Consider the following 55,705-nt stretch of genomic DNA (forward strand, 5'->3'; position numbering starts at 1 on the left):
CGTGCAGGGCGCGACGCCGCCTGGCGTGCGCTGGAAACCGCACTGCCTTATATGACCGACGGGCGTCAGTTACGCTTTATGTTCCTGCCCGACGGTGAAGACCCGGATACGCTGGTGCGTAAAGAGGGCAAAGCGGCGTTTGAAGCGCGGATGGAGCAGGCTCAGCCGCTCTCCACGTTTTTGTTTAACAGCCTGATGCCGCAGGTCGATTTGAGTACCCCTGACGGGCGCGCGCAGCTCAGCACGCTGGCGCTGCCGTTAATCAGTCAGGTGCCCGGCGAAACGCTGCGCATCTATCTGCGTCAGGAGCTAGGCAACAAGCTCGGCATTCTGGATGACAGCCAGCTTGAACGTTTAATGCCTAAACAGTCTGAAAACGGTGCGGTTCGTCCCGCGCCTCAGCTAAAACGCACAACCATGCGTATACTGATAGGGTTACTGGTTCAAAACCCCGAACTTGCTCCGCAAGTGCCATCGCTGGCGGGTTTGAACCACGAAAAATTGCCCGGGCTTGGCTTATTTTCAGAATTGGTCAACACTTGTCTGTCTCAGCCAGGTCTGACCACCGGACAACTTTTAGAACATTATCGCGGCACAAAAGAGGCTGCTACCCTTGAAAAACTGTCGATGTGGGACGATATAGCAGATAAGGACATTGCAGAAAAAACGTTCACCGACTCACTCAACCATATGTTTGATTCGATGCTTGAGCTGCGCCAGGAAGAGTTGATAGCTCGCGAGCGCACACACGGCTTAAGCAGCGAAGAACGCCGGGAACTCTGGATGCTGAACCAGGAGCTGGCAAAAAAATGAATTCAACGGCTTAAGTGCCGAATATCGATCGGGAAGCCCCCGGCAGCCGCACTGAGAGGCAGCGGCACAAATATAAGTACGCCCTCGCTTTAAAGGTTGGCAGCCCCATCGCCGACACCAATCAAACGAATTAAGTGTGGATACCGTCTTATGGAGCAAAACCCGCAGTCACAGCTGAAACTTCTTGTCCAACGCGGTAAGGAGCAAGGCTATCTGACCTATGCCGAGGTCAATGACCATCTGCCGGAAGATATCGTCGATTCAGATCAAATCGAAGACATCATCCAAATGATCAATGACATGGGTATTCAGGTGATGGAAGAAGCACCTGATGCCGATGATCTGTTGCTGGCTGAAACCTCCAACAACACTGACGAAGATGCGGAAGAAGCTGCTGCACAGGTCCTGTCCAGCGTGGAATCTGAAATCGGGCGTACCACTGACCCGGTCCGCATGTACATGCGCGAAATGGGTACCGTTGAACTGTTGACCCGCGAAGGCGAAATTGACATCGCGAAACGCATCGAAGACGGGATCAACCAGGTTCAGTGCTCTGTTGCCGAATACCCTGAAGCGATCACCTATCTGCTGGAGCAGTACGATCGTGTTGAAGCGGAAGAAGCGCGCCTGTCTGACCTGATCACCGGTTTTGTCGACCCGAACGCTGAAGAAGATATGGCACCGACCGCCACTCACGTGGGTTCTGAACTGTCTCAGGAAGAGATGGATGATGACGAAGACGAAGATGAGGAAGATGCCGACGACGACACCGCCGATGATGACAACAGCATCGACCCGGAACTGGCGCGCGAGAAGTTTGCCGAGCTGCGTACCCAGTACGAAGTCACGCGTGACACCATCAAAGCAAAAGGTCGCAGCCACGCAGCCGCACAGGAAGAGATCCTGAAACTGTCTGAAGTCTTCAAACAGTTCCGTCTGGTGCCTAAACAGTTCGACTACCTGGTTAACAGCATGCGCGTGATGATGGATCGCGTACGTACCCAGGAACGCATCATCATGAAACTGTGCGTTGAGCAGTGCAAAATGCCGAAGAAGAACTTCATCACCCTCTTCACCGGCAACGAAACCAGCGAAACCTGGTTCAACGCGGCTATCGCGATGAACAAGCCGTGGTCTGAAAAACTGCATGACGTGAAAGAAGACGTGTTCCGCGGCCTGCAGAAACTGCATCAGATTGAAGAAGAGACCGGCCTGACCATTGAGCAGGTTAAAGACATCAACCGTCGTATGTCCATCGGTGAAGCGAAAGCCCGCCGTGCGAAGAAAGAGATGGTTGAAGCGAACCTGCGTCTGGTTATCTCTATCGCCAAGAAGTACACCAACCGTGGCCTGCAGTTCCTGGATCTGATTCAGGAAGGCAACATCGGTCTGATGAAAGCGGTTGATAAGTTTGAATACCGTCGTGGTTATAAGTTCTCCACCTATGCTACCTGGTGGATCCGTCAGGCTATCACCCGCTCTATCGCGGATCAGGCGCGCACCATCCGTATTCCGGTGCATATGATTGAGACCATCAACAAGCTCAACCGTATCTCCCGCCAGATGCTGCAGGAGATGGGCCGCGAGCCAACGCCGGAAGAGCTGGCTGAGCGCATGCTGATGCCGGAAGACAAGATCCGTAAAGTGCTGAAGATCGCCAAAGAGCCAATCTCCATGGAAACACCAATCGGTGATGATGAAGATTCGCATCTGGGTGATTTCATCGAGGATACCACCCTCGAGCTGCCGCTGGACTCTGCGACGACCGAGAGCCTGCGTGCTGCAACGCACGACGTTCTGGCTGGCCTGACCGCCCGTGAAGCAAAAGTGCTGCGTATGCGTTTCGGTATCGATATGAACACCGACCATACGCTGGAAGAAGTGGGTAAACAGTTCGACGTTACCCGCGAACGTATCCGTCAGATCGAAGCGAAGGCGCTGCGTAAACTGCGCCATCCAAGCCGCTCTGAAGTACTGCGTAGCTTCCTGGACGATTAATCGATCCTGTCAGTGAAAAAGCTCCCTTTGGGGAGCTTTTTTTTGCATTTTCTCCGCCCCTCAGGGACAAGGAAACACCGCCCTACAGCCCACGCACAACCAGGGCCTCATCCAGTTCCCGATACGCCTCCACCAGCTTATCCAGCGTTGCCCTGTTAAGCCCGCTCGGGTTCGGCAGCACCCACACCTGCGTGACGCCAATGGTGATGGCCTGTTTGCCCCACTGCGCACCGCGCTGACTGAACGCCTGTTCGTAAGCCTGCTTGCCCAGGATGGCCAGCGCTGCCGGCTGATAATCTTCAATCTTCTTAATCAGCTCCCGCCCACCGCTGCGCAGTTCATGCAGGTTCACCTCACTCGCCTGAACCGTGGGCCGCTCAACCAGCATGGTAATCCCGCAGCGCGTATCCAGCAGGTGCTGCTCCTCTTAAGGCTTCAGTAGCCTGTCGGTAAACCCGGCCTGATAGATAACCTTCCAGAAGCGATTCCCCGGATGGGCAAAGTGAAAACCGGTGTGCGCCGAGGACTTCCCCGGGTTAATCCCGCAAAACACCACCCGCAAGCCCGGGGCCAGAATATCGTTGATCATCTCTACTCCCATTGATACATCCTTATGGAAGTATAAAGGATTGATTATGCATTGTTTATAAAAACAGCAGGCAGGTGTGAATGGCTGGATTGCTGAAGGGAGTTCCTCTATAATTCACCGCCACGGCCCCTTAGCTCAGTGGTTAGAGCAGGCGACTCATAATCGCTTGGTCGCTGGTTCAAGTCCAGCAGGGGCCACCAAATTTAGCTGTAGAATCAAATGATTAAGCCACTCGATTGAGTGGCTTTTTTATTGGTTTTTTTGAGCCGGTGGCGCAGTCGCTAACCGTGGGTCTGCGAAGCCGTTCGGACACGCTCAGCGGCGCCAGGTGTCGCAATCAGACGCTCCACGGACTCCATCGTCACGAACGTACAGCTGCAGTCCACATTGGTGCACTGGTGATAGCGCTCTTTGGTATTTTCACTTAAATAGCGACTGGTACGCGCATGCGCGGAATGCTTGCACTTAGGACAATGAAACATGTACCCCTCCACGTAATTCACAATTTGTGAATTTATAATACCCAAAAAGAACTCAATAGCAAATATATCACTCACTTTTGATAGAAAATTTTTCATCGGCGACGTTCAGCTCAAGCTTAAGTTGCGTGGTAAATCCACTCTCGCTGAGAGTATGAACCACCTCGTTGATAATCCACGCCTGCTCGTCAATGACCCGTTTAAAGCCGTTGACCAGCACCGGCGTTTCGGGATACAGATCGGCGCGTCCCAGCGCCAGCTGGATAGAAAAATTCACGGTACCCCGCTGAAGCGCGCGCCACTTCGCCTCTGCAGCCCTGAGCGCCTGCTCTTGAGAGGCATAAACCGTGGTGAGCTCAAAAACGTTTTCCGCCGATCCCACCAGCCTCTCTTGCGGCTTCTCTGCCTTGCCTCCTGCTCCCGCTACCGGTGTAGCGGCATCCGGGTGCTGTAGTCCTTCTGTCGGCTGCCCCCCGGGCTGACGAGCAATACTCAATTGAGTATTTTGTTGTTTTGGGTCACGCGTTTGCAGCCATTTGGCCGTCACGCCGGAATAATTTTCACGGTCAGCGACGGAAAAAAGGTGCCGATCGCCATCTCCACGCTCAATCATCATTAAGGGAAGCGGTGTGCCACTGGCCGTCACGGCATGGCCCGCTTTCATAAAAATAACCTTCCCGGCTTTGATTGAAACAAATGCACCATTACGTTCGGCCAGGCGGGAGAGAAACGCCGCGTCAGTCTCCTGAGACTGATCGATATGAGAAATGGCGATGGATGCAAGTCCCGCCCCGACGCTGGCGGTAAACCGGTTACGCTGAGCAATGGTGTTGACTATCGCGCCGATCGTCGTGTCATGCCACGACTGTTCGCGCCGCACGTTGAGCTTCCCACGAAAATCGGCGCTGCATCCTCGGATGGTCAGCGTGTCCGGCGTGCCCCGGAATTCAATCGCATCTATCGTAAAGTCCCCTTTCGGCTGGAGCGGTGTTCCTTCCCATCCCAGCCATAAGGACAGTCTTGCCCCCCGGGCAGGCAGGTCTAACAACCCGTCGGAATCATCCAGTAGAATATCCAGCTGATCGGCTTCCAGCCCACGTTTGTCGGTCATGGTCAAACTGATAAGACGATGGCTGAAATTTTGCGTGATATCGCGCTCGTCAAGCTTAAGCATAAAATCAGGGGCGATTTTCCCACCCGCCCGGATATTCATTTCGGTGATCATCCCACCAGCCCTCCAATGCTATTACGTGCGCTTTCCACCAGCTCTGAGGCTTGCGTTCTCAGGTCGCCAAACGTCGTCATCAGCGATTCGTCCACGCGTTTCAGTACCAGGGTAAAATCAATTTTCCGGGCAGTGCCATCGCTGTAAAAATCCGAATGCGTATGCGTGACTTTCTCAATGATAAACATGCCGTGAATGATGCCGGTACCGTCTATCAACGGCCATGCCCGCCCTTCATTCGCCATCAGCTCAACCGCCTTGAGAGAAAGTCGCCCTCCCGTGAGCTCCGGGTAAAGTAATCCGGAAAGGTTAAAGGATGTCTCACCTTCGCCAAGGTACTGCCAGGCTTTGGGTTTCCCGATGCGTTCGTTGGATGCCCAGCGGTAGTCTTTTGTAAATACCATTGACTGATACGGTAAGGTTCGTCGTTCAAAGACAAACAGACCCAGCACCATTAACATTTTCTCTCTCCTTAACCATACATAAAGCTGGATTGCTGCCGTCTCGCTTTTTCCTGTTCACTGCTCTCTATAGCCTCCCGGATTTGACGAGTCAGATCCGTTCCGGAGGCTGCGCTTCCCTGCAGCGTGAAGTTGTATTCACTTTTACTCTGATCGATGTAAGAACGCCCTCCCGCTGCTGCCATCGGCTGGTATCCCATGAAGCCGCTGTAAACAGGTGACGCCGGGTCCCAGGCACTGCCGGCGTCAGCAGAGGAGGTGCCTTCTTTCGGTACAGCCGAGTCGATATTGCCCGACTCTTTTTTTATGACGCCGAGTTTCTCCAGCAGCCAGCTGGCCTTGCCGCGCAGGCTGTTAAAGAGATTTAGCGGCGCCATTAGCGCATCTCCCAGCGCCTGACCGAACGCCACGCCGACATTTTTGCAGCTGTCGAGCGTTTCCTGCGTCGCCTTAATCGGCGCAATCAGATCGATGAACCACTGCCAGATCCCGCCCAGTTTTTCTGAAATGAAACCAAAGGCCTGTAACAGCGGAGAGAACAGCTCGCCCAGCGGCGCGAAGGCCGCAGAAAGCCCCTCAATCACCCCGCCAAAGAAGGCGCTAATGGGCTCCCAGTATTTAAGAATCAGTAAAGCGCCGGCGGCAATTGCCGCTCCGAGAGCAATAACGGGCCAGCTCAGGGCGCCCAGCACCGTCATGATGCTCCCCCCCACTACGCTGAATACCGTGCCCAGCATCCCGGCAGCGGTTATCACCAGATTCAGGCCTGACACAATGGGGGCGACCACCATACCTAGCGTGCCCAGGACACCGGCAAAGGCTTGTGCGCCCATAACCACGCTGACCAGGGCTTGCGTCAGTGCAGGGTTAGCGTTGACCCAGAGAGAGAGCGTACTAAGCCATCCGGTCGCGGTTGAGATCAGCGTGCGTAGGGCACCATCGGCCTTATCAAAGACATCAATCTTCAGGCCGTTTAATGCAGCCTGGAACTTGCTGATATCACCCTCGAGGTTATCGCCCTGAACCGAGGCTGTCAGCGCGGTGCTCCCCCTCGCGCCCTGGAGTGTTTGGCGCTTGTTATCCAGCGTTCCATTCCCAGCCGCTGAAACCAGTACGCCTGCGCCTTGCATCGCATCCGCACCGAAAATGGCCTTCAGGTATTCAGTTTGTTGAGCCGCACCGATTTTGCTGTTTTCGAATGAGGCAGAGATCGCCTTGAGGATATTCTCTGTCGGCAGTGGATTACCCTCGCCATCCCGGGTTTGCACCTTCAGTTCATTCAGCGCTGCAGAACGCTGCCCATCCGGCGTCTGCAGGCGGCTCAACATGGCGCTAACCTCTGCGCCGGCATCGGCACCTTTCATCCCCTTTTCCATCAGAATACCAAGCAGCGCGGTGGTCTCCTCAAGGCTGGCGCCGGCTTCTCCGGCGGCAGGTGCGGCGGATGCAACGGCGGTACTCAGTTCGGTGAGACTGGTATTGGACGCAGTGAAACCGCGGGTAAGGACATCTGCAACGCGTTCAACATCCGTATTCGCCAGGTTAAACGAGGCCTGCGTGCTGCGGATGATGTCGACCGCTTTTGCGGCATCAATATTCCCTGCGAGGCTGAGGTTAACCGTCGGCACAGTGGCGGCCACCACCCCGTCGGCGTCATAGCCTGATCGGGCCAGCTCGCCCTGCGCCCGGGTGACCACATCTGTAGAGGTTCCTGTACTGACGCTGACATCCCGTGCCTGCTGGCGAATGGCCTCCAGCCTGGTATCCCCCTTCTGCAGACCCAGGCTTGCCTGTATGGCAGACATCTGCTTTTCAAAACGGATGCCTGGGGCAATAAAGCGGGACGTCTGATTAAAGCCCGCCTTTGCCATTCCTGCGCTCGCATTAGCAAACTGCTGCACACCCGCGGCAACACGTTTGCCAGACTCGTAGCGGTTCTGAACGGTATTAAGCCGCTCCTGTTGCTGATTGACCCTGGCAAGCGCCTCTTTATGTCGATTTAGTTGTAGCGTTTTTTCGCTGATACCCTGTCTTAAACGACGCTCATCTGACGACAGCGTGCGCGTATTAATCCCTGCCTGCGCCAGCTCACCGCGCTGGCGCTGCACCGACTGGCGTAAACTGTTGTACTCAAGCTTAAGCGCGGCGGCAGATTGGCGGGCTGCCGCCAGCGCATCCGCCTGGTCACGGGTGGGGTTCTGGGTGTTTTTGAGCTGGAGCGCCAGCTCCGCGGTCTGCTGTTTCGCCCGGGCAAGAGACTGCCCCGTCACGGCGAGCTGTTCGTTGGCTTTTCTGAAGCCGTTAATGCGGCCCGCCTGTTCATCAAGCGCGCGCAACGCCGCCTCTGAATCGCGGATACTGGCCGCGAGAGAGAGACTGGCGTTCTGGATAGCGTTAAGCGGTCGGCTTGCCCGGTCGACTGCCTTAAGCAACTCCTGAAGTCTGACATTATTACTCATGGTAGTTTCCGCTTCGCTGCAGCGCCTTTTCGCGCCATATAAGGAGTTCGGTCATGCTCAGCGAGTACAGCTCTGACGGCGGCCAGTGAAAGATCACCGCGATATCCGCCATCAGATCATCGACCGACAGGTTTTCGGGAAATGTTAGCGAGCCGAAGCCGGTGACAAAAAACCGATCACCTTGCCCGCAAAAGAGAGCAGATCGGAAGCATCCAGACGCGCAATCTCATGCTCGGTCAGGGCCGGAGAGGTCATTCGCGGCAGCACTTTAATCAGCGCATCGACGTCAGATTGTGCCAGCGACGCCAGCGATACCCCACGCAGGGTCCCCGCGTTAGGTTTTGCGACGGTCACCTTTTCGATTTTTTGCTCGCCGCGCAGAACGGGGGTGTCGAGCGTAATGGTGTTCGGGTTTTCGCTTTCGTTAATGACGGTCTCGTTGATATTTTCCATTTCGTTACTCTTCAGAAAGTTAACTTACCGGCCGGCAGTCCCGGCCGGTTAAAGGTTTACAGGCCAATCGCCTTACGGTGTTCCGCCAGACGATCGACGCCGTCGACTTTCAGCACCATGTTGATGATGTCAATTTCGATGATCTCTTTGCCATCGATGGTCAGCTGGTAGTAAGCGCACTCGGTGGACATCTTGGTGGTGCCGCTCTCGCCCTGCTTGTTTTCACCACCATCAAACTCTTTATGACGGCCTCGCATGACGATTTCGACGGGGGAGATTTCGCCCGTGTCGTCACGCTGGAAGGAGCCGGTAAAACGCAGGGGCACGCTGTCCGCGCCCGGAGAGGCATACTGTGCCCACAGCGCGACGTCCGGCAGACCGCCAATGGTCCACTCAAGCGCCAGGGCATCATCGTCCAGGCCGAGGTCGACAGAGACCGAGCCCGGCATACCGCCGCCGCGATACTTCTCCAGTTTGCGGGTGAGCTTCGGTAAGGTGACAGACTCAACAACGCCCATATAGCTCAGGCCATCGTTGAACATGTTCAGATATTTAAGTTTGCGTGGTAACGCCATGCTTCAGCTCCTTAGCTGTTAACCGAATCGGACAGGTCTGCCAGATAGGTATCGGTGATGCGCTGGCGCAGGGTCAGGTTCTCCAGCGGCGGGACAGGGGTGTAGTCGTAATCGATGTACAATTTCCCTGCTTTCAGGGTCGATGCATCATTTGATTCCGGGTCATACCAGCAAGTGCCATCAACGATATAGCCGTTGGTTTTCAGCTCACGGAATTTGGCATTGATACCGGAAACGATGTCGCGGATGAGCGTTGGCGTAATGGGTTTATCCATTGCCCATGCGTGTGCTTCGGCCATGGTATCGGCCAACACCTGCGCGGTACGGGTGTAGTTTTCAAAGACGAAGAGCGGATCGTCTGAACAGGTACGGTTGCCCCAGAATTTGAAGCCGTCGTTACGAATAAGCGTGGTGACGCCGGCCTGGTTAAGCAGGTTCGCATCGGTCGCTTGTTCCTGCAGATCCCAGGACACGGAGGCGCTTACACCTGTGACACCGTTAACGCCGATGTTGGACAGGGTTTTGTGCCAGCCAATCGTCTGGTCGATTTTGGCGCGCAGGCCGAGAGCACGTGCAGTGGCCCAGGCGTGGGTCGTCGTGTTGGTGGTGGTATCCCACGCCAGAAAATCAGGGTGAATCACCATCAGCTCGCGCTGACTGAAGTTTTTGCGGTAATCGATAGCGGCTGAAATGGTTTTACAACCCCATGCGCTGACATAGCCAAACGCGCGCAGGCTCTGGCACATGGCGGCCAGCGCGGTCGCCACTTCCTGCGAATCCAGCCCCGGAACACCGAGAATACGTGGCTTAACGCCAGTGACCGTTTTCGCGGTAAGGAGCGCTTTCAGACCGGTGTACTTACCGTTTTCATCGGTTGTACCGATGATATTAGAGATAGTCTCTTTCTGTGCTTCCTCAGCGGTATCAGCGGTGCCTTCAGCGACACGTACGACAACAACAACCGGTTTACACTGATCGGCAATCGCCTGCAGGGAAGCGGACAACGTCCCCATTTTCCCGGCTTTCGCAATCGCGGTTTGCACGTTCGTAATGAGCACAGGCTCGTTTAAAGGAAATGTCTTGTCGTCCGCATCGCTGGCCGTACAGACCATGCCGATGATTGCCGTCGAGACGGTGGAAATGGTGCGGGTGCCATCGTTGATTTCGATGACTTCCACGCCGTGATGATAGTCGCCCATCCGTTTAACTCCTTCGTTTAGTGGTGAGGCTATTGTCTGTGGAGCGCACGATTGATGCGACGTATTGGGGTTGGAGAAAGGATTACACAACAAACGAAAAACCCTCCGGATGGAGGGTTTGGGGTCAGGCAGGGCGTTCTGGCCATTCAATTTCTGGTGAAGTGCTGAGATCCAGCCGGTTTAGCATCACCCGATAGTGCTTCCAGAGCAACAGCGTGGCAGCTTCCTCGTCTGTTGCAATGCCGAGTTCTGAAGCGTCCTGAAGGGGGGCGATAGTATCCGAAGCTTCGGCAAGCAATTCACTTCTTCTGGTTTCCGCCTGTTGAATTAATTCCTCCCTTGTCAACTGACGTGGAATAATTTTAGTGCCACTCCACACCCAGTCACCGTGTATATTCAGCCCTTCTGGCACTTCTGTTGGATCGACTTCCGAAACAGACATCCCCAGAGGAAAGAGGCGATCAACCTGATGACTGAAAGAGCGAATAATATTATTTTTGTCAAAGCAAATCTTCAGTGTATCAGGCTGAAAACGTGACATATGGTAATACCAGTCCAGCCCCTCCTCTGATTGAATAAATATAGCATTAAACAAAAATTCTTTATATTCTGGTTCATATTGAACGAAATTTTTAAGTGTAATCATGCTGTATGACCTACCGTAATCCATCCAATATTAGACATGTATTTTTGAATCGGACGATAAAAAATAGTATCCCCGCCGGGGTTTTGACCTTCTGCATTCCATCCAGTCATTGCGCATCCAGCCGGAACCCGTTGCCAACCGTTTTGCATAATTATGAATGACCCTTCTGCCCCCATTGCTACATCTCGAACAAAGTATTGCAACGTCCAGTCTTGCCTTGCATAAGGACTTAAATCCTGTTGTGGAGGTGGGTTATTTGACGAGTAAACTCGTACCGCTCCGCCTGATTCAAATAAACCCTGCCCGGCAACAATATTACCACCGCTAGTAACTTGCCCAGGGGCATCAAAATTACCGTTAATATCAAACAGAAAATTAACACTATTCCTGGCATCGCCAGTTAAATTGATAATCGCCGCTCCAAAAGCGTTGGTGCCAGTGCGATAAACGCCAAAACTTATCGCTGTTCCATAACCATGACCGACAGTTTCCGAAAAGCCCTTAATTATCGGTAGATAAATAGAAGTACCGTTAGGAGATTGATATCCTTTTGGCATCAAAAATGGTGCAGCATTGTTTTGATACTGATCAGCAAAAGCGCCAGAGCCGTACCAACCTGTGGGATTCGTCTGGTAATAAGTTGCATCTGACAAGTACGAAACACTTCCGCCATGATTAGTGATGACCTTTGTCCAGCCTCCCCAGACATTGTTGTCGCCATTAAGGGAGCGGAATTTAAGCTGTTTACCACCATCACCATAAGATGCAGCATACTGCACCCGATAACCGCCAAGCCCGCCAATATCGAGGATAGTTGCCTCATAACCTGGTGAATTTGTTGCATTCGAATAACAAAAGCTAACTGAATTGGATGGCAGAGCATCGGCATTTGAAAGTCCCGTGCTGGCTCTCGCAGACACTCCTCTGATAGCAACTGCACCACCATTTACCAGCACCCGACCTGGAGTAATATCGTCTGGAGCTTCCTGTATGTTTTTGGTCGCTGCCGTACCCAGGCTGCTTTTTAGTTTTGAGAGGTCATCGCCAACTATTTTCACAGCCTTAGGTGTTGCTGCAAGAGACTCGGATACACTATCAATTGTGCTACTGAGCTGAACAATACCCTTTTGTCCTGTAGTGGCGTCCTGAGCCGTGTATTTCCCGGCTGCAAGATCATAGGCGGCCTTAACCGCTTTCGGTGTTGCGGCGAGTGTCTCAGACGCACTGTCGGTCGAACTGCTGAGTTGTGTAAAGCCTTTATCCTTGGTCGTGGCATCCGGATGACGGCGGGATTGTTCATGCTCTTCAAGCTTCTCGTCTACATACTCCTGCGTCGCCATGACCATAGAAGTATCTATTGAGAGCTCGACCGAGGCGATATCGCTGACCATGATCACCATCCTCACAGTCTGCGCGCGACCTGAGCCTTCATCCAACAATGGCTTGTAACTTTCAGCCATGTTCCCGACGGCAATTAGCGTCCCGGTGTCATCATAAAGCCCCATTTCTCGCATCCAGAAACCGCCTGTTTCGGGAGGAATGAGAAGTTCTGCGATCACATAGTTCCGCTTTTTGTTGTCCTGACTGATTTTATTCAAGGCATGACGCCAGACTTCATTCACAAGCCTGGTCTGACTGGCATCCGGCATCGGCAACGTGCCGCCGCCATCACCCAGCGCCATCGCCGTAAAATTCACTTTCTTCCCGTTCGGGACGGTTGCGGCAGCCAGTTTTTCGGCGCCGACTTTGGTGATAACCGTTTTATACTTCACTGTCATTGTGCTCTCACTTATCCGGGGTAAACCGTGATGATGTCGCCGTCATAGCTCAGGGCACCGGTATAGAGATAGCCCGGAACGTCCTGAATGATATTGAGGCCGATAAGATGTCGGCTGGCAGGCTTTGCATCAGCAATAAGCCGCTCCATTTCGTAATACATTTCTTCGGTGATGCCGGTTTCCAGCACGCCAATGTCCAGGCGAAACGTGCCTGCCGGGTCGTTGGTTTGCCACCATTCCGTCACGTTGATCAGATAGCCAAGTGGCTCCACCACGCGGCGTACTGCGCCGATCGTTCCTTTGTGTGCATGGATAAACCATGCATTGCGGATAACATCGCGCTTGGTGGCCTCCGGCCAGTTTTCATCCCAGCGATCAACCGAAAACGCCCAAGCCAGCCAGGGCAACAGATTTGCCGGGCAGGTGTCGGCATTCCAGAGGTGACGAAGCGGGACGGGGGTATTCTCAATGTCGGCACAGGCGCGCGCCGCCGCGACCTCAAGCGGCGACGACCCCACCGGTAACAATCGGGTATTACTCATCGTTTCCCCCAACGGTTACGCTGTACTGGCTGCACCATGAGGCCTGGGTTTCATCAAGCACAATATCGGCCGCAGGCGCGGTCAGTTCGACGCGTTGTACACCCTCAACATGCAGTGCAGCGTAAATGGCGGACTTACGAATATCCCGCCCGAGCCGGTGCTGTGCCGTTATATAGGCCTGCAGCCGGGCCCTTGCCGCGTTGAGCACTGGCTCGCTTTCGGGACCTGGGAAGAGAAAAAGAGAAGCCGCAATGCGGTAGTCGACAATGCTGGCGGACTGAACGGTCACACGATCGGCAACGGGCCTGACGTCCTCATCGTTCAGCGCGTTGCGCACAATGGCCAGCAGCTCTTCAGACGCCACGCCGTTATTCTCCCGGGACAGCACGGAGACGGTAACGTTCGCAGGCTGAGGACTGATGACAGAGATATCCGCCACCCGGCCATCCGCGCTGCGGCCATGGAACTGATAAGCCCCCGTCGATCCCGCCACGCTCAGCCCTTCCGGGGCTTGCTGGATGCGCAAACGAAAGTCGGTGTCAGACTCCATCACTGCCGGTGTGGGCGGAAACGTCGTGTCGTCGGCAGGCGTTATCACCAGACGCGCAAGGTTAGCGTTAGCACCAAGCTGGTCGAGATCGCTACCGGTGGCGTAGGCCAGCATGACCGCACGCGCGGCCTCGTTAACGCGCTGGCGCCAGATAACTTCCCGATACGCATTCTCCTGCAGCAGTTTCACAATCGGTTCCGACTCAAGCGTCAGCGTTCGTGCAATTGCCTCCTGCTCTTCTTCGGGATAGAGCGAGACAAAAGTGGCCTTTCGTTCTGCCAGCAGCGTTTCGTAATCCACCTCCTCCACGACATCCGGCGCGGCGAGCTGGCTCAGATCAACAATAGCCATAGCGTTTAACTCAATGAAATAGTGATAGAAAAGGAATGCCCGGAGGTCTGGCGGGTGCCGGTGAGATCGACATACAGCGTCCCGTCATTCTCCGAACGTTCGAAAGTGATGGCCGTCAGGCTGATCCGCGGCTCCCATTTCTGGATAGCGGAGTAACATGCGGCCATGATTTGCAGGCGCAGCGCCGGACTCTGCGGCCTGTCGATCATTGCCGCCAGCAGTGAACCGTACTCGCGGCGCATCACCCGCGAGCCAATCGGCGTAACCAGAATGTCCCGCACGCTTTGTCTGATATGTTCAGCCTCTGAAATGCTGAGCCCGGTCTGACTGTTCATTCCCCTGTAGCGCACCGTCATTGCGTCCCCTTAGTCCAGCTTCCGCCGCTTTGCACACTGCCGTGAGCATGGTTGTCCACCTGCACCCCATTGGAGGTGAATTTACCGCCGGAATGCTCAATATTGCCGGCCATTACCCCGCCCTTCTGCACTTCAAGAGAGGCGGTAATTAGCTTGTTGGTACACACCACCTCAGGTGTATCCAGGGTGATGCGCGTCTCAGACTTCACCAGGACCACCGGTACGGTGGCGGTGAGTGATTCAGAGGCTGTGATGTCAGCCGTTTTAATGCCTGTGGCCGTGAGTGCTCCGCTCCCGGGCTCGTACTCGATAACCGCCCCATCAGGGAACGAGACGTGGAGTGCGTCAGGGGAACCTGACGGCGCCGGGTGGTCATCGGAAAAGATACCTGGCAGCACGAAGGCGGTATCAAGCTCACCGCCGATGGCCAGCAGCAGCACTTGTTCTCCCTCGGACGGCGCCCACCACACGCGCGAACGGCCGGCGCGACAGGTCAGCCAGTTCAGCCAGGTGGTTTTCATCCCTCCGGACTGGACGCGGCAGAGCCCTCTGTTGAGGTCAACATCGGTGACAACACCGATACGAATCAGGTTACGGATCGCGCGAGCGATACCGTGCATGGAAGTGAGTGTATTCATGAGAAGAGAATGCCCTTCAGGGGGATCGGCAGCAACGAGACGGAGTTTTATGCGGGATGAAACAACAATCGTTCACGCTGATGGCTGGACAGCCATCAGCGTGGTGAACTTACGCTTTCCACTGGCTGACCAGTTCACCGTTGATATACAGCTCCAGCGGACGTGTGACGGGCTCTGGCAACGGCGGCTCCGGGGAATAGGTGGCATGCAACGTTCCCTGCTCCTGCGAAACAAGAATGCGCTCGGTGAGCTGCAGGCTAAAGCTGATATTCACCGTACCATCGTCGTTGAAGGTGACGCCAAAGAGAAACCCGTTTTTTCGCCCGTCATCGAGGGTAAAAATATCTGGCTGGTTTTCACGCAGCCAGGCCAGTACCGGGACGAAGACCCCCTCGCTGTCGCCGGCGAAGCTACTGATATTCGCTTTCAGTTCATACTTTTTTTCAAAGGAGAGCGAGGACGCGAGGCGGGCGTCAATATTTCCGCTCCCCACCGACATCTGCAGATGATCAGGGTGATCGTTCAGTTGGGGAACGGCGTCAATTAATGCCTGACGCAGGCTGTTGAGTTTGTGCATCGAGTTTATCCTGACAGTCTTTTATGGTTTCGACCTGCAGCGCGCAGGCGATAAGGGCATGCTCAAGCCGACGAATATCAGCACTGAGATCGCCGTTGGTGATGGGCTCACTTCCCGGCATCGGACAGGCGCTCACCTTCGGGCAGGCGTTGTAAACAATGTGCTGCGGAGGCGCAGGCGGCGCGGGTGTGCAACCTGCGCACAGCATCAGGCAGCTGAGCGTTATACCAGCGGCGTAACTCTTCATTTTCATTTACCCATTTCCCGATAGCCGCTTCGCGTCGTGCCATCTCCTCGCCGACGGCAACAAGATCCTCGCGGAGCCTGACCTGCGCATCTTCGTTCGACCTGGCAATCCGCTGTGCTTCGGATAACTGCTGAAGCAGCGTGTTGATTGTGTTTTTTTGATCGCGGGCGATCTGGTTGGCTTTAGCAAGAGAGCGGGACAGGTTCACGTTGTCATGACGAAACCACAGCGTGATGGCCAGCAGAACGGCCAGTACCAGCAGAAGAGGTTTCATGGCTTCCCCTTCAGGCACCAGGCCTTCTCACGAGCTCGACGGTTTTCCAGTCCAGCATTTTTGACCCCATTGACGTACACCCAGCGGGTAAGCTGATTGCACGCCTGCGGCCACTGTTTACGCTTAATGAATGACACCAGCGTGGAACGGCAGGCAGCCCCTGTTCCAACGTTAAAGGCAAAACTCACCAGCGCATCATAGACACGGGGCGGCATCTCCACCGGTGCGCATACCGCCAGCCGTCTTTCAACGTTCATCACGTCGGCAACAAGGTTCGCTGCCGCCTCACGCTCTGTAATTTCCCGTCCCGGCACGACGCCTGACGTATGGCCAATGCCTGATGTCCATACGCCCGCACTGCAACGATAAGGCGACAGGCGACACCCTTCGAGATCAGCAATGAGCGCCAACCCCTCCGGTGAGGTGTTCAGTAACCGGAAGTCAGGCATCAGCACCGCCAGGGCCAGTACGCCCGCGGCGCTGCAACGCTTAATGATTGAGTTCACGAATACTCTTCTTATCGAGTCCAAGAGAGGTCAGATAGCGATAGGTTTTCCGCTTAAACCAGTAATTCGTCAGCGCGGTAAAAATGGCGCAGAGGCTTCCCACGTATAGCGCGACTTTTTCAGGAGACATCGCCCCGAACCAGGCCAGCGCTACGGCCAGCCAGTAGGCGATAAACGTGGTGATTTTCTCAAGACTCAGTCCCATAGGTTCACTGATTCTTTAGTCGGTGCGCTATCAACCTCTGGCATGTCTATCGGCGTGCCATGAGGTAAGATGACCCCCAACTCCGCGAGGCCAGAATTGGCGTTCAGAACGGTTTCAACCACCCCTGCCGTGCGCCCATAATAACGGGCACAGATGGCATCAAGCGTGTCCCCCTGCATTGCATAGATTTTCATCAGACGCTCCCAACATCCGGATTTCCAGGTACCGTTGAGTTTCCAGCGCTGGCGCCCTTTTTGCTATCGCTGCAGGATGGACAATCGCGGACACAACAGACTGCCCGCGAGATGGCAGAAGGCCTAGCGCCAGCTCTCGTCTTCCCAGACTTCGCGGAGGATGTTGTCCAGCGCTTCGCGATCGGCCTCTCTTTCAATCCCCTGCAACTCCACGCCGGTCATGGATCCTTTTTTAACGGTAACCAGCGTTGACGGAAACACGGATCTTATCCTGCGGGTTAATTCGTCCTGAAACGCCTCCACGACGGACGGACCAATAAGCTGATCCTTATCCAGGGTAATGTTCACCCGCACGCTGGCCTCTTTTTTGATTCTGTCCGGAACGGGTGATGCAGAGAAAACCACGGTAAACGCGTTGTTCCTGATTAAATTTCCTCTCGCAATCTCAGCGATCAAATTCAGGGCAATTTCACGATCTCTTTCCTGACACGTTCCTTCTGTCGTCAGCCGCGCAATCATCTCGACGCGTTCAATCATGACTTGCTCGTTCAACTCTCTGTCCACACAACCTCCACCACGAGATACTGTATAAACATACAGTAGCATGTATTCATAAAAAGAGTGAAGCAAAAAATCAGAACCATGCGAGGTATGTACATGATATCGATGAAGATTAGCGAATCCCTTTGCTTATCAGATGCGTTAAATACCTTATACGTTCAAGGATTTTCCGGGCCTTTTGCTGATAAGACGGTGCCGCAGGAAATAGCGATCCGTCTGCAGATCCCCGGCACCATTTGTCGTTAAAACGGCTAATGCCCCCCGCCATAAGATGCAGGGCTTCCCCCCGGCTGATCGTTATTCCGGTGGCGAGCCGTATCTCATCAATCACTCTCTCTGCCACTCCGTTCTGCGGATCCTTTTCATAGACAAAGGGAGTCTTTGCAACCGGTCTGGGGAGGGTTATGCGTGCGGCTAACGCGCGTCTCGCACGCCGGCTGAGGGGTTGAGAGACGTCGCTCACCGTACAGTTATTGACAGAACTCCAAGAACGCGCAGCGGTGCCGTTAAGGTCAACGGCCAAATCAACGGCACGCTTCGGCACAATTTTCCACTGCGTGAGCCGGGTCAAAATCGGCGAGCCCGGGCCGAGTGCGGTGTCGTAAACGCCGCGAATACAGACTCGTTCTTCGCCGTACTGATTGTATTCGGCACGGGGCTCATACAGCGTGCGCACCTGCAACGCATCCCGACGAACAAACGGTCCTCCCTGTGCATTGACGTATCCTGCCCAGTCTCCGGCATCCGCGGCGTCATGCGCTGCCGCAAATTCTACGCTCAGACCGTGTGCGGCCTGCGTATCAGTCAAACGGCGCAGCTCACGGTAGACGGTCACCGGTGCACCGCCGATAAACTGAAACTGACGGATATGCCAGCGCGCCGCCCAGGCCGAAACAGCAGATGCAGTCACTTTAAGCAACTCGCCGCTTTCGTGATCTGTCTCGCCATCAAGGGCATAGCCGTCGATATTCTTGGAGATGTATTTAGCGATATAACCGGTGGCGCTGCCCTTCTGCGGGTCTATAGCTTCAGCGTGAAAACGAGCTTTTCTGGCGTTATCGCTTTGCAGTTCAAAAGCGTCTTCCTCCTGTGTGTATTCCTCCATAATGCGGCGAACGCGCTCAACGTTTTCGGGCAGCATGAACATCAGCATGTGCCAGTGAGGCGTACCGTCATGGTGGGGTTCAGCAACGCGGATGCCAAACAGACGAATCGCCTGCCGGTGGAGTTTTGCCCGGATCCGCGCCCACAGTTTTGTCAGGTAGCTTTGTGTATCCGCAGGGCTCGCCCCGTTCCATTTGCCATTACGATAGCCGGTGTTCAGGGTGGCGTGATATTTCGACGGCGCGGTTAAGGTATAGAACTCGCCCACGTAGCCAAGCTCATGGCAGATATTTTCAAACCCGCGGATGCGGGTCATCAGTTCGCAGCGACGTATCGCGGGATTGGCCACCGAGCCATCGTGCCTGGCAATCAGGCTTATACGGTTGCCCTCTTCATCCTCCAGTTCCAGACCTTTAAGAAATTCACGCGTGCGCCGCTTCTGTTCACGCCAGTCAGTGATGCAGCGTTTACTCGCATAGGCAGACTTCTTTTTGCTGACGTTTCCAAGTGCAATCTGCACATGCTCACGCCAGGCGGCCGCCATGCGACGCAGTCGTCCACGCCACCAGTCTTCGGAAAACATGCGGATCACCGCTGGCGCAATGTCCTCTTTGTTAAAGAGTATCTTCGACACGCGCTCCCAGTGAGGAGGCAGTACATTGAACTGGCGGGTGATTAATCCAGCTCGCTGATACCAGACATGAAGGGTTTGAAATTCGCCGAGGCCAGCGTCATTGATATTCGCCAGCTCGGAACGAATAAAGCCAGCGATGTCAGCGGCCAGCAAATCAATATCGGCGCGGGACATATCCGGGAGACGGTTGAAGCGGGCAATCAGCGTAACCATCCGCGATGCAAGATATTGCAAAAGCGGCGTGTCGAAGTGTCCACCAAAAACGGCGGTGGAGACGTTACGGTCAACACCTGAACAGGCATACCGTGCAGAGACCTGCTGCAGACGTGGTAATACCCTGTTGCAGAACCGAATCAAAAAGGCATTGGCTCGCAGGCTGCCCTGATGGAGTTCAAGAGCATCAACCGTGCGCCAGACGTCAAAACGCACGCAGTCAGGCTGCAGAGCGAGCGCTTTTCTGGCTTGCAGCAGCGCCGCGAACAGACGGTCGCGACGCTGTAATTGGGGGTGAGTCAGGTAGGGGCTGGCAATAGCCGATCGGGGTTCATTCCACGGATAAGCAAATGACATCACCAATTTATCCTCCCCGGAAATGTTTGTTTTTCAGCTCCGTTATCTCCTGGCAGGTGACGCATAAGGCCACTCCAGGTAACGCCTTTCGCCGCGCCTCGGGGATGGGGATGTCGCACTCCTCGCAGGTAAAACGCGAGGGCGATGCGCATCGCTGGCGGGCGCTATTAATATGACGTTCGCGATCTTCAAGCTCACGCTCCTGCGCCTGATCGATAAAATCGGCCATCAGTGCAGCTCCTGGGATTCGCGTTCGTAACGGGCAGCCTCGTGACACAGCAGTTCCGCTGCGTCTTCGCCACACATTCCGGTTTTATAGATGTGACTGGCTAATGCCTCCAGACGCAGGGAGACGGCGAGAGCGCGCGCCCTGCGCTCCTCCATCTTCGCCTGCACCAGCAGGCGCTGGAGTTCCTCGCGCCCGTTCAGAAAAGTGCGGTTTTCGCTATTTCGCATCACTCATTCTCCTTAATTCAGGCAATAAAATGCCCGGCGGGTTTACGCCATTACGTTTTGGGGTGGATTAAAGCGGCATGGTCAGCCGTTCAGGAAATAAACTCACGACTGCACGGAAATGATTCATGGCTCCGATAAGTGCTCTTTTCTCCTCAGTCGTCAGCTCATTGATACCGCATTCGTGACGGGCGGCGGGTAATTTAGCCAGGAAAAAGATGGCGGCCAGCGCCCTGTTATTCTCTTCAAAACAGGGATCGCGCTTATCACGCATCTCGGCCAAAAACCGCGCCAGCGCTTTCTCGTTATCGCCCCAGTGCCTGGCACGCAGTTCGGCCACGTGATTAAGCCCGGAAAGACGTGCCCCCACCTTGAGTGGGACCGTTGCACGTGTCGCTTCTATTGCCATAACGTCCCTCGCGTTGATTCACACTGTGTGAATTACTCACCCGTAACGGGCTGAAAACGGGATTGGCCTACGCGTTACGCCGCTTTCCAGCGCAGCGAACTGCGCCAGCCTAACGACAGGGCTGGCACTTTGATGATTGCGATTTCAGAAGCCATGTTGCATGATTCCCATTTTGATAATGTCTGCAATCATTAGCCTCTGTTTGCCAACGTCTGCCGCTGATTGCCCGAATTCGCATTGATACTAATACCCAATTGAGCATTAGTAAATACCCAAAGGAATATATTTTGATTTTAGATTCTCAAGTGAATAATGAAGAGTTACTCGATAGAATCTGTCAGGTATATGGTTTTACCCAAAAAATCCAGCTGGCCCGGCACTTCAATATTGCCGCCAGTTCCCTTCAAAACCGCTACGCGCGCGGCACCATCTCCTACGACTTCGCGGTACAATGTGCACTGGACACAGGGGCCAGCCTGCGCTGGTTGATGACCGGACAGGGTGCCCAGTTTGAAGGTAACCCTGCGCCTGGCGATCCCGTTGCTGTTGTCACATTCACTCTGAGTGATGGTCAGCTGGAAGAAAATTCCACTTTGAGTATCGATTCACATCTCTTTAGCAAACCGCTCACTCGCGGTATCGCAGTCCGGTCTGAGGCAAAGCTCCACTTTGTTGAAAAAGGGGCGTCATTAACCGACGGGCTATGGCTGGTTGAGATTGAAGGCACTGTCAGTCTTCGTGATTTAACCCTGCTGCCGGGGAAAAAACTCCACGTCGCGGGCGGCAAAGTCCCCTTTGAATGCGGTATCGATGAGATAAAAACACTGGGCCGTGTGGTGGGCATCTACAGCGAGGTGAACTGATGGCGGGTCGTATGGTACGTATGGCATCATTCGATTTCGCTATGCAGGGCATTCAGCCTTAGGTATTCCTTCAGGACTGGCAGAACAAGAACCGGGGCCAACGCTCCCCCGCCAGCCTTTCGGCTTCCTGTTCGTGCCACTCTTCTTCACAAACCCTAAAAACTAAAGAAATCCCTCATCGCGCCGATCATCATCCGTGTGTATTATTTCCTGTAGCGTTTACAACAATTAACCTTAACTCAAATACTTAAGCGCCAAAGCGAAAGGCATCATGAGCACACCGATCAAACGGCTAGAAATCATAAAAAATGCGATTGAACTGGAAGACGACGACATCATCCAGAGCCAGCTGACACGGCTGAAAAATGAAGCGTTTGACGATGAGCTACAGGCAATCGTCGCGGCGCTTGAGCAGAAAAACTATACCGTTGCCATGGCGGCGATCGCTGCCTGGCTACAGGGCCAGCGCGCCATGACGCAATGGCGTGACCCGCAGGTGGCGGCCAGCAAGATGGAGCTGAAAGCGCTGGAAGAGCGCCTCAGGGATTTGATTGACCGTCGCAATGCCCGCGTGCAACAGCTCGATGAATTCAACGATCTCTATTTCTCACGCCTCGGACCGCTGATGCAGCAGATCCTCGCCCTGCGTAAAACGCTGGCGGAGCTGAACCTGCGACGTCAGCAGGCGGAGGCGCGTCGACGTGAGGAAGATTACCGTCGCTGCCAGCGCTATATGGCGCAGGCGGTGGAGGTGCTGGCGATGCTGACCCAGCGCTGGCGCGATCTGCCTGCGGATTCCGTACAGGCCGCCGAGGCGCGTAAGCAACTGCAGCAGCAAAGCAATCTGATTGCTAACCTGCTGGCCGAAGCGCTGGAGCTGGAGAGTGGCTTAACGCGCGAAGAAGAGCCTGCACGTCAGGCGCGCGACGAGGCCAATGAAGAGTACGAGAAATACCGCGAGCAGCATCACGATGCCGAAATGCGTCTGCGTAAAGGCAAGAACCTCTCCGAGGAAGATCAGAACGAACTGAAGCGTCTCTGGCGTCAGGCGAGCAAGCTCTGCCATCCGGACCTGGTCGCTGACGATCTGAAAGAAGAAGCCAACGCGATGATGGTGCAACTCAACCAGGCCAAACAGCGTGGTGACGTTAAAGCCATTCGTTCGCTGGTGGCACGTCTGCAGCAGGGCTTTGAGCCGCTGATGGCCAGCGACAGGCTGAACGATCTGGAACGTATCCGCAAAAAAATGGCGCAGGTTCGCGAGCAGATTGACACGTTAGTGAACGAGCTGGCGGAGCTGGAGAAAGAGGAGTCCTGGCTGCTGGTCTCGTCGCTGAGCAATATGGAAGCCTACTTTGCCCAGCAGGAGAAGGCGCTGCACGACGTTCGCGCCTCGCTCGAACATCAGGTGAGCGAAGCGCAGCTGGAGTCCGCAGCCTGATTATTTAGCGTGCCAGTATGCACTGGCACGCACCAGCTGCTGGTCGATTGCGTCGGTTTCAAACTGACGGCTCAGGTTTTTCACCACCTTCCCTTCCCCGGTCAGCCAGATAAAATAATCTTCCGCAGGCACCGTCAACGCTGCCAGACGCTCGGCCACCGCCTGTTCGCTGTGGCCGACAACCCAGGTGATGTTGAACGCGCTCAGATGGGCCAGATAGTCCTGATACGACGCATCACCGACCGTCACCACCGCATGAATGTCCGGGCGAACCGGCAGTGTTGCGATGCTTTCCAGGCGATGGCGCAGCGCGGGCATGCCGGATTCATCGCACACGTACAGTTGCCAGGCATAATCTTCCGGCACAACCAGCGAACCGCGCGGGCCGCCAATCGTGAGCGTGTCACCCACTTTTGCCTCTGTCGCCCAGTGGCTGGCAACGCCGCTATCGTGTATGAAGAAATCGAGCACCAGCTCATGCCGTTCGGCATCGTACAGGGGCGTATAGTCTCGCGCCTGCGGACGCACACCGTCGCCCCAGTCGATACCTTCATCGGTAACAACCGGTGGTACAAAGGTCGCCCCCGGAGCCGGGAAAAACACTTTTGTGTGGTCGTCGAAACCGCGAGAGCTAAAGCCCTCCAGCGCCTCGCCGCCTAAAACAATGCGCTGGAAACCTGCGCTGACACGCTCAACGCGAAGCACGTCCAGCTTGCGAAAACGGAGATCATTACGAACACGTTGTGGGTAACGGGTGGATGTCATGGTGAGACCCTTCTCAGGTGAATACGATATATCTAAATCAATTTTAAATGATAATGATTGCTAATCAGCAAGAATGCAAGATCTTTTAGATTGCATCTGAATATATCTAAGATATAGTTTAGATATATCAACTTGAAGGGGTGAGTATGCGAAACGAACACGACGGCGGCGGACGCCGACCACGCTTTTTTGGTCACGGCGATCTGCGTCTGGTGATACTGGATATCCTGACCCACAACGCGAGCCATGGCTACGAGTTGATCAAGGAGATCGAGAACATGACGCAGGGGAATTACACCCCAAGCCCTGGCGTTATCTACCCGACCCTCGATTACCTTCAGGATCAGACCTATATCACCATCACCGAAGAAGAGAATGGCCGCAAGAGAATTGCGATTACCGTGGCCGGTCAGCAGTGGCTGGATGAAAATCAGGAGCAGCTGGCGCAAATTCAGGCGCGTATTAAAGCGCGCTCCGTCGGCTTCCAGCTGAGAAAAAACCCGCAAATGAAGCGGGCTCTGGATAACTTCAAAGCGGTGTTAGACCTGAAGGTGAACCAGGGCGAACTCAGCGATGCGCAGCTTAAGCAGATCATCGGCGTGATCGACCGCGCAGCGCTGGAGATCTCCCAGCTGGATTAAGCCAGTACGCGATCGCTCACGCGGAAGACGCGGACAAGGTCTTTCAGGTGCATCGCCTGTTCGTTCAGGGACGCTGCTGCCGCGACAGACTCCTCCACCAGGGCGGAGTTCTGCTGCGTGGTGGCATCAATCAGACCAATCGCGCTGTTAATTTGCGAGATCCCTTCCGTCTGCTCATGGCTGGCCTGGCGGATCTCACGCAGAATGACGTCCATCTCTTCCACGTTGCCGACCATACCGTTAATCAACTCGCTCGCTTTCTCGACCAGGTTCATCCCGTCCTGCGTCTGGCTGGTAGAACTTTCGATCAGCTGACGAATTTCACTGGCGGATGACGCACTCTTCTGCGCAAGCTGACGCACTTCGCCTGCCACCACCGCAAAACCACGACCGTGCTCGCCCGCACGTGCTGCTTCCACCGCCGCGTTCAGCGCCAGAATGTTGGTCTGGAAAGCGATGGCGTCGATCAGGTCGATGATGTCGGACATCCGGTTAGAAGTCTCGTTAATCAGGCGCATTTTGCTGGTGACCTGCTTCATCATCTCGCCGTTGTTTTTGACCACCATGGCAGCGTCCGCCGAGAGGTGAGTTGCTTCTCCGGTGTGTGAGGCGGTGTTTTTTACCGTCGCCGTGATCTGCTCCATCGAGGCAGCGGTCTGTTCAACAGAGCTGGCCTGCTCTTCGGTGCGCGCGGCAAGATCCTGGTTCCCCGCGACAATCTGCGCGGCGGCACTCGAGATATTCTCCGAACCGGTCTGGACCTGCTGCACAATGTCCAGCAGACGCGTTTTCATCTCCATCAGCGCATGCAGCAGCAGGCCGGTTTCGTCTTTACCGTGCGGCGTGATGCTGCCGGTCAGATCGCCTTCAGCAATGGCTTTTGCAAAATCCACCGCCTCGCCCAGCGGACGCGTGATTGAGCGCACGATAAACCAGCCAATCAGGCTGCCGGTCGCGACGCTAAAGAGCGTGATCAGGATCAGCAGCAGGCGGTTCGATTTGAAATCGCCCTCGACCTGCACTCCTGCGCTTTGCATTTCCTGGTTCTGAATCGCGATCAGCGCCTGCACGTTGGCTTTATAGGCCTGCTGTAGCTTCAGGGTGTTGGTCATCATCTCCTGAATAGCGCCCGCCCGATCGTTATTCTGCACCGCCTGCAAAATGCGATAACGCGAGTCCAGATACTGCTGACGCACGCCGCGTATCTCAGCAAGAACCCGCTGTGATTCAGGATCCTGCAGCGCAGTATTTAGCTCGCCGAGGATCACCGTAATCTGTTCGCTGATCGCTTTAAGACGCTGCTGTGACTGCGCTGTATACGTTCCCTGTTCATCCAGTAACATCAGCTGCTGAGTGCCAATAAATTCCTGGAAGTTGTCGATTAACTGGTTCGCTTTTACCGTGGTCGGATAATCACGGGTAATGATGGATTGCATTCCGTTGTTCGCCCGGTTCAGGCTTAGCAAGGATAAACTCGCACTGACCACCATCAGGACAATAAAGAATCCAAACGCCAGAAATAATTTCGTGCCGATCTTTACGTCATGTAAGAACATATTTTCTCCATCGATGTGATTATTTCTCAGACGATCACCGTTATCGGTAACGAAACCGCTAACTTTATGACTTTGATCGTTTTTTTATTTCATAACCACAACAATGGATAGGTGTAGGCTATTAATATCCGTAAATCGATCGTTACGTCACCCTCTGATGAGGCATTTTCAAAATAGCATCGGGAAAAACGGACTTAGGCTGGGGTAAATATCTGATGTGCTTTCTTTAGTTACTTAATATAAAGTTAACAATAAAAGACATTAATAATTACATTCAGAAAAAATAAAGCCGCTTATTCCTGATGAAATAAACGGCTTTCTGGAACCTTACTGGCTCAATGGAGCACGGTTACCGCATCCTTAAGACGCCCGGCGCGATGCTTCACCATTGCGGATATGTGGGCACTTTCCTCAACCAGATCGGCATTTTTCTGCGTGATGCTGTCCAGCTCGGCCACCGCACGGGTGAGCTCTGACAAGCCGGTAGCCTGTTCAGAGGTGGAGTGGCTGATCTGCGCGATAAGCTGCGTCACGTTTTTCACCTGCTCGACGATATCATCCATTGTACGACCGGCGGCATGAACCTGATCAGAGCCGGACTGCACCTTGCTGGCGCTGGCATCAATCAGCTTGCGAATATCGTTGGCTGCACTGGCGCTACGGCTGGCGAGATGGCGCACTTCGCCGGCGACAACCGCAAAGCCTTTTCCCTGCTCACCGGCTCTTGCTGCCTCCACCGCCGCATTCAGCGCCAGAATATTGGTCTGAAACGCGATGTCGTTAATAAGGGAGGTAATCGAGCCAATCCGCTGCGTGCTATCCGCGATGTCATCCATGGTTTTCACCACCGTCTGCATCGCGTTTCCGCCTTTGGTCGCCGCGCTGCTGGCGGCCACTGACAGCTTGTCCACTTCGGCGGCGGTTTCTGAATTACTCTGCACGGAGGCGGCCATCTGGTTCATTGTCGCCACGGTCTGCTGCACATTGGCCACGGTCTGACGCGTCCGATCGTTCAGATCTTCATTCCCCTTTGCTAGCCTGTCGCTGCCATCACGCACGCTCACCACCTGGCTTGACACATCGTTAATCAACCAGCGGCACATCAGCCCCAGCTGCCCTACCGCACGCAGGGTCAACCCCAGCTCGTCGCTGCGGTTCAGGTGCTGCACGCTGTTGCGCTCGCCGGTGGCGACTTTCAGCGCCTGACGCGCCACGTTTTCGATCGGACGAACAATCTGCTGCTCAAACAGCAGCGTGCCCAGCAGCATGACTACCGCGGCGGCAGCCAGCGGGTACGCACCCGCGGAGGTGGCCACCAGCGTGGCAGCCAGCACCGCAAACAGCCCCGCCATCACGCTGCGCACACGCCAGCGCAGCGGCATTGCCGGAAGTTTCCCCAGCCAGCCTTTCCTTACCACCAATCCTTTATGAATACGTTTCTTGCAGCGCCCGTCATTCAGAGCACGATAGAGCGGCTCCACGCCAGCAATCTCTTCTGCCGTGGCTTTGGTGCGAATCGACATATAGCCCGTCACCTGCCCGTGACGCACCATCGGCACCGCGTTGGCGCGCACCCAGTAGTGGTCACCATTTTTACGTCGGTTTTTGACAATGCCGCTCCACGGCTCGCCCTTTTGCAGGGTGTACCACATATCGGCAAACGCCGCTTTTGGCATATCGGGGTGGCGCACCAGATTGTGCGGCTGGCCCATCAGCTCATCAAGCTGATAGCCACTCACCTGCACAAAGGTGTCGTTGGCGTGGGTCAGGTAACTGTGGATATCGGTGGTCGACATTAAGGTGGTGTCATCGTCCAGAGGATATTCATTCTGGGTGACAAAGGTTGGAGCGGACATCGTGAGCATCCCTTGCAGGTTATTTGAATGTTAATTTTGTGGATTAATGTTTTTTCGGCGGTAAAGAATTTATCTTTAGTTGTTAAAGTTGATAGAGATCGCAGATTTCACTTAAACCGCACTTTTTGTGAGATTTTATAATTGATTGATTTCAAATACTTTCACAGAGAAATTACCTGCAGAGTATGACGCGTTAACGCTCACTTAAGTCGCAGCGTCTGCACTCTATAAGTGCAATGGCCTCTAAATCGCACCTCCCCAGGCCTTTTCCGCCGTACCGCTAAATCCCGTATCGGTTATATCGGCATGATTAAATTTTGCGCAACATAATGTTAACCTGGTGTTTATCCTGATTTTCGTTAAGGCATCTGAAGTGGCGTAATCCCTGCAATACTTAATCCAGTATCATGTGATACGCGATCCCCGGGAGCACATTTTGAACAGGTTACCTTCCAGCGCCTCGGCTCTTGCCTGTACCGCGCACGCACTGAATCTCATTGAGAAGCGAACGCTTGATCATGAGGAGATGAAACAACTTAACCGAGAGGTCATCGATTACTTTAAAGAGCATGTCAATCCAGGGTTTTTGGAGTATCGCAAATCTGTTACCGCCGGCGGGGATTACGGAGCCGTAGAGTGGCAAGCGGGAAGTCTTAATACGCTTGTCGACACCCAGGGACAGGAGTTTATAGATTGCCTGGGTGGTTTTGGAATTTTCAACGTGGGGCACCGTAATCCAGTTGTGGTTTCCGCCGTACAGAATCAACTTGCGAAACAACCTCTCCATAGCCAGGAACTGCTCGATCCGCTTCGCGCTATGCTCGCGAAAACGCTCGCGGCCTTAACGCCCGGCAAACTGAAGTACAGCTTCTTTAGCAACAGCGGCACGGAATCGGTCGAAGCGGCGATTAAACTCGCCAAAGCGTACCAGTCGCCGCGCGGCAAATTCACGTTTATCGCCACCAGCGGCGCGTTCCACGGAAAATCCCTGGGCGCACTGTCAGCTACCGCCAAATCCACCTTCCGCAAACCGTTCATGCCGCTGCTGCCGGGCTTCCGCCACGTGCCGTTTGGTGACATTAGCGCTATGCGCACCATGCTGAGCGAATGCCGTAAAACCGGCGACGATGTGGCAGCGGTGATCCTGGAGCCTATTCAGGGTGAGGGCGGCGTGATCCTGCCCCCGCAGGGCTATCTGCCTGCCGTGCGTCAGTTGTGCGATGAGTTTGGCGCACTGCTGATCCTCGACGAAGTCCAAACCGGGATGGGGCGTACGGGCAAGATGTTTGCCTGCGAGCATGAGAACGTCCAGCCGGACATTCTCTGTCTGGCAAAAGCGCTGGGCGGCGGCGTGATGCCGATTGGCGCGACGGTGGCGACCGAAGAGGTCTTCTCGGTGCTGTTCGACAACCCGTTCCTGCACACCACTACGTTTGGCGGTAACCCGCTGGCCTGCGCGGCCGCGCTGGCGACCATCAACGTGCTGCTGGATCAAAACCTGCCTGCACAGGCGGAACAGAAAGGCGATATGCTGCTGGACGGTTTCCGCCAGCTGGGCCGGGAATATCCGGATCTGGTGCAGGATGCGCGGGGTAAAGGGTTGCTGATGGCCATTGAGTTTGTCGACAACGAAATCGGCTACAGCTTCGCGAGCGAGATGTTCCGCCAGCGGGTCCTGGTTGCCGGAACGCTCAACAACTCGAAGACCATTCGCATTGAACCGCCGCTGACGCTGACGGTTGAACAGTGTGAGCAGGTGCTGAAAGCGGCGCGTAAAGCGCTGGCAGCCCTGCGGGTAAGCGTGGAAGAAGCGTGATATCCACTCCCCCTCCTGACGGAGGGGGCGTTTTTAGCGGTGAAACTCCGCCACCGTCATGGTAAACCGCAACACATTTTCGCCCTCATTCGCGTAGCCGTGTGCCGCTTCCGTTTTCGCCACCGCCGAAGCGCCTGCCGCCACCTGCGTCACCGTCTCTTCCACCGTCAGGGTTAATCCTCCCTCAGTGACATGCAGCAGCTCAAACGTTCCCGCCGGATGCCCCGGCGAGGTAAAACGCTCCCCCGGATGCATCACCCACTGCCAGAGTTCAATCATATCCGGGCCAGACGTGCCCGCGAGCAGCCGGGCATATCCGCCCTGTGGGCCCTGCCACAGAACCGGGATCGCCGCTTCTTCTATGACGTGCACCCGCGGCTCGCTGGAGACGTTAACGATATCCGCCACCGAAACGCCCAGCGCGGCAGCCAGCTTGCAGAGAATGGCAATGCTGGGATTCGCCGCCCCTTTTTCAATCTCCACCAGCATGCCTTTGCTGACGCTCGCGCGGCGTGAAAGCTCATCCAGCGACAGTTTTTTCTCTTTGCGCCAGTTGCGAATGCGGGTGGCGACGGCCAGGCTTACCTGGGCGATATCGGCACCCGAATCGGTCATTATATTGACTTTATCAGTCATTGGTCACTACCATAGTATAAAACAGTCAATACAGGATTATTTATGTCTCTCGTTACGCCGTCAATAGACCCGCGTCTTACCGGGATTGCCCCCGGCTTTCGGGCGCTGAGCATTCTGGTTGAAGCCGCCCCGATAACCCAGCCGGACGTGGCCTCTGCCGCGCTGGCACAGGCCTGCCAGCAGGTCCTCACTGATGATGTCGCCTGGGCGGAAGCGCACCTCAGCGCCTGGGATGACGTGTTCAGAGCGTTTGGTGCGAAACCGAAACGCACGCCCTGCTCGGCATCGGCCCTGCGTAAGCGAGTGCTGAAGGAGGGCGCACTGCCCCCGCTCGATCCAGTGGTTGATATTTACAATGCCATCAGCATTCGTTACGCCATTCCCGTCGGGGGTGAGAATCTTGCCGCTTATGCAGGCGCACCGCGTCTGACGCTTGCCGAAGGTAATGAACCGTTTGATACCCTGAAAGAGGGCCAGCCGGTTATCGAATACCCGGATGCGGGCGAAGTTATCTGGCGCGATGATATCGGCGTCACCTGCCGTCGCTGGAACTGGCGCCAGGGCGTGCGTACACGTCTCGATAGCCAGGCGCAACACATGTGGTTTATTCTCGAAAGTCTGCCGTCGATGCCGTTATCGGCGTTGCAGGAGGCTGGCGATGAGTTAGTCAGCAACCTGCAGCGGCTGATGCCGGGCTCCACTGCTCACCTTCAACTGATTGAACTCTAAAAGGATAAGCGGATGTTTCACGGGTTAAGCGCATTCCCTCTGACGCCATTGCGAGAGGGGAAATTTGATGAGCAGGCGTTTGTGCAGTTGCTGCGCCCGCTGGTGGATGCCGGTGTCGATTCGCTGGGGATCCTCGGTTCGACGGGCAGTTACGCGTATCTGACGCCTGAAGAGCGCACGCATATCACCCGCTGTGCCGTGGCGCATGCCGACAACATTCCGGTGAGCGTAAGTATTGGCGCGCTTCGCCTCGACGATATTCTCCGTCTGGCGGATGAGGCGCAAAGTGCCGGCGCCCGCGGGGTGTTACTGGCCCCCGTGTCGTACCAGCGCCTGACGGCAGAGGAAGTGTTTACCCTGTATGAGACGGTGACCCACCGGATCTCTGTTCCGCTGTGCATTTACGACAACCCGGCCACCACCGGGTTCGAGTTTAACGACGATTTGCTGTATGCCGTGGCGGCGCTACCGAACGTCAAATCCGTCAAGCTCGGGCGCACACCGGACAATATCGCCCACATGCGTGCCCGTCTTCCTGAAAACGTCACCCTGGGCATCAGTGGCGACTGGCGGGCGGCGTCAGCCCTGCAGGCCGGGTTCGATGTCTGGTATTCGGTTATCGCAGGGCTCTATCCGCAGACGGCACTGGCGATTGCACGAGCCAAAGACACCGCAGCCTCTGACCGGCTGGCACCGCTGTGGGCGCTGTTCCGCCAGTACGGCAGTTTGCGGGTGATGGCCGCAGCAGCAGAAATGTCAGGGAAAGTGGCCGCGCCTGCACTGCCGTTCCCGCTTGCGTCGCTGAGCGGGAAACCGCGCGAAACGCTGGCGGCGATCCTGGCGGATCTGGCCCTCGCCTGAGCATCGCCGGGCTAGCGTAAGCGCTACCCGGCGGTCTGTTACGCCGGCAACAACCCGACAAAACTGCGTTTTTTGCGCGGCTCTGACATCAGGTCCTCAAGCTTATCCACGCAGGCCAGATAGTGCGGGGTTTTCTTGTGCGCCAGCACCGCCTCTTCATCCTTGTAGGCTTCGTAGATAAAGAACCGGGTTTTCACGCGCGGATCCTGTAAAACATCAAAGCGCAGATTGCCCGGCTCCTGAATCGCCCCTTCGTGGTTAGCGCGAAACACCTCCAGAAACTCATCGACCCGCTCGGGTTTGATGTTGATTTCCACTAATGTCACGTTCATTTTGCTTCTCCCTGTTTCTCTTCCTGCCAGAACTGGAACGCGTCCCGCGCGCTCATGTTCTCATGTACCACTTTTTTCACCGCTTTCAGCATGGCCAGCGGGGCGCTGGACTGGAAGATATTGCGGCCCATGTCCACGCCGGACGCCCCCTGGTCAATCGCCCGCCAGCACATCTCCAGCGCGTCGTGCTCCGGCAGCTTTTTGCCTCCGGCAATCACGATCGGCACCGGGCAGCTGGCGGTTACTTTTTCAAACCCTTCGTCGACATAATAGGTTTTGACGAACTGCGCCCCCATCTCGGCCGCGATACGGCTGGCAAGCGAGAAATACCGCGCGTCGCGCGCCATCTCTTTGCCAACGCCCGTTACCGCCAGGGTCGGCATGCCATAGCGCGCACCGGCATCCACCAGTTTGATGATGTTGTTGATCGACTGATGTTCAAACTCACTGCCGATGTACACCTGCGCCGCCACCGCGCAGACGTTCAGGCGCAGCGCATCTTCCATCGCCACCGCCACGCACTCGTTGGAAAGTTCTCCTAAAATCGAATTGCCGCCAGAGGCGCGCAACACGACGGGTTTATTGGTGGCGACAGGCACCTGGCTGCGCAAAATACCGCGGGTGCACATCAGCACGTCGGTTTCCCCAAACAGCGGGGCGATAGAGAGATCGATACGCTCAAGGCCGGTAGTCGGTCCCTGGAAATAGCCGTGATCAAAGGCCAGCATCACCGTGCGGTTGCTTTTTGGGTTGAAGATGCGCGCCAGCCTGGACTGCATTCCCCAGTCCAGCGAGCCGCATCCCTTCAGGGTAAACGGCACGTTCTGCTGCGGTGTGCCGATGCCAAAATCTTTGCCGTCTTTGATGTCGTCTAAATCAGCCATTTGCTCCCCCGTCAGAAATCGTATTTGTTGATGTTCTCTTTGGTAAACACCACCCGCTCCGGCAGCAGCACAATGCCGTTGCCCTTCGCTTCATACTGGTAGCCCTGCACGCTGTTCGGCTCGACCTTCAGCGTACCGATATCTTTCACGTCCACGCTGTCGCCAACGTTAAGATCGCCTTTTTTCAACAACCGATCGGCGACATTGACCGCAATTTTGCCCTGTTGCACCACATCCCACAGGCCGAAGGCTTTCACCGTGCCGCGCTCTACGTACGGGCGCATCACGTTAGGCGTGCTGAAGCCGACAATCGCCACCCCTTCTCGCTTCAGGTTTTCCGCCGCCTGCGCCGCTGCCGGCAGGGCGTTGGCATCCGGGGCGATGATCGCATCCAGATCCGGATACGCTTTTAAGATCCCCTCGGCGGTTTGTAGCGATTTGGTGGCATCGTTATAGCCAAACTGCGTGGTCACAACCTGCCACTGCGGATGATCTTTCTCGATTTTGGCCTTCGCCTCTTTCACCCACTGGTTCTGGTCGGTAACGGTCGGGCTGGAGTAAAAGAACGCCACTTTGGCATTCGGTTTGGTGACCTGTTTACCGGCCATGTCGACCAGCAGGCCGCCAAGCTGCGCCGGGGTGCCCTGGTTGATGTAGATGCTGCGGCATTCCGGTTTGGTGTCGGAGTCCCAGGTCAGTACTTTGACGCCACGCTGCATCGCGCGCTTCAGCGCCGGGCAGAGGCCATCCGGCGACACCGCCGAAACGATAATGGCGTTATAGCCCTGGTTAACGAAGTTGTTGATAAGCTGCACCTGGCCTGAGACGCTGGGCTCGGTCGGGCCGTCGTAGGTGACGTCCACGCCGAGATCTTTACCCGCCTCTTTCGCGCCATTGCCGCCGCTGGTAAAGAAGCCAACGCCCACCAGCTTGGGGATAAAGGCGATGCGGTCCGCGGCCTGTGCCGACGCGAAGCTGAGTGCCATCGCCAGGACTATCAGTTTTGTTTTCATCTTACGCTCCGGGTATGTTTTGTGAGGAGAGAGCGCACCCATTCACGGTGCAAACTCAGTGAACGTCCCATCACCACCACAACCAACAGCGCCCCTGACAGCGCGCTCGACACCTGGTTGGGGATGCCGACCATCTGTAAACCCTGCTGCAGATACCCCACCAGCAACGCCGCCAGGGCCGTACCGATTACCGACCCCGAACCGCCATAGATATTGGCGCCGCCGAGGACCGCTGCGGTCAGTGCAGGCATCAGTAAATCGCGTCCCAAATCCGAACGCGCCGAACCGAAATAGGAGACCATCACCAGCGCAGCAATGGCCGAAGCAACGCCCACCAGGCCATACAGGGCGTAGGGCATCCCGTTGACCGAGAGCGCCGCATAGCGCGCCGCGCGCGGGTTCTGCCCAATCAAAAACAGATGGCGGCCAAAGCGTCCGCGATGGGTAATCAGCCAGAAGAAGACGGTAATCACGGCGAACAGCACCAGCGGGATTGGCAACCCCAGGAACGTGAGATTAGCGAACGCGGTAAAGCTGTCCGGGAAGCCACCGATGCCTTCGTAACCGGTCGCCCCCGCCATGCCGGAGAGCAGCAGTGCGCCGCCGCCGTAGAGATAGAGCGTGCCGAGGGTGATAACCAGCGGGCTGATGCCGGTGTAGTGGATCAGCGCAGCGTTGACCAGACCGCACAGCAGGCCGAGCAGCAGCGTCAACGGTATGGCCAGCGCCATCGGCCAGCCCGCCTGCATCATCACCCCCAACGCGATGGCACACAGGCCGATGGTCGAACCGAGAGAAATATCAATGCCGCCGCTGATGATCACCAGGGTGAGCGGCAGCGCCACAATGCCAATGCAGATAAAATCACTGGTGCTGAACAGCAGCATGTTGATATCGAGCATGCGCGGATTGATGGCCCCAAAGAGCAGGATTTCCAGCACCAGTAATATCAGCAGCGCGCTTTCCCAGTTAAGCTTCATTTACGCCACCTCTTTTTTGTGTTTCGTAAACGGGGTGACATGCTTCCCCCCTTTGTTACCGGGCTGGAAGCGGCTGTACTTAAGTGCCCGTTGATGCCGGGCCAGCGCCTGGCGTAAACGCCCGTCGAGCACCAGCACACCGAGCAGCACCAGCCCGGCGATAAAGTCATTCCACCACGCGGGCAGCCTGAACAGCACCAGCACGGTGTCGATTTGAGTCAGGAAAAAAGCCCCCAGTAAGGCGCCAATAAGCGTCCCGGTACCGCCCAGCAGAGAGATCCCCCCGAGTACGCAGGCGGCAATGGCTTTCATCTCCAGCCCGCTGCCGGTCTGGTTAGGTACAAAGCCAATCTGCGAAGCGAAGACAATCCCCGCACACGCGGCCAGCATGCCGTTCAGCGTAAAAGCGATCATTCGCGTGCGGTTCACCGCCACGCCCAGCTGGCGTGCGGCGGTAAGGTTGTCGCCCACGGCGTAGAAATCGCGTCCGAAGGCGGTGCGCGACAACGTCCATGCGCCGACCGCGGCTAAAAACACCACGCCCATTCCGAGCGGTGAAATACCCATAGCGGCAGGTTCAGAGAGCGATTTCAGGCTCGGCGGTAGCCCTTCAATCCACTTTCCTCCCGTCCACAGCAGCATCGCCCCGCGATAGAGGCCCAGCGTACCGAGGGTGGCCACAATTGCCGGAATACGCAGCCCCACCACCAGAAAACCGTTAAATGCTCCCGCCAGTGCGCCAATCGACAGCGCAAAGAGGATCGATACCGGCAGGGTGTAGCCGCTGTTCAGGGCCACCCCCACGGCAATGGCAGACAGCCCGACGGTAGAGCCGACGGAAACATCAATATTGCGGGTCAACATCACCAGCGCGGCGCCGAGCGCCAGCAGGATCAGGATTTGCGAACTGGCGAAGATCATCCCCAGCGTTTGCAGGCTGAAATAGGCCGGATTGAGCCCCACCAGCACCGCGAACAACGCCAGAATGGCGATGAACGCGCTCAGTTCGCGATTTTTCAGTAAGGTCTTCATGACTGCCCTCCGAATGCCAGCGCCATCATTCTGTCGAGACTGACCGCGTGCCGGGACAACTCGCCGCTGAGCACGCCCTGGTGCATCACCAGCACGCGATCGGCAAGCCCGGGGAACTCATCCAGATCGCTTGAGATCATCAGCACCGCCACGTTCTGCGCCGCCACGCTTTTGATGAGCTGATAGATATCGGCCCGCGCCGACACATCCACTCCGCGTGTCGGTTCATCGACGATCAACAGCAGCGGGTTCGCCTCCAGACAGCGCGCCAGCAACACCTTCTGCTGGTTGCCGCCGGAGAGCGTGCGCACGGTTTGATCCGCATGGTTAAGCTTGATCCCCAGCGCCCGGTGATAGCGCTCCACCACCGCCGACTCCCGTTTGCGCTGCTGCCAGACCGAGGGCTCATTCAGTACCACGGTGTTCCAGCGAATCGGCGCATCCAGGAACAAGCCGGAAACCTGTCGGTCCTCTGGCAGGTAGACCAGCCCTTTCTCCAGCCGTGCCGCCACGGGTTCGCCGGTTATTTCCTGATTTTCCAGCCAGACTCGCCCACCGCGCACCGGGCGCAGCCCATACAGCGTTTCCGCAAACTCGGTGCGCCCGGAGCCGACCAGCCCGGCGAGGCCAACTATTTCCCCGGCATAGATTTCCATGCTGAGATCGATAAACCCCTCACCGGTAAGCTCTTCCACCCGCAACACCGGGAAATCCTGCGGCTGCGTGCGGCGATTGCCCGGCAGCGCCAGCCACAGTTTTTGCGCATCACTTAATCCTTTTTCGCGGCTCACCGGCGTCATGGCGGCAATCAGGGCGTTATCGTCAAACTGTGCAGTTTCACCGCTGAGCACGATCGCGCCGTCGCGCATTACCGAGACGTGGCTCGCCAGCTGGCGGATCTCCGGTAATTTGTGCGAGATAAAAACAATGCCGACGCCCAGCGCCTGCAACGCGCGGATCTGGCGGAACAGCCGTTCGGTTTCCCCCGGGGTGAGCGACGCCGTGGGTTCATCAAGGATCAGGATCTTCGCGTTACGCATCAGGCCGCGCAGGATCTCCACCATCTGTTGATCCGCCACTTCCAGGGTGCTGGCGGTGGCATCAAGAGTGAGCTGACACTGCAGCTGCTGGAGTTTCTCCGCCAGCCGTTCCCCCATACCGGCCTCACGCGGCAGGCGGAAAAGGATGTTTTCCCGCACCGTCAGGTTGGGGAAAAGCAGGGGTTCCTGCGGCACCAGATAAATCCCCAGCCTGTGGGCCTGCGCGGGCGAAAGCCGCGCAAACGCGTGGCCGTCAATCGAAAGTTCACCGCTGTCCGGCGTTTCCACCCCGGCGATGATTTTCATCAGCGTTGATTTTCCCGCGCCGTTACCGCCCATCAGCGCATGCACCTGACCCGCAAGCAGCGTGAAATGAATACCTTTCAGGACCGGTACGCCGGAGAACTGCTTGCTGATATCACGTGCTTCGATAAGTGGCGTCATTATCGCTCCGCTATTGAACAAATGATTTTTAGATTTAATAATGTTCAAAAGCGTAGACGGTGAACTATATTTAGAACCGTGCAGGGATCACAAATTTATCGATTAAGATCCACACAGACACAAATCAATCTAAAAGATCTGTTTTGTCGCGTGGTTCACACTTTCTTTCTGCGCGATCACGAACATATGATCTAAATTTTTATAAGAGTTCAATTATGAGCGATAAACGCACTGCGGAAGAAGGTCGTTTTGCCGGGCTGGCACTGGCGGAAGAAGAGCTGGTTGCCCGCGTCGCCTGGTGCTACTACCACGACGGATTAACCCAGAATGACATCGGCGAGCGGCTCGGACTGCCGCGCCTGAAGATCTCGCGTCTGCTGGAGAAAGGACGACAGTCCGGGGTGATCCGCGTGCAGATCAACTCCCGCTATGAGGGGTGTCTGGCGCTGGAAACCGAGCTGCAGCAACGCTTCGGGCTCAAGCTGGTTCGCGTGTTGCCGGCCCTGAATACCCCGCCCATGAATGTTCGGCTGGGCATTGGCGCAGCGCAATCGCTAATGGGCGTGCTGGAGCCCGGCCAGCTGCTGGCGGTGGGATTTGGTGAAACCACCATGAGCAGCCTGCAGCACTTAAGCGGTTTTATCAGCTCGCAGCAGATCCGCCTGGTGACGCTCTCCGGCGGCGTTGGGCCGTATATGACGGGCATCGGTCAGCTTGATGCCGCCTGCAGCGTCAGCATGATCCCCGCCCCGCTTCGCGTTTCCTCCGCCGAAGTGGCCGGGATCCTAAAACGTGAATCCAGCGTGCGGGACGTGATCCTCGCCGCCGCCGCGGCCGATGTGGCGGTGGTAGGCATTGGTTCAGTAAACCAGCGCCGGGACGCCACCATATTGCGCTCCGGCTATATCAGCGAAGGTGAACAGCTGATGTACGCCCGCAAAGGGGCGGTGGGCGATATCCTTGGCTATTTCCTGAACGCCGAAGGGGAATGCGTGCACGAGCTGGAGATCCACCGGGAATTACTGGGCGTCACGCTCGATGAACTGGCGCAGTTGCCCACCATCGTTGGCGTGGCCGGAGGTGAAGAGAAAGCCGATGCGATTTATGCCGCACTCAAAGGCCGCCGTATTAATGGCCTGGTGACGGAGGAGACGACAGCCCGCGCGGTGCTGGCTCTGGCGAGCTAAGAGCCTGTCCTGCGCCTGACACGAGGCATGCTCATGAGTTACCTTTTAGCGTTAGATGCAGGGACAGGCAGCGTTCGCGCCGTAATTTTCGATTTGCAGGGCAACCAGGTTGCCGTCGGCCAGGCCGAGTGGAAACACCTGAGCGTGGAGAATGTGCCGGGCTCGATGGAGTTTGATCTCGACATTAACTGGCGGCTCACCTGCCAGTGTATTCATCAGGCGCTGGAGCGCGCCCGCCTGAGCGCAGCGGATATCCAGTCCGTGGCCTGCTGCTCAATGCGCGAGGGGATCGTGCTGTATGACCGCAACGGCGACGCCATCTGGGCGTGCGCCAACGTCGATGCCCGCGCCAGCCGCGAGGTAGCCGAACTCAAAGAGATCCACGACTACCGTTTTGAATCCGAAGTGTATGACGTCTCCGGCCAGACCCTGGCCCTGAGCGCCATGCCGCGCCTGCTGTGGCTGGCGCACCATCGTCCGGACATCTACCGCAAAGCCGCCACGATCACCATGATAAGCGACTGGCTGGCGGCAAAACTGTCCGGCGAGCTGGCCGTTGATCCGTCCAATGCCGGGACTACCGGTATGCTGGATCTCTTCTCCCGCGACTGGCGTCCGGCGCTGCTCGACATGGCCGGGCTGCGTGCCGATATCCTCTCTCCGGTGAAGGAGACCGGCACCGTGCTCGGTGCGATCACCAAAGATGCCGCACAGCAGAGCGGCCTGCGCGAAGGCACGCCGGTGGTGATGGGCGGTGGCGACGTGCAGCTTGGCTGTCTTGGGTTAGGCGTCGTGCGGGCCGGGCAAACGGCCGTGCTGGGTGGTACCTTCTGGCAGCAGGTGGTCAACCTGCCGCAGGTACGCACCGACCCGGAGATGAACATCCGCGTGAATCCGCATGTGATCCCCGGCATGGCGCAGGCGGAGTCGATCAGCTTCTTTACCGGCCTGACCATGCGCTGGTTCCGTGACGCCTTCTGCGCGGAAGAGAAACTCATCGCGGAGCGGATGGGAATGGACACTTACTCCCTGCTTGAGGAGATGGCCAGCCGCGTGCCTGCCGGTTCACACGGTGTTATGCCGATCTTCTCAGATGCTATGCACTTCAAGCAGTGGTATCACGCCGCGCCGTCGTTTATTAACCTCTCCATCGACCCGGAAAAATGCAACAAAGCCACGCTGTTCCGTGCGCTGGAAGAGAACGCGGCGATTGTCTCGGCGTGTAACCTGACGCAGATCTCACGGTTCTCAGGGGTAACGTTCGACGGTCTGGTGTTTGCAGGCGGTGGCTCGAAAGGCGCGTTGTGGAGCCAGATTTTAAGCGACGTGACCGGTCTGCCGGTGCGCGTCCCGCAAGTGAAAGAGGCGACAGCGCTGGGCTGTGCGATTGCTGCCGGAACGGGAGCCGGGCTGTTTTCGGATATGGCGGCGACAGGCGAACGGCTGGTGAAATGGAGCCGCGAGTTCACGCCGAACCCGGCGCACCGGGAGCTGTATGACGGTATGATGCAGAAGTGGCAGGCCGTTTATGCCGACCAGCTTGGGCTGGTGGACAGCGGACTGACGACATCGATGTGGCAGGCACCGGGTTTAGTGCGTGCCCCCTCTCCCTGAGAGCTATAACGCCCCCTCTCCCTCAGGGAGAGGGGGTCAGGCCACACCAATATTTGAATCCCATCACAATCGCCGCATTCCCCTTTTCCCTTTTACTCATCGCTGGCTAAATTAGTAACTCATCCGACCACATAACAATAATTTTACACTGGAAGAGACTATGAGCCACTACCCGTCGTTATTTGCCCCCCTCGATCTGGGGTTCACCACCCTTAAAAACCGCGTGCTGATGGGCTCAATGCATACCGGGCTTGAAGAACATCCGGACGGGGCCGAACGTCTGGCGGCCTTCTATGCCGAGCGCGCACGTCACGGGGTGGCGCTGATTGTTACCGGCGGGGTGGCCCCTGCGCCTTCTGGCGTGGGGATGGAAGGCGGTGCGGTGTTGAACGATGCCAGCCAGCTGCCGCATCATCGCGTGGTCACTGACGCCGTTCACCGGGAGGGCGGGAAAATTGCCCTGCAGATCCTGCACACCGGGCGTTACAGCTATCAACCGAATCTGGTCGCACCGTCGGCCATTCAGGCCCCGATTAACCGCTTTACGCCCCATGCCCTCAGCCACGATGAGATCCTGACGCTGATTGACGACTTCGCCCGCTGTGCAGCGCTGGCGCGTGAAGCGGGCTATGACGGTGTTGAGGTGATGGGCTCGGAAGGCTACCTGATCAACGAATTCCTCGCGGCCCGCACAAACCAGCGCGACGATGAGTGGGGTGGCGATTACGCGCGCCGCATGCGCTTTGCAGTGGAAGTGGTGCGCGCCGTGCGTGAACGTGCCGGGGCGGATTTTATTATGATCTACCGCCTGTCGATGCTCGACCTGGTGGAAGGCGGCGGGACGTTCGACGAAACCGTGCAGCTGGCGCAGGCGATTGAAGCCGCCGGCGCGACCATCATCAATACCGGCATCGGCTGGCACGAGGCGCGTATTCCGACCATCGCCACGCCGGTGCCACGCGCGGCGTTCAGCTGGGTCACGCGCAAGCTGAAAGGGAAAGTGTCTGTCCCGCTGGTGACCACTAACCGCATTAACGACCCGCAAGTGGCGGAAAATGTGATCGCCGCCGGTGATGCCGACATGGTCTCCATGGCGCGTCCGTTCCTTGCAGATGCCGAGCTGCTTTCCAAAGCGCAGAGCGGGCGTGCAGATGAGATTAACACCTGCATCGGTTGTAATCAGGCCTGTCTGGATCAGATTTTTGTTGGCAAGGTCACTTCGTGTCTGGTCAACCCCCGCGCCTGCCACGAAACCAAAATGCCGATTTTCCCGGCGGTGCATAAAAAACGCCTGGCCGTGGTCGGTGCCGGCCCGGCGGGTCTGGCGTTTGCGGTGAATGCCGCCTCGCGCGGCCACAGCGTGACGTTATTCGATGCCGCCGCTGAGATTGGCGGGCAGTTCAATATCGCCAAACAGATCCCGGGCAAAGAAGAATTTTACGAAACCCTGCGCTATTACCGCCGAATGATCGACCTGACGGGCGTGGATCTTCGCCTCAACCAGTTTGTAAATCCGGCGGATGTAATGGATTACGATGAGGTGATCCTGGCGAGCGGGATCGCACCACGCAGGCCTGCGATCGAGGGCATCGATCATCCGAAAGTCCTGAGCTATCTGGACGTTTTGCGTGACAAAGCGCCGGTGGGGGCAAAAGTGGCGATCATCGGCTGCGGCGGGATCGGGTTCGATACCGCGATGTACTTAAGTCAGCCCGGCGAACCCACCAGCCAGAACATTGCCGACTTCTGCGTGGAATGGGGTATCGACACCAGCCTTAACCAGTCCGGCGGCTTGCGACCGGAAGGACCCCAGCTGCCGAAAAGCCCGCGTCAGATCGTCATGCTGCAGCGTAAAGCCAGCAAACCCGGTGAAGGCCTGGGCAAAACCACGGGCTGGATCCATCGCGCAACCCTGCTCTCTCGCGGGGTGAAGATGATACCGTCGGTGAGCTATCAGAAGATCGATGATGCGGGGCTGCACGTGCTGATCGGCGGTGAGCCGCAGCTGCTGCAGGTGGATCATGTGATTTTGTGTGCGGGTCAGGAGCCGAAGCGCGATCTGGTGGATCCGCTACGTGAGGCGGGAAAAACGGTACACCTGATCGGCGGATGCGACGTGGCGATGGAGCTGGATGCACGACGCGCCATTGCGCAGGGGACAACGCTGGCCTTGAGTCTCTGAGTGACGCAACGCTCACCGGGCCTGCACGCGAGGCAGGCCGGTGTAAACTCAGCGCCCCGCGTTAGCGGCGGCGACCCAGCTTGACGGATTTCAGCACCACGAACTTGTTGTTGGTGGCAACCGTGGTGCAGTTACCGAAGATTTTCTTCAGCTTGTGGAAGTAGTCCAGGTGACGGTTCGCCACGATATACAGCTCGCCGTTAATTTTCAGGCAGCGGCGTGCATGGTGGAACATCTCCCAGGCGACGTTATCCGTCAGGGCGTGTTTCTGGTGGAACGGGGGATTACAGAACACGGCATTAAAGCGGAACGGCTCAACGCCCGACAGCGCGTTATTAATCATAAACTCGCAACGATCCAGCGCGTCCGGCATGTTGGTTTCAACGTTCAGACGACTGGAGGCCACCGCCATCGGCGACTCATCACTAAATACAACGCTCGCTTCAGGGTTCTTCGCCAGCAGCGTCAGGCCAATCACACCGTTACCACAGCCCAGATCGACGATTTCGCCTTCCAGGTTATCCGGCAGATTTTCAATAAAGAAACGCGCCCCGATATCAAGGCCGGTGCGGGAGAAGACGTTCGCGTGGTTGTGGATTGTCCAGTCAGTGCCTTCCAGCGTCCAGCTCAGGGTTTCTGGCGCGTCGGCCAGTTCCGGGGCACTGAAAGTACAGTTAATGAGACGCGCTTTTTTCCAGGCCAGCGTCGTGGTGGTTGGGCCGAGCACTTTCTCGAACAGTTCCAGCGTTGAGGTATGGATATCACGCGCCTTGGCCCCCGCGATAATACGCGTTTGTGGGGTTACGACGTTGCGCAGTGCGCGCAATTGTTGTTCCAGCAGCGCCATTGTTTTTGGCACTTTGATCAGCACCACGCCCGGCGCCTGCGGGTAGTCCGCGGTGCTGTCGAGGAACTTAACGCTGGATTCGTCGATGTCGTTGTGGCGCAGGTTTTCCCGCGTCGCCAGCTCGCTCAGGTAGGAATCACCGATGCTGTAAGGCGTGTGTTCTGCCAGAGCACAGCCCAGCGCGCCAAATGCGTCATTCAGGATCAAAACCGGGCCGCTGATTTCAGTGTCATCCAACTGTTGCAGCAGATATTCATCCGCCGCTTCCCACGCCTGAAGCGGGTTAACGTCGTCCGTTTCCGGGAAACGTTTTAGGTTGAGTGAACGGAAACCGTTGTCTAAGTGGCTCATCGGCCCTCCTGAATGGTAAAATTTCGGCGTTATCCCTGAAAAGGGTGCGTGAGTATACCCGTTTTATTGTCAAATTGGGGCGTTGATGAACCAACTAACTTATCTCCAGGGCTACCCGGAGAACTTACTTTCTCAGGTTCGCAGCTTAATTGCCGAGCAAAAGCTGGGCGCGGTGCTGGAAAAACGCTATCCGGGTACGCATGACTTCGCGACCGATAAGGCGCTCTGGCAGTATACCCAGGATCTGAAAAACACCTATCTGAAGAGCGCGCCACCCATCAATAAGGTGATGTACGACAACAAGATCCATGTGCTGAAAAACGCGCTCGGCCTGCACACTGCCGTTTCCCGTGTTCAGGGCGGCAAGCTCAAAGCGAAAGCGGAGATCCGCGTTGCTACCGTGTTTCGTCACGCGCCGGAAGCGTTCTTGCGGATGATCGTGGTGCATGAGCTGGCACACCTGAAGGAAAAAGAGCACGACAAGGCCTTCTACTCTCTGTGCTGCCATATGGAGCCGCAGTACCACCAGCTGGAGTTCGATACCCGCTTATGGCTTACGCATTTATCGTTAAAGAGTAATGCGCAGTAGCGCAGTGGTTTTGCAATAATCACGTGCTACAGTGGCTAAAGGTTCCCTGCTACGGAGTACGTAAACGTTTATGATACGTTTCGCAGTTATTGGCACGAACTGGATCACCCGCCAGTTCGTCGACGCCGCCCATGAAACCGGCAAATTTAAGCTCACCGCAGTCTATTCCCGCAGCCTGGAGCAGGCGCAGAGTTTCGCGAACGACTATCTGGTTGAACATCTGTTCACGTCGCTCGATGAGATGGCGCAAAGTGACGCCATTGACGCGGTCTACATCGCCAGCCCAAACTCCCTGCACTTTCCGCAAACGTCGCTGTTTCTTAGCCATAAAAAACATGTGATTTGCGAGAAGCCGCTGGCCTCGAACATTCAGGAAGTGGAAGCCGCGATTCAGCTTGCCCGCGACAATCAGGTGGTGCTGTTCGAAGCGTTCAAAACCGCCAGCCTGCCAAACTTCCTGCTGTTACAGCAGTCTCTGCCGAAGATTGGCAAAGTGCGTAAAGCGTTTATTAATTACTGCCAGTACTCGTCGCGCTATCAGCGTTATCTGGACGGGGAAAACCCGAACACCTTTAACCCTGCCTTCTCTAACGGCTCGATTATGGACATCGGTTTTTACTGTCTGGCCTCTGCCGTGGCGCTGTGGGGCGAGCCGCACGGCGTCACCGCCACGGCCAGCCTGCTGGAAAGCGGTGTGGATGCGCACGGCATCGTGGTGCTGGATTACGGTGATTTCAGCGTTACGCTGCAGCACTCCAAGGTGAGCGATTCCGTTCTGCCCAGCGAAATTCAGGGCGAAGCGGGCTCACTGGTTATCGAGAAGATTTCCGAGTGTCAGAAGCTGAGCATTGTCCCACGCGGCGGCAAAGCGCAGGAGCTGACGCAGCCTCAGCATATTAACACTATGCTCTATGAGGCAGAGGTCTTCGCCCGTCTGGTGGAAGACAACGAAGTGAATCACCCTGGGCTGGCGGTCAGCCGCACCACGGCGAAACTGCAAACCGAGATCCGCCGTCAAACCGGCGTGGTCTTCCCTGCAGATGGCGTGGGCGCAGAAGCTATCGCGTAAAGCTGTGTAATGAAACGGTGCAGACCATTGACGAAATCACTGGTCTGACATATTTTGTTACCTGCAAAGGGGAGTAACTTCCTTGCCGGTGGATCGTCATTACGATGCGTGCAAAACCGCATCCGGTCGCCGGGCAACCAAAAAGCCCGTCTTTTTGGTTGTAAGTGAGACCTTGCCGGAAGGCGAGGTCTATGCATAAAAAGCTAACGGCTATCGTCTTCTGACCATGGCCGTTTTTGTTTTTTATGTGTAAGGAAAATAGTATGCATTCTGTCGGCACTCCCATGTTGTGGGGCGGATTCGCGGTTGTCGTGCTCATCATGCTGGCGATCGACCTCTTTTTGCAGGGGCGTCGCGGCGCACATGGCATGACCATGAAACAGGCTGCGGCCTGGTCACTGGTGTGGGTCACCCTCTCCCTGCTCTTCTGTGCTGCCTTCTGGTGGTACCTGGCCTCAACGGAAGGCCGCGCGGTTGCCGATCCTCAGGCGCTCGCGTTCCTCACCGGCTATCTGATTGAAAAAGCCCTGGCGGTCGATAACGTCTTCGTCTGGCTGATGCTGTTCAGCTACTTTGCCGTGCCTGCGGCCCTGCAGCGTCGCGTGCTGGTGTACGGCGTGCTGGGTGCGATTATCCTGCGTACGATTATGATCTTCGCCGGAAGCTGGCTGATTACGCAGTTCGAATGGCTGCTGTATGTCTTTGGCGCATTCCTGCTGTTCACCGGGATCAAAATGGCCCTGGCAAAAGAAGATGGCTCCGCCATTGGCGACCGTCCGCTGGTGAAGTGGATCCGTGGTCATCTGCGCATGACCGACAAGATCGAGAGCGAGCACTTCTTCGTGCGTAAGAACGGCCTGCTTTTTGCCACGCCGCTGCTGCTGGTGCTGATTCTGGTTGAGCTGAGCGATGTGATTTTCGCGGTAGACAGCATTCCGGCTATCTTCGCGGTCACCACTGACCCGTTCATTGTGCTGACATCTAACCTGTTCGCCATCCTCGGTCTGCGTGCCATGTACTTCCTGTTGGCAGGCGCGGCTGAGCGCTTCTCAATGCTGAAATATGGTCTGTCGGTGATCCTGGTGTTTATCGGTATCAAGATGCTGATTGTCGATTTCTACCACATCCCTATCGCTATCTCACTCGGTGTGGTGTTTGGCATTCTGATCGTGACGTTGCTTATCAATACCTGGGTTAATCGTCAGCACGATAAGAAGCAACAGGTGGGGTAATTACGGTCCTTCCTGCTGCCTTTACGCTGGCCCTCTTCCCCCCAGGGAGAGGGCCAGCACACTTTTGTAAATGAATAGTTAAAAACTATGACACAACACGTAAAATGCAGCATTTTACGCTTCCCTCCGCATCCGGTTTCCCTATACTCAACCAGGCAAACATTTTCTTACATCCGGACATAAATGTGACTTAGAGCACATAAAGGATGGAACGCAATTTCACTTAGGAATTTTTATGAGCACACAATCAACTGGTCTCTTTGCGCGCCTGGCGCAAGGCAGTCTCGTTAAACAAATTCTGGTAGGGCTGGTACTGGGGATTCTGCTGGCAATGGTGTCAAAACCGGCTGCGGAAGCGACGGGGCTGCTTGGCACCCTTTTCGTTGGCGCACTGAAAGCCGTGGCACCGGTGCTGGTGCTGATGCTGGTCATGGCGTCAATTGCCAATCATCAACACGGACAAAAAACCAACATTCGCCCTATCTTGTTCCTGTATCTGCTGGGCACCTTCTCTGCAGCCTTAACAGCCGTCGTTTTCAGCTTCCTGTTCCCGTCCTCGCTGCACCTGACCAGCGCTGCGGGTGATATCACCCCGCCATCCGGTATTGTGGAAGTGCTGCGCGGCCTGCTGATGAGCATGGTCTCTAACCCGATTACGGCACTGATGAACGCTAACTACATCGGCATCCTGGTCTGGGCGATCGGTCTTGGTTTTGCCCTGCGTCACGGCAACGAAACAACGAAAAACCTGGTCAACGACGTGTCGAACGCCGTGACCTTTATGGTCAAAATCGTGATTCGCTTTGCGCCAATCGGCATCTTCGGTCTGGTCTCTTCCACACTGGCGACCACCGGCTTTGGCGCACTGCTGGGCTATGCGCAGTTGCTGGTGGTACTGATTGGTTGCATGCTGCTGGTTGCGCTGGTAATTAACCCGCTGCTGGTGTTCTGGCAGATCCGCCGTAACCCGTATCCGCTGGTGTTAACCTGCCTGCGCGAGAGCGGTGTGTATGCGTTCTTCACCCGCAGTTCTGCGGCAAACATTCCGGTTAACATGGCGCTGGCGGAGAAGCTGAATCTGGATCGCGACACCTACTCGGTTTCCATCCCGCTGGGTGCGACCGTGAATATGGCGGGTGCGGCAATTACCATTACCGTGCTGACGCTGGCGGCTGTGCATACGCTGGGCATTCCGGTCGATCTGCCCACGGCGCTGTTGTTGAGCGTGGTGGCGTCGCTGTGTGCGTGTGGTGCATCGGGTGTGGCGGGTGGTTCGCTGCTGCTGATCCCACTGGCGTGCAATATGTTCGGTATCCCGAATGAGATTGCCATGCAGGTAGTGGCCGTCGGCTTTATCATCGGTGTATTGCAGGACTCCTGCGAAACCGCGCTGAACTCCTCAACGGACGTGCTGTTCACCGCAGCGGCATGCCAGGCGGAAGACGCGCGTTTAGCGAAGAACGCGTTACGCGGGTAAACAAAAGCCCGGTGACAAACGTAAAGCAAAACGGCAACCGAAGGTTGCCGTTTTAGTGTTTGACCCTCTCCACAGGGTTGAGGGCATCACCCGCACCACACTTACAGCGTCACGCCACTCTTGAAGATCGCCAGTTCGCGGAAGTCATTCTTCTCGTTACAGGTCTGTCTGCCGTTGGCAAACTCTACAATGGTATCCACGAATTCCGTCAGTAACTGCGGCATCCCTTTGCCGTGGATTAACTGGCCTGCATCAAAGTCGATCCAGTGTTTTTTCTTCGCTGCCAGCTCGCTGTTGGTCGCGATTTTGACCGTCGGCACAAAGCCACCGTACGGTGTCCCGCGCCCGGTGCTGAACAGCACCATGTGGCAGCCGGCGCCGGCCAGCGCGCTGGTCGCAACCGCATCGTTACCCGGTGCGCTGAGCAAATTCAGACCGTGCGTTTTCAGACGTTCACCGTAGCGCAGGACATCAACCACCGGGCTGGCACCCGCTTTTTGCGTGCAGCCGAGAGACTTCTCTTCAAGCGTGGTGATCCCGCCCGCTTTGTTACCCGGAGACGGGTTTTCATAAATCGGCTGGTTGTGGGCGATAAAGTACTGTTTGAAGTCGTTCACCATGGTGACGGTCTTCTCAAACGTCTCTTCGTCGCGACAGTGGCTCATCAGAATACGTTCAGCGCCGAACATTTCCGGCACTTCTGTCAGCACCGTCGTACCGCCGTTGGCGATCACATAATCTGAGAAGCGGCCCAGCATCGGGTTCGCGGTGATCCCGGACAGGCCATCAGACCCGCCGCACTCCAGGCCGAACTTCAGCTCACTCAGCTTGCCCGGCTCACGCCTGTCGTGACGCATCACCTCATACAGCTGGTGAAGGTGCTCAATGCCCGCTTCCACTTCATCATCCTGGTGCTGACACACCATAAAGTGCACGCGCTCGGGGTCAAACTCACCCAGCGTGTCGCGAAACGCATCCACCTGATTGTTCTCGCAGCCCAGGCCAATCACCAGCACCGCGCCCGCGTTCGGGTGGCGGACCATGTTTTGCAGCATGGTGCGGGTGTTGATGTGGTCGTCGCCAAGCTGAGAACAGCCGTAGGTGTGGCTGAACAGGTGCACACCGTCCGTACCTTCGGCGTCGTGGGTCTCTTTCAGGAAACGCGTCTGGATTTGACGCGCGATCCCATTCACGCAGCCGACGGTGGGAAGGATCCACAGCTCGTTGCGGATCCCCGCCTCACCGTTCGCCCGGCGGTAGATCTGTACCTCGCGATCCGCCGCCTGCGCTTCTTCCGCCGCTAAATCAGGTTGATAGCTGTACTCGTCCAGATCGCTCAGATTGGTGCGGGTGTTGTGGGAATGAATATGCTCACCCGGCGCAATATCCGCCAGCGCATGACCAATCGGGAGACCGTATTTAACAACGTTGTCTCCTTGGGCGATCGGCTTCACGGCAAACTTATGCCCGCGAGTCACCGCCTGACGCAGGGTTACCGTCTGGTTATCAACGGTGACAACTTCACCTTCGGCCAGATCCGCCAGCGCGACGGCAACGTTATCCAGCGAATGGATTTTGATGTATTGCATATCAACCTCAAACGGCCTTAGTTCAGTTCAATGGCGAAGTAGTCGCGCGCATTGTTAAAGCAGATGTTTCTCACCATTTCGCCCAGCAGCTGAATATCGGCAGGGGCCTCACCCGCGGTCACCCAGCGGCCAATCATCTGGCACAGAATGCGGCGGAAATATTCGTGGCGCGTGTAAGAAAGGAAGCTACGGCTGTCGGTCAGCATGCCCACAAAGCGGCTTAACAGACCCAGCTGCGCCAGCTGCGTCATTTGACGCTCCATCCCGTCTTTCTGGTCATTGAACCACCAGCCGGAACCGAACTGCATCTTGCCTGGCATACCTTCACCCTGGAAGTTACCGATCATGGTACCCAGCACTTCGTTATCGCGCGGGTTCAGACAGTAGAGAATGGTTTTTGGCAGCAGATTTTGCTCGTTCTGTTTGCTCAGCAGCTTAGAGAGTTCTTCCGCAAGCGGGCGATCGTTGATGGAGTCGAAGCCCACGTCCGCGCCCAGCAGTTTAAACTGACGCTGGTTGTTATTGCGCAGGGCACCAATGTGGTATTGCTGCACCCAACCGCGGCGAGCATATTCCGCACCGAGGAAGACCAGCACCGCCGTTTTGAACTGTGCCACTTCGTGCTCGCTCAGGGATTCACCGGACAGGCGACGTGCCAGAATGCTATCAAGCTCAGCTTCATTTGATTCCGCAAACATCACCACATCCAGCGCGTGGTCAGAGACTTTACAGCCGTGTGCCGCGAAGTGGTCCAGACGTTTGGTCAGCGCGCTCTGCAGGTCTGCAAAACGACGAATGTCGGTGTCAGACACTTCCGCCAGCTTCGCCATGTAATCATTGAACGTCGCCTGTTCGATATTAAAGGCTTTATCCGGACGCCAGCTTGGCAGCACTTTAATATCAAACGAGGTATCGCGGGCGACCACCGCGTGATGTTCCAGGGAGTCAATCGGATCGTCAGTGGTCCCCACCATCTTCACGTTCATCTGCTTCATGATACCGCGGGCGGAGAAGGTATCCTGCGCCAGTAATTCATTGCACCGATCCCAGATTTCATCGGCGGTAGCCGGGGAGAGCAGCTTTCCGGTGATGCCGAACGGACGGCGCAGCTCAAGGTGCGTCCAGTGATATAACGGGTTGCCGATGGTGTGCGGAACGGTCGCCGCCCAGGCGTCAAACTTCTCGCGGTCGCTTGCATCACCGGTACACAGGCGCTCCGCCACGCCGTTGGTGCGCATCGCACGCCATTTGTAGTGGTCACCTTTCAGCCAGATGTCATACAGGTTTTTGAAACGGTAATTTTCGGCAACCTGCTGCGGCGGTAAATGGCAGTGGTAGTCGAAAATTGGCTGGTCTTTGGCGTAGTCGTGGTACAGGCGGCGAGCAAATTCGGTATCTAACAGAAAATCTTCGGTCATAAACGGTGTCATTATCGTCTTCCTCGTAACGAGAGCGTCAGAAAGCTTATGCTCAGATGCTGCAAAGTTATCACACCAATTTCCAGAGACAGAACATTTTTTCGTGAGTTAGATCAATAAACGCAGACAAATTAATTACCTCAAATGAGGTAAACCCTTCGCCAGGCCGCGCCAGAACTGGCTTTATCCGTAACACATAATGTCCCTACAAATAATCATGCATTTGTGATGTCACTCACCTTTTAAAGTTGTATGACAAGTTATCTTTTCGCCGTCGCAAACACTAAGCCGACGGAATGCATTCCCGGTGTGAAAACATCGGTTTTAACGGTACGGATACCGACTTATGCACGCTTACTTATGGCAAGGTTCGGGCCGTTCCGGGACATCTCCCGGTTATGCCCCTCCCGTTACACAACCGCTCCCGGACACGGTCGAGAGGTTGCCGTGCAAGGCACGGAATTAACATAACGATGAGGTTTTAGATGCGTAAAATTAAAGGGTTACGTTGGTATATGATCGCACTGGTGACGTTAGGCACCGTGCTGGGCTACCTGACACGTAACACCGTGGCAGCCGCAGCCCCGACGTTGATGGAAGAGCTGCATATCTCCACTCAGCAATATTCCTACATCATTGCTGCTTATTCCGCGGCTTACACCATCATGCAGCCTGTCGCAGGCTATGTTCTGGATATTCTCGGGACCAAAATCGGCTACGCCTTCTTCGCCATCGCCTGGGCTATTTTCTGCGGCGCCACGGCGCTGGCGGGCAGCTGGGGCGGTCTGGCGCTGGCACGTGGTGCGGTAGGTGCGGCGGAAGCGGCAATGATCCCGGCCGGGCTGAAAGCCAGCTCTGAGTGGTTCCCGGCGAAAGAGCGTTCTATTGCCGTCGGCTATTTCAACGTCGGTTCTTCCATCGGTGCGATGATTGCACCACCGCTGGTGGTGTGGGCTATCGTGATGCACAGCTGGCAGATGGCGTTCATTATCTCTGGTGTACTGAGCTTTGCGTGGGCCATGGCGTGGCTGATTTTCTATAAACACCCGCGCGATCAGAAAAAACTGTCTGAAGACGAACGCGAATACATCATTGGGGGTCAGGAAGCTCAGCATCAGACCAACAACGGCAAAAAAATGACGGTCTGGCAGATTCTGGGTACCCGTCAGTTCTGGGGTATCGCCCTGCCGCGCTTCCTCGCCGAACCCGCCTGGGGGACCTTCAACGCCTGGATCCCGCTGTTCATGTTTAAGGTCTACGGCTTTAACCTGAAAGAGATTGCGATGTTCGCGTGGATGCCAATGCTGTTTGCCGATCTGGGCTGTATCGTGGGCGGTTATCTGCCACCGCTGTTCCAGCGCTGGTTTGGCGTGAACCTGATCGTTTCCCGTAAAATGGTCGTGACGATGGGCGCAGTGCTGATGATTGGCCCGGGCATGATCGGCCTTTTCACCAGCCCGTATGTGGCAATCGCCCTGCTGTGCGTCGGTGGTTTTGCTCACCAGTCACTGTCCGGCGCGCTGATTACACTCTCTTCTGACGTCTTCGGGCGTAACGAAGTGGCTACCGCTAACGGCCTGACCGGTATGGCTGCCTGGACGGCGAGCACCCTGTTTGCTCTGGTGGTCGGTGCGCTGGCGGACACCATCGGCTTCAGCCCGCTGTTTGCCGTACTGGCTATCTTCGACCTGATGGGTGCAGTGGTTATCTGGACGGTGCTGAAAAGTAAGTCGGCAGAAGAGGTGCTAAAAGAGTCCCTGGGGGGACCGGCAACGCAAAGTTAGCGCCCCTCCTGATGTCACAGAAGCCGCCTCCGGGCGGCTTTTTTCATGGCAAAATCTGGAGACTGGCACGCAAAAGTGGTATAACAAATAATCCGCCGTACCCTGCCTGGAGCGCATATGGAAATCACCGAACCACGTCGTTTATATCAACAACTTGCTGCCGAGCTGAAAGATCGCATCGAGCAAGGTGTCTACCTTGTCGGTGATAAACTCCCCGCTGAGCGCTTTATCGCTGATGAAAAAAGCGTAAGCCGCACCGTGGTGCGTGAAGCGATTATCATGCTGGAAGTGGAAGGCTACGTTGAAGTTCGCAAAGGCTCCGGCATTCACGTGATTTCTAATCAGCCGAAACACTCCCCGGTCGCCGACGAAAGTCTCGAATTCGCCAGCTACGGTCCGTTTGAACTGCTCCAGGCGCGCCAGCTTATCGAAAGCAATATTGCGGAATTTGCAGCGACTCAGGTGACCAAGCAGGACATCATGAAGCTGATGGAAATCCAGGAAAACGCGCGCAAGGAAAAATGTTTCCGTGATTCAGAGTGGGACCTGCAGTTCCACGTTCAGGTCGCGCTGGCAACGCAAAACACGGCGCTGGCGGCAATCGTGGAAAAAATGTGGACTCAGCGCGTTCACAACCCGTACTGGAAAAAACTGCACGATCACATCGATTCCCGCACCGTGGATAACTGGTGCGACGATCACGATCAGATCCTTAAAGCGCTGATTCGCAAAGATCCCCATGCGGCAAAACTGGCGATGTGGCAGCACCTGGAAAACACCAAGCAGATGCTGTTCAATGAAACCAGCGATGACTTCGAATTTAACGCTGACCGCTATCTTTTTGCCGATAATCCTGTCGTTCATCTCGATACGGCAGCCAGTGCGGCAAAATAGTTGACCTTTTCGCTGGCAGGCGCTTCGCTGCGCCTTCTGGCAGAGGTGGGTAAGCAAAACATATATAGTGTCAGCCTTTGTAAATCCCCTCGCTCCCCTCCATGGCTTACGCCAAAATCATCACACCCCTGCAAATTCTGTGACGCAGAACCTTGGGCTTTGTTACAATTGGATTCAATTCGTTATTTTGTAAGTTAGTGCTTGCTAACCAGCCAATTAACAGGGAACAGTGTTGGCCACACCTCAATGTGTCCGCGAGCGACCATAATGAAATCACAACAATGTCGCCGTGCTGTTTGTCCCGGATAACAGGCGTGACGTTAACCGATTTCCAGGAACACTGAATGGAACTTTTGACCCAACTACTGCATGCCCTCTGGGCGCAGGATTTTGAAACGCTGGCCAACCCTTCCATGATTGGCATGCTCTACTTCGCCTTATTTATGATTCTGTTCCTTGAGAACGGTTTACTGCCTGCCGCCTTTTTACCTGGCGACAGCTTACTGGTGCTCGTCGGCGTGCTGTGTGCCAAAGGGGCAATGGCCTTTCCGCAAACCATTTTATTACTGACCATCGCCGCCAGCCTTGGCTGCTGGGTGAGCTATATCCAGGGACGATGGCTGGGCAATACGCGTCTGGTGCAGAACTGGCTCTCCCACCTTCCTGCGCATTATCACCAGCGGGCGCACCATCTTTTCCATAAGCACGGTCTTTCCGCGCTCCTGATCGGCCGTTTCATCGCCTTTGTACGCACCCTGCTGCCTACCATTGCGGGTCTTTCCGGATTAAGCAGCACCCGTTTCCAGTTCTTCAACTGGATGAGCGGCCTGCTGTGGGTTCTGATCCTGACCACGCTGGGCTATGCGCTGGGCAAAACGCCGGTCTTCATGAAATATGAAGATCAGCTCATGTCCTGCCTGATGCTGTTACCGGTGGTTCTGCTGGTCTTTGGTCTGGTCGGTTCGCTGGTGGTGCTGTGGAAGAAGAAATACGGGGCCAGAGGTTAACGATGGTTATCTCACCGCTTGCCGTGCGCCGTTTTGCCGTGGCCATGATTGCCCTGGGGTTGCTCAGCCTCATGTTCCTGGCCTGGACGACGCTTTCGCATCAGGAATCGACGCTGGCCATTCGTCCGGTGAGTCAGGGTGTCAGCGTGCCTGACGGTTTTTCGGTGTGGCATCATCTTGATGCCAACGGCATCCGCTTTAAGAGCATCACCCCGCAGGACGATGTTTTACTGATTAAGTTTGATTCCCGTGCGCAAAGTGCCGCCGCGAAAGTGGTGCTCGACCGTACGCTGCCGCACGGTTATATCATTGCCCAGCAGGAAGATGACAACCAGCCTGCAGCCTGGCTGTCACTGATTCGCGATTCGTCGCATAGATTTGGATAATTACCAGGATTCCGAATCTTTTCACTCACTTTGGTGAATCCCCCGTTTACTTACTATGCTTAAGTACGCGGAGCACCCCATGAATGTACTCCGCTTGACTCTGGATAGCGGCTCACGCCGCAACACAATGGAAGGTTTCGATAATGAAATTCCGCATTACTCTGGCTCTGGCCCTTTTTTCTTTAAGCACAGCGTCCTTCGCCAACTCTCTCTGTCAGGAGAAAGAACAGGATATTCAGCGTGAGATCAGTTATGCCGAAAAGCATAACAATCAGCATCGTGTTGAGGGTCTCAAAAAAGCGCTGAGCGAAGTGAAAGCGAACTGTTCTGACAGCAAGCTACGT

General features: G+C 56.0%; 58 protein-coding genes, 1 tRNA gene and 1 pseudogene (2 of these 60 cut by a window edge). 21 read left to right on the plus strand and 39 right to left on the minus strand.

All coding sequences use genetic code 11. The features are described from left to right. On the plus strand, window positions 1-813 hold the 3' end of the coding sequence (gene dnaG / locus QMG44_RS16130) for a DNA primase (protein ID WP_025202985.1). It extends 933 nt beyond the left edge of the window; only the last 813 of its 1,746 coding nucleotides appear in the window; its start codon lies beyond the left edge, outside the window; its stop codon occupies window positions 811-813. Window positions 814-963: 150 nt separating this feature from the next. Beyond that, window positions 964-2,811 (plus strand): RNA polymerase sigma factor RpoD, encoded by a 1,848-nt coding sequence (gene rpoD / locus QMG44_RS16135; RefSeq protein WP_020883616.1) that lies wholly within the window; start codon window positions 964-966, stop codon window positions 2,809-2,811. Window positions 2,812-2,893: 82 nt separating this feature from the next. On the opposite strand, the pseudogene mug reads toward rpoD, so the two are convergent. Next, window positions 2,894-3,400 (minus strand): annotated as a pseudogene (mug, locus tag QMG44_RS16140) (G/U mismatch-specific DNA glycosylase). 124 nt (window positions 3,401-3,524) lie between these two features. On the opposite strand from mug, the gene QMG44_RS16145 reads away from it, so the two are divergent. Continuing rightward, a tRNA-Ile gene (locus QMG44_RS16145) sits at window positions 3,525-3,600 on the plus strand. Window positions 3,601-3,681: 81 nt separating this feature from the next. On the opposite strand, the gene QMG44_RS16150 is transcribed toward QMG44_RS16145, so the two are convergent. The 25 genes from QMG44_RS16150 to QMG44_RS16270 form a co-directional block, all read right to left on the minus strand. Beyond that, a complete protein-coding gene (locus QMG44_RS16150) occupies window positions 3,682-3,882 on the minus strand; it encodes an ogr/Delta-like zinc finger family protein (RefSeq protein WP_025202983.1) in 201 nt (66 codons plus the stop codon). Between the two features lie 67 nt (window positions 3,883-3,949). Then, window positions 3,950-5,104, minus strand: a complete 1,155-nt coding sequence (locus tag QMG44_RS16155; RefSeq protein WP_086532091.1) for a phage late control D family protein — start codon at window positions 5,102-5,104, stop codon at window positions 3,950-3,952. Continuing rightward, on the minus strand, window positions 5,101-5,565 hold the full coding sequence (locus tag QMG44_RS16160) for a phage tail protein (RefSeq protein WP_014171677.1): 465 nt from the start codon (window positions 5,563-5,565) through the stop codon (window positions 5,101-5,103). The genes QMG44_RS16155 and QMG44_RS16160 overlap by 4 nt, the downstream gene beginning before the upstream one ends. An 11-nt stretch (window positions 5,566-5,576) precedes the next feature. Next, the gene (locus QMG44_RS16165) at window positions 5,577-8,024 is read right to left on the minus strand and encodes a phage tail tape measure protein (protein WP_086532090.1); all 2,448 of its coding nucleotides are present in this window, start codon (window positions 8,022-8,024) and stop codon (window positions 5,577-5,579) included. Beyond that, a complete protein-coding gene (locus QMG44_RS16170; RefSeq protein WP_014171679.1) occupies window positions 8,017-8,136 on the minus strand; it encodes a GpE family phage tail protein in 120 nt (39 codons plus the stop codon). The genes QMG44_RS16165 and QMG44_RS16170 overlap by 8 nt, the downstream gene beginning before the upstream one ends. Before the next feature lie 32 nt (window positions 8,137-8,168). After that, window positions 8,169-8,477 carry a phage tail assembly protein gene (locus tag QMG44_RS16175; RefSeq protein WP_014171680.1) on the minus strand — a complete coding sequence of 103 codons (309 nt, stop codon included), beginning with the start codon at window positions 8,475-8,477 and terminating at the stop codon, window positions 8,169-8,171. A 56-nt stretch (window positions 8,478-8,533) separates the two neighbouring features. Continuing rightward, window positions 8,534-9,052: a phage major tail tube protein gene (locus QMG44_RS16180; protein WP_232937744.1), complete on the minus strand. Its 519-nt coding sequence runs from the start codon at window positions 9,050-9,052 to the stop codon at window positions 8,534-8,536. Between the two features lie 11 nt (window positions 9,053-9,063). Next, on the minus strand, window positions 9,064-10,251 hold the full coding sequence (locus tag QMG44_RS16185) for a phage tail sheath protein (RefSeq protein ID WP_025202978.1): 1,188 nt from the start codon (window positions 10,249-10,251) through the stop codon (window positions 9,064-9,066). A 124-nt stretch (window positions 10,252-10,375) separates the two neighbouring features. Beyond that, entirely contained in the window at window positions 10,376-10,897 is a 522-nt protein-coding gene (locus QMG44_RS16190) for a tail fiber assembly protein (RefSeq protein WP_165764046.1), read from the minus strand. Next, window positions 10,894-12,675, minus strand: a complete 1,782-nt coding sequence (locus QMG44_RS16195) for a phage tail protein (RefSeq protein WP_281853202.1) — start codon at window positions 12,673-12,675, stop codon at window positions 10,894-10,896. Before QMG44_RS16195 ends, QMG44_RS16190 begins: the two co-directional genes overlap by 4 nt. An 11-nt stretch (window positions 12,676-12,686) precedes the next feature. Further along, a complete protein-coding gene (locus QMG44_RS16200; protein ID WP_032678995.1) occupies window positions 12,687-13,217 on the minus strand; it encodes a phage tail protein I in 531 nt (176 codons plus the stop codon). Continuing rightward, the gene (locus tag QMG44_RS16205) at window positions 13,210-14,118 is read right to left on the minus strand and encodes a baseplate assembly protein (protein WP_044866165.1); all 909 of its coding nucleotides are present in this window, start codon (window positions 14,116-14,118) and stop codon (window positions 13,210-13,212) included. Before QMG44_RS16205 ends, QMG44_RS16200 begins: the two co-directional genes overlap by 8 nt. Window positions 14,119-14,123: 5 nt before the next feature. Next, window positions 14,124-14,474: a GPW/gp25 family protein gene (locus tag QMG44_RS16210; RefSeq protein WP_014171687.1), complete on the minus strand. Its 351-nt coding sequence runs from the start codon at window positions 14,472-14,474 to the stop codon at window positions 14,124-14,126. Further along, window positions 14,471-15,112 carry a phage baseplate assembly protein V gene (locus QMG44_RS16215; RefSeq protein WP_020883605.1) on the minus strand — a complete coding sequence of 214 codons (642 nt, stop codon included), beginning with the start codon at window positions 15,110-15,112 and terminating at the stop codon, window positions 14,471-14,473. The genes QMG44_RS16210 and QMG44_RS16215 overlap by 4 nt, the downstream gene beginning before the upstream one ends. Window positions 15,113-15,221: 109 nt before the next feature. Continuing rightward, window positions 15,222-15,689 (minus strand): phage tail protein, encoded by a 468-nt coding sequence (locus QMG44_RS16220; RefSeq protein ID WP_063156869.1) that lies wholly within the window; start codon window positions 15,687-15,689, stop codon window positions 15,222-15,224. Next, complete coding sequence (lysC, locus tag QMG44_RS16225; RefSeq protein ID WP_072126476.1) at window positions 15,652-15,897, minus strand: Rz1-like lysis system protein LysC; 246 nt, start codon at window positions 15,895-15,897, stop codon at window positions 15,652-15,654. The genes QMG44_RS16220 and lysC overlap by 38 nt, the downstream gene beginning before the upstream one ends. After that, window positions 15,797-16,210 (minus strand): Rz-like lysis system protein LysB, encoded by a 414-nt coding sequence (gene lysB, locus QMG44_RS16230; protein ID WP_165764078.1) that lies wholly within the window; start codon window positions 16,208-16,210, stop codon window positions 15,797-15,799. The genes lysC and lysB overlap by 101 nt, the downstream gene beginning before the upstream one ends. Beyond that, window positions 16,207-16,716: a lysozyme gene (locus QMG44_RS16235; protein WP_014171692.1), complete on the minus strand. Its 510-nt coding sequence runs from the start codon at window positions 16,714-16,716 to the stop codon at window positions 16,207-16,209. The genes lysB and QMG44_RS16235 overlap by 4 nt, the downstream gene beginning before the upstream one ends. Further along, complete coding sequence (locus tag QMG44_RS16240) at window positions 16,700-16,921, minus strand: HP1 family phage holin (RefSeq protein WP_014171693.1); 222 nt, start codon at window positions 16,919-16,921, stop codon at window positions 16,700-16,702. Before QMG44_RS16240 ends, QMG44_RS16235 begins: the two co-directional genes overlap by 17 nt. Next, entirely contained in the window at window positions 16,912-17,115 is a 204-nt protein-coding gene (locus tag QMG44_RS16245; protein ID WP_020883600.1) for a tail protein X, read from the minus strand. Before QMG44_RS16245 ends, QMG44_RS16240 begins: the two co-directional genes overlap by 10 nt. 123 nt (window positions 17,116-17,238) lie before the next feature. After that, window positions 17,239-17,679 (minus strand): DinI-like family protein, encoded by a 441-nt coding sequence (locus QMG44_RS16250; protein WP_020883599.1) that lies wholly within the window; start codon window positions 17,677-17,679, stop codon window positions 17,239-17,241. A gap of 109 nt (window positions 17,680-17,788) precedes the next feature. Continuing rightward, complete coding sequence (locus QMG44_RS16255; protein ID WP_086532087.1) at window positions 17,789-19,984, minus strand: replication endonuclease; 2,196 nt, start codon at window positions 19,982-19,984, stop codon at window positions 17,789-17,791. A gap of 7 nt (window positions 19,985-19,991) precedes the next feature. Continuing rightward, a complete protein-coding gene (locus QMG44_RS16260) occupies window positions 19,992-20,213 on the minus strand; it encodes a TraR/DksA family transcriptional regulator (RefSeq protein ID WP_032679001.1) in 222 nt (73 codons plus the stop codon). Continuing rightward, the gene (locus tag QMG44_RS16265) at window positions 20,213-20,440 is read right to left on the minus strand and encodes a DUF2732 family protein (protein ID WP_020883596.1); all 228 of its coding nucleotides are present in this window, start codon (window positions 20,438-20,440) and stop codon (window positions 20,213-20,215) included. Before QMG44_RS16265 ends, QMG44_RS16260 begins: the two co-directional genes overlap by 1 nt. Before the next feature lie 67 nt (window positions 20,441-20,507). Beyond that, window positions 20,508-20,846: a DUF5347 domain-containing protein gene (locus tag QMG44_RS16270; RefSeq protein ID WP_032679002.1), complete on the minus strand. Its 339-nt coding sequence runs from the start codon at window positions 20,844-20,846 to the stop codon at window positions 20,508-20,510. A 287-nt stretch (window positions 20,847-21,133) separates the two neighbouring features. On the opposite strand from QMG44_RS16270, the gene QMG44_RS16275 reads away from it, so the two are divergent. Further along, window positions 21,134-21,709, plus strand: coding sequence for a phage repressor protein CI (locus QMG44_RS16275; protein WP_086532086.1), 576 nt, complete (start codon window positions 21,134-21,136; stop codon window positions 21,707-21,709). A gap of 271 nt (window positions 21,710-21,980) precedes the next feature. Further along, complete coding sequence (locus tag QMG44_RS16280; protein WP_047956131.1) at window positions 21,981-23,150, plus strand: DNA repair protein; 1,170 nt, start codon at window positions 21,981-21,983, stop codon at window positions 23,148-23,150. On the opposite strand, the gene QMG44_RS16285 is transcribed toward QMG44_RS16280, so the two are convergent. After that, complete coding sequence (locus tag QMG44_RS16285; protein ID WP_086532085.1) at window positions 23,151-23,915, minus strand: siderophore-interacting protein; 765 nt, start codon at window positions 23,913-23,915, stop codon at window positions 23,151-23,153. It abuts the gene before it with no gap. Between the two features lie 146 nt (window positions 23,916-24,061). On the opposite strand from QMG44_RS16285, the gene QMG44_RS16290 reads away from it, so the two are divergent. Next, window positions 24,062-24,556 (plus strand): PadR family transcriptional regulator, encoded by a 495-nt coding sequence (locus tag QMG44_RS16290; RefSeq protein WP_086532084.1) that lies wholly within the window; start codon window positions 24,062-24,064, stop codon window positions 24,554-24,556. On the opposite strand, the gene QMG44_RS16295 is transcribed toward QMG44_RS16290, so the two are convergent. Next, window positions 24,553-26,112, minus strand: a complete 1,560-nt coding sequence (locus QMG44_RS16295; RefSeq protein WP_014171702.1) for a methyl-accepting chemotaxis protein — start codon at window positions 26,110-26,112, stop codon at window positions 24,553-24,555. The two genes, QMG44_RS16290 and QMG44_RS16295, sit on opposite strands and share 4 nt — an antisense overlap. A 335-nt stretch (window positions 26,113-26,447) precedes the next feature. Then, entirely contained in the window at window positions 26,448-27,968 is a 1,521-nt protein-coding gene (locus tag QMG44_RS16300) for a PAS domain-containing methyl-accepting chemotaxis protein (RefSeq protein WP_025202964.1), read from the minus strand. A gap of 436 nt (window positions 27,969-28,404) precedes the next feature. On the opposite strand from QMG44_RS16300, the gene ygjG reads away from it, so the two are divergent. Continuing rightward, window positions 28,405-29,784, plus strand: coding sequence for a putrescine aminotransferase (gene ygjG, locus QMG44_RS16305; protein ID WP_020883590.1), 1,380 nt, complete (start codon window positions 28,405-28,407; stop codon window positions 29,782-29,784). 33 nt (window positions 29,785-29,817) lie between these two features. Here the strand turns inward: ygjG and QMG44_RS16310 are convergent, their stop codons facing one another. Beyond that, on the minus strand, window positions 29,818-30,420 hold the full coding sequence (locus QMG44_RS16310; protein ID WP_020883589.1) for a helix-turn-helix domain-containing protein: 603 nt from the start codon (window positions 30,418-30,420) through the stop codon (window positions 29,818-29,820). Window positions 30,421-30,462: 42 nt separating this feature from the next. Here QMG44_RS16310 and QMG44_RS16315 point away from each other — a divergent pair, with 42 nt between their 5' ends. Then, window positions 30,463-31,149 carry a B3/4 domain-containing protein gene (locus tag QMG44_RS16315; protein WP_059306149.1) on the plus strand — a complete coding sequence of 229 codons (687 nt, stop codon included), beginning with the start codon at window positions 30,463-30,465 and terminating at the stop codon, window positions 31,147-31,149. Between the two features lie 12 nt (window positions 31,150-31,161). Further along, window positions 31,162-32,010, plus strand: coding sequence for a dihydrodipicolinate synthase family protein (locus tag QMG44_RS16320; protein WP_086532083.1), 849 nt, complete (start codon window positions 31,162-31,164; stop codon window positions 32,008-32,010). 38 nt (window positions 32,011-32,048) lie between these two features. Here QMG44_RS16320 and lsrG read toward each other — a convergent pair whose 3' ends face one another. Genes lsrG through lsrA form a run of 6 tightly spaced genes read right to left on the minus strand, consistent with a single transcriptional unit; the run spans window position 32,049 to window position 37,735 of the window. Then, the gene (lsrG, locus tag QMG44_RS16325) at window positions 32,049-32,342 is read right to left on the minus strand and encodes a (4S)-4-hydroxy-5-phosphonooxypentane-2,3-dione isomerase (protein WP_020883586.1); all 294 of its coding nucleotides are present in this window, start codon (window positions 32,340-32,342) and stop codon (window positions 32,049-32,051) included. After that, window positions 32,339-33,226, minus strand: a complete 888-nt coding sequence (gene lsrF / locus QMG44_RS16330) for a 3-hydroxy-5-phosphonooxypentane-2,4-dione thiolase (RefSeq protein WP_014171710.1) — start codon at window positions 33,224-33,226, stop codon at window positions 32,339-32,341. The genes lsrG and lsrF overlap by 4 nt, the downstream gene beginning before the upstream one ends. 11 nt (window positions 33,227-33,237) lie before the next feature. Then, complete coding sequence (gene lsrB, locus QMG44_RS16335) at window positions 33,238-34,239, minus strand: autoinducer 2 ABC transporter substrate-binding protein LsrB (RefSeq protein ID WP_025202959.1); 1,002 nt, start codon at window positions 34,237-34,239, stop codon at window positions 33,238-33,240. Beyond that, the gene (gene lsrD / locus QMG44_RS16340) at window positions 34,236-35,219 is read right to left on the minus strand and encodes an autoinducer 2 ABC transporter permease LsrD (RefSeq protein WP_014171712.1); all 984 of its coding nucleotides are present in this window, start codon (window positions 35,217-35,219) and stop codon (window positions 34,236-34,238) included. Before lsrD ends, lsrB begins: the two co-directional genes overlap by 4 nt. Then, window positions 35,220-36,251: an autoinducer 2 ABC transporter permease LsrC gene (gene lsrC, locus QMG44_RS16345; RefSeq protein ID WP_014171713.1), complete on the minus strand. Its 1,032-nt coding sequence runs from the start codon at window positions 36,249-36,251 to the stop codon at window positions 35,220-35,222. After that, window positions 36,248-37,735 (minus strand): autoinducer 2 ABC transporter ATP-binding protein LsrA, encoded by a 1,488-nt coding sequence (lsrA, locus tag QMG44_RS16350; RefSeq protein ID WP_086532082.1) that lies wholly within the window; start codon window positions 37,733-37,735, stop codon window positions 36,248-36,250. The genes lsrC and lsrA overlap by 4 nt, the downstream gene beginning before the upstream one ends. A gap of 215 nt (window positions 37,736-37,950) precedes the next feature. Between lsrA and lsrR the strand changes: the two genes are divergently transcribed. From lsrR to QMG44_RS16365, 3 genes are all read left to right on the plus strand, one after another. Further along, window positions 37,951-38,922 (plus strand): transcriptional regulator LsrR, encoded by a 972-nt coding sequence (gene lsrR, locus QMG44_RS16355; protein ID WP_020883581.1) that lies wholly within the window; start codon window positions 37,951-37,953, stop codon window positions 38,920-38,922. Window positions 38,923-38,955: 33 nt separating this feature from the next. Next, window positions 38,956-40,536 (plus strand): autoinducer-2 kinase, encoded by a 1,581-nt coding sequence (gene lsrK / locus QMG44_RS16360; protein WP_020883580.1) that lies wholly within the window; start codon window positions 38,956-38,958, stop codon window positions 40,534-40,536. A gap of 160 nt (window positions 40,537-40,696) precedes the next feature. Continuing rightward, on the plus strand, window positions 40,697-42,718 hold the full coding sequence (locus tag QMG44_RS16365; protein WP_281853203.1) for an NADPH-dependent 2,4-dienoyl-CoA reductase: 2,022 nt from the start codon (window positions 40,697-40,699) through the stop codon (window positions 42,716-42,718). Between the two features lie 61 nt (window positions 42,719-42,779). On the opposite strand, the gene rlmG is transcribed toward QMG44_RS16365, so the two are convergent. Next, on the minus strand, window positions 42,780-43,916 hold the full coding sequence (gene rlmG, locus QMG44_RS16370) for a 23S rRNA (guanine(1835)-N(2))-methyltransferase RlmG (protein ID WP_020883578.1): 1,137 nt from the start codon (window positions 43,914-43,916) through the stop codon (window positions 42,780-42,782). 85 nt (window positions 43,917-44,001) lie between these two features. Here rlmG and QMG44_RS16375 point away from each other — a divergent pair, with 85 nt between their 5' ends. From QMG44_RS16375 to sstT, 4 genes are all read left to right on the plus strand, one after another. Then, window positions 44,002-44,505: a YgjP-like metallopeptidase domain-containing protein gene (locus tag QMG44_RS16375; protein WP_025202954.1), complete on the plus strand. Its 504-nt coding sequence runs from the start codon at window positions 44,002-44,004 to the stop codon at window positions 44,503-44,505. Window positions 44,506-44,575: 70 nt separating this feature from the next. Next, window positions 44,576-45,574: a Gfo/Idh/MocA family protein gene (locus tag QMG44_RS16380; protein WP_014171720.1), complete on the plus strand. Its 999-nt coding sequence runs from the start codon at window positions 44,576-44,578 to the stop codon at window positions 45,572-45,574. Between the two features lie 263 nt (window positions 45,575-45,837). Next, window positions 45,838-46,806: a TerC family protein gene (locus QMG44_RS16385; protein ID WP_079231657.1), complete on the plus strand. Its 969-nt coding sequence runs from the start codon at window positions 45,838-45,840 to the stop codon at window positions 46,804-46,806. 235 nt (window positions 46,807-47,041) lie between these two features. Continuing rightward, complete coding sequence (sstT, locus tag QMG44_RS16390; protein WP_047355842.1) at window positions 47,042-48,283, plus strand: serine/threonine transporter SstT; 1,242 nt, start codon at window positions 47,042-47,044, stop codon at window positions 48,281-48,283. 101 nt (window positions 48,284-48,384) lie between these two features. On the opposite strand, the gene QMG44_RS16395 is transcribed toward sstT, so the two are convergent. Together QMG44_RS16395 and uxaC are read right to left on the minus strand one after the other, a co-directional pair. Next, window positions 48,385-49,872: a UxaA family hydrolase gene (locus tag QMG44_RS16395; protein ID WP_281853204.1), complete on the minus strand. Its 1,488-nt coding sequence runs from the start codon at window positions 49,870-49,872 to the stop codon at window positions 48,385-48,387. 17 nt (window positions 49,873-49,889) lie between these two features. Further along, on the minus strand, window positions 49,890-51,302 hold the full coding sequence (gene uxaC / locus QMG44_RS16400) for a glucuronate isomerase (protein ID WP_040018780.1): 1,413 nt from the start codon (window positions 51,300-51,302) through the stop codon (window positions 49,890-49,892). Window positions 51,303-51,775: 473 nt separating this feature from the next. Between uxaC and QMG44_RS16405 the strand changes: the two genes are divergently transcribed. From QMG44_RS16405 to QMG44_RS16425, 5 genes are all read left to right on the plus strand, one after another. Next, the gene (locus tag QMG44_RS16405) at window positions 51,776-53,074 is read left to right on the plus strand and encodes an MFS transporter (RefSeq protein WP_014171725.1); all 1,299 of its coding nucleotides are present in this window, start codon (window positions 51,776-51,778) and stop codon (window positions 53,072-53,074) included. 117 nt (window positions 53,075-53,191) lie between these two features. Further along, on the plus strand, window positions 53,192-53,968 hold the full coding sequence (gene exuR, locus QMG44_RS16410) for a transcriptional regulator ExuR (protein ID WP_014171726.1): 777 nt from the start codon (window positions 53,192-53,194) through the stop codon (window positions 53,966-53,968). Window positions 53,969-54,312: 344 nt separating this feature from the next. Next, window positions 54,313-54,975, plus strand: a complete 663-nt coding sequence (gene yqjA / locus QMG44_RS16415; protein ID WP_281853205.1) for a DedA family general envelope maintenance protein YqjA — start codon at window positions 54,313-54,315, stop codon at window positions 54,973-54,975. A 2-nt stretch (window positions 54,976-54,977) separates the two neighbouring features. Beyond that, window positions 54,978-55,361 (plus strand): EnvZ/OmpR regulon moderator MzrA, encoded by a 384-nt coding sequence (gene mzrA / locus QMG44_RS16420; protein ID WP_020883575.1) that lies wholly within the window; start codon window positions 54,978-54,980, stop codon window positions 55,359-55,361. A 143-nt stretch (window positions 55,362-55,504) separates the two neighbouring features. After that, window positions 55,505-55,705, plus strand: the 5' portion of a protein-coding gene (locus tag QMG44_RS16425; RefSeq protein ID WP_014171729.1) for a DUF1090 domain-containing protein. 168 nt of this gene lie beyond the right edge of the window; only the first 201 of its 369 coding nucleotides appear in the window; the start codon lies at window positions 55,505-55,507; its stop codon lies off the right edge, out of view.

This window comes from Enterobacter sp. 200527-13 (assembly GCF_027924865.1).
In the GTDB taxonomy this organism is placed as follows: Bacteria; Pseudomonadota; Gammaproteobacteria; order Enterobacterales; family Enterobacteriaceae; genus Enterobacter; species Enterobacter ludwigii.

What these genes read in the sequence shown, in the direction of transcription:
- QMG44_RS16165 (WP_086532090.1), bottom strand. Translation starts at nt 8,024, where the DNA reads ATGAGTAATAATGTCAGACTTCAGGAGTTGCTTAAGGCAGTCGACCGG.
- lsrR (WP_020883581.1), top strand. Translation starts at nt 37,951, where the DNA reads ATGAGCGATAAACGCACTGCGGAAGAAGGTCGTTTTGCCGGGCTGGCA.
- exuR (WP_014171726.1), top strand. Translation starts at nt 53,192, where the DNA reads ATGGAAATCACCGAACCACGTCGTTTATATCAACAACTTGCTGCCGAG.
- QMG44_RS16285 (WP_086532085.1), bottom strand. Translation starts at nt 23,915, where the DNA reads ATGACATCCACCCGTTACCCACAACGTGTTCGTAATGATCTCCGTTTT.
- QMG44_RS16405 (WP_014171725.1), top strand. Translation starts at nt 51,776, where the DNA reads ATGCGTAAAATTAAAGGGTTACGTTGGTATATGATCGCACTGGTGACG.
- lysB (WP_165764078.1), bottom strand. Translation starts at nt 16,210, where the DNA reads ATGAAACCTCTTCTGCTGGTACTGGCCGTTCTGCTGGCCATCACGCTG.
- QMG44_RS16315 (WP_059306149.1), top strand. Translation starts at nt 30,463, where the DNA reads ATGTCTCTCGTTACGCCGTCAATAGACCCGCGTCTTACCGGGATTGCC.
- yqjA (WP_281853205.1), top strand. Translation starts at nt 54,313, where the DNA reads ATGGAACTTTTGACCCAACTACTGCATGCCCTCTGGGCGCAGGATTTT.
- lsrC (WP_014171713.1), bottom strand. Translation starts at nt 36,251, where the DNA reads ATGAAGACCTTACTGAAAAATCGCGAACTGAGCGCGTTCATCGCCATT.
- QMG44_RS16295 (WP_014171702.1), bottom strand. Translation starts at nt 26,112, where the DNA reads ATGTTCTTACATGACGTAAAGATCGGCACGAAATTATTTCTGGCGTTT.
- QMG44_RS16220 (WP_063156869.1), bottom strand. Translation starts at nt 15,689, where the DNA reads ATGCACAAACTCAACAGCCTGCGTCAGGCATTAATTGACGCCGTTCCC.
- lsrG (WP_020883586.1), bottom strand. Translation starts at nt 32,342, where the DNA reads ATGAACGTGACATTAGTGGAAATCAACATCAAACCCGAGCGGGTCGAT.
- QMG44_RS16195 (WP_281853202.1), bottom strand. Translation starts at nt 12,675, where the DNA reads ATGACAGTGAAGTATAAAACGGTTATCACCAAAGTCGGCGCCGAAAAA.
- QMG44_RS16380 (WP_014171720.1), top strand. Translation starts at nt 44,576, where the DNA reads ATGATACGTTTCGCAGTTATTGGCACGAACTGGATCACCCGCCAGTTC.
- QMG44_RS16150 (WP_025202983.1), bottom strand. Translation starts at nt 3,882, where the DNA reads ATGTTTCATTGTCCTAAGTGCAAGCATTCCGCGCATGCGCGTACCAGT.
- QMG44_RS16205 (WP_044866165.1), bottom strand. Translation starts at nt 14,118, where the DNA reads ATGGCTATTGTTGATCTGAGCCAGCTCGCCGCGCCGGATGTCGTGGAG.
- QMG44_RS16300 (WP_025202964.1), bottom strand. Translation starts at nt 27,968, where the DNA reads ATGTCCGCTCCAACCTTTGTCACCCAGAATGAATATCCTCTGGACGAT.
- QMG44_RS16190 (WP_165764046.1), bottom strand. Translation starts at nt 10,897, where the DNA reads ATGATTACACTTAAAAATTTCGTTCAATATGAACCAGAATATAAAGAA.
- QMG44_RS16185 (WP_025202978.1), bottom strand. Translation starts at nt 10,251, where the DNA reads ATGGGCGACTATCATCACGGCGTGGAAGTCATCGAAATCAACGATGGC.
- QMG44_RS16260 (WP_032679001.1), bottom strand. Translation starts at nt 20,213, where the DNA reads ATGGCCGATTTTATCGATCAGGCGCAGGAGCGTGAGCTTGAAGATCGC.
- QMG44_RS16175 (WP_014171680.1), bottom strand. Translation starts at nt 8,477, where the DNA reads ATGGAAAATATCAACGAGACCGTCATTAACGAAAGCGAAAACCCGAAC.
- QMG44_RS16270 (WP_032679002.1), bottom strand. Translation starts at nt 20,846, where the DNA reads ATGGCAATAGAAGCGACACGTGCAACGGTCCCACTCAAGGTGGGGGCA.
- QMG44_RS16385 (WP_079231657.1), top strand. Translation starts at nt 45,838, where the DNA reads ATGCATTCTGTCGGCACTCCCATGTTGTGGGGCGGATTCGCGGTTGTC.
- QMG44_RS16155 (WP_086532091.1), bottom strand. Translation starts at nt 5,104, where the DNA reads ATGATCACCGAAATGAATATCCGGGCGGGTGGGAAAATCGCCCCTGAT.
- QMG44_RS16375 (WP_025202954.1), top strand. Translation starts at nt 44,002, where the DNA reads ATGAACCAACTAACTTATCTCCAGGGCTACCCGGAGAACTTACTTTCT.
- QMG44_RS16365 (WP_281853203.1), top strand. Translation starts at nt 40,697, where the DNA reads ATGAGCCACTACCCGTCGTTATTTGCCCCCCTCGATCTGGGGTTCACC.
- QMG44_RS16255 (WP_086532087.1), bottom strand. Translation starts at nt 19,984, where the DNA reads ATGTCATTTGCTTATCCGTGGAATGAACCCCGATCGGCTATTGCCAGC.
- QMG44_RS16160 (WP_014171677.1), bottom strand. Translation starts at nt 5,565, where the DNA reads ATGTTAATGGTGCTGGGTCTGTTTGTCTTTGAACGACGAACCTTACCG.
- lsrD (WP_014171712.1), bottom strand. Translation starts at nt 35,219, where the DNA reads ATGAAGCTTAACTGGGAAAGCGCGCTGCTGATATTACTGGTGCTGGAA.
- QMG44_RS16265 (WP_020883596.1), bottom strand. Translation starts at nt 20,440, where the DNA reads ATGCGAAATAGCGAAAACCGCACTTTTCTGAACGGGCGCGAGGAACTC.
- lsrK (WP_020883580.1), top strand. Translation starts at nt 38,956, where the DNA reads ATGAGTTACCTTTTAGCGTTAGATGCAGGGACAGGCAGCGTTCGCGCC.
- lysC (WP_072126476.1), bottom strand. Translation starts at nt 15,897, where the DNA reads ATGCTGTGCGCAGGTTGCACACCCGCGCCGCCTGCGCCTCCGCAGCAC.
- rlmG (WP_020883578.1), bottom strand. Translation starts at nt 43,916, where the DNA reads ATGAGCCACTTAGACAACGGTTTCCGTTCACTCAACCTAAAACGTTTC.
- sstT (WP_047355842.1), top strand. Translation starts at nt 47,042, where the DNA reads ATGAGCACACAATCAACTGGTCTCTTTGCGCGCCTGGCGCAAGGCAGT.
- lsrF (WP_014171710.1), bottom strand. Translation starts at nt 33,226, where the DNA reads ATGGCTGATTTAGACGACATCAAAGACGGCAAAGATTTTGGCATCGGC.
- lsrB (WP_025202959.1), bottom strand. Translation starts at nt 34,239, where the DNA reads ATGAAAACAAAACTGATAGTCCTGGCGATGGCACTCAGCTTCGCGTCG.
- QMG44_RS16395 (WP_281853204.1), bottom strand. Translation starts at nt 49,872, where the DNA reads ATGCAATACATCAAAATCCATTCGCTGGATAACGTTGCCGTCGCGCTG.
- QMG44_RS16290 (WP_086532084.1), top strand. Translation starts at nt 24,062, where the DNA reads ATGCGAAACGAACACGACGGCGGCGGACGCCGACCACGCTTTTTTGGT.
- uxaC (WP_040018780.1), bottom strand. Translation starts at nt 51,302, where the DNA reads ATGACACCGTTTATGACCGAAGATTTTCTGTTAGATACCGAATTTGCT.
- QMG44_RS16200 (WP_032678995.1), bottom strand. Translation starts at nt 13,217, where the DNA reads ATGAGTAATACCCGATTGTTACCGGTGGGGTCGTCGCCGCTTGAGGTC.
- lsrA (WP_086532082.1), bottom strand. Translation starts at nt 37,735, where the DNA reads ATGACGCCACTTATCGAAGCACGTGATATCAGCAAGCAGTTCTCCGGC.
- QMG44_RS16180 (WP_232937744.1), bottom strand. Translation starts at nt 9,052, where the DNA reads ATGGCGTTACCACGCAAACTTAAATATCTGAACATGTTCAACGATGGC.
- mzrA (WP_020883575.1), top strand. Translation starts at nt 54,978, where the DNA reads ATGGTTATCTCACCGCTTGCCGTGCGCCGTTTTGCCGTGGCCATGATT.
- QMG44_RS16280 (WP_047956131.1), top strand. Translation starts at nt 21,981, where the DNA reads ATGAGCACACCGATCAAACGGCTAGAAATCATAAAAAATGCGATTGAA.
- QMG44_RS16245 (WP_020883600.1), bottom strand. Translation starts at nt 17,115, where the DNA reads ATGAAAATCTATGCAATGCAGGGGGACACGCTTGATGCCATCTGTGCC.
- QMG44_RS16310 (WP_020883589.1), bottom strand. Translation starts at nt 30,420, where the DNA reads ATGACTGATAAAGTCAATATAATGACCGATTCGGGTGCCGATATCGCC.
- QMG44_RS16170 (WP_014171679.1), bottom strand. Translation starts at nt 8,136, where the DNA reads ATGGCGGATATCGCGGTGATCTTTCACTGGCCGCCGTCAGAGCTGTAC.
- QMG44_RS16210 (WP_014171687.1), bottom strand. Translation starts at nt 14,474, where the DNA reads ATGACGGTGCGCTACAGGGGAATGAACAGTCAGACCGGGCTCAGCATT.
- QMG44_RS16240 (WP_014171693.1), bottom strand. Translation starts at nt 16,921, where the DNA reads ATGGGACTGAGTCTTGAGAAAATCACCACGTTTATCGCCTACTGGCTG.
- rpoD (WP_020883616.1), top strand. Translation starts at nt 964, where the DNA reads ATGGAGCAAAACCCGCAGTCACAGCTGAAACTTCTTGTCCAACGCGGT.
- QMG44_RS16215 (WP_020883605.1), bottom strand. Translation starts at nt 15,112, where the DNA reads ATGAATACACTCACTTCCATGCACGGTATCGCTCGCGCGATCCGTAAC.
- QMG44_RS16320 (WP_086532083.1), top strand. Translation starts at nt 31,162, where the DNA reads ATGTTTCACGGGTTAAGCGCATTCCCTCTGACGCCATTGCGAGAGGGG.